The 55,312-nt window shown below is 66.8% G+C and carries 54 protein-coding genes (2 of these 54 only partly in view); 30 read left to right on the forward strand and 24 right to left on the reverse strand.

Translation table 11 applies throughout. The features are described 5' to 3' along the window. The 6 genes in view from HH110_RS09555 to HH110_RS09580 are tightly spaced (at most 33 nt apart) and all read left to right on the forward strand, a layout consistent with a single transcriptional unit that may run on beyond the window. Window positions 1-134, forward strand: the 3' end of a protein-coding gene (locus HH110_RS09555; RefSeq protein ID WP_176989446.1) for a glucoamylase family protein. Its footprint begins 1,480 nt before the window's first position; the window shows 134 of its 1,614 coding nt (coding positions 1,481-1,614); its start codon lies beyond the left edge, outside the window; the stop codon is at window positions 132-134. Between the two features lie 33 nt (window positions 135-167). Further along, window positions 168-1,484, forward strand: coding sequence for a sugar ABC transporter substrate-binding protein (locus HH110_RS09560; RefSeq protein ID WP_241696495.1), 1,317 nt, complete (start codon window positions 168-170; stop codon window positions 1,482-1,484). Continuing rightward, window positions 1,481-2,362: a carbohydrate ABC transporter permease gene (locus HH110_RS09565; protein WP_176989447.1), complete on the forward strand. Its 882-nt coding sequence runs from the start codon at window positions 1,481-1,483 to the stop codon at window positions 2,360-2,362. Before HH110_RS09560 ends, HH110_RS09565 begins: the two co-directional genes overlap by 4 nt. Beyond that, a complete protein-coding gene (locus HH110_RS09570) occupies window positions 2,359-3,195 on the forward strand; it encodes a carbohydrate ABC transporter permease (protein WP_176989448.1) in 837 nt (278 codons plus the stop codon). Before HH110_RS09565 ends, HH110_RS09570 begins: the two co-directional genes overlap by 4 nt. Then, a complete protein-coding gene (locus HH110_RS09575; protein WP_176989449.1) occupies window positions 3,192-6,374 on the forward strand; it encodes a discoidin domain-containing protein in 3,183 nt (1,060 codons plus the stop codon). The genes HH110_RS09570 and HH110_RS09575 overlap by 4 nt, the downstream gene beginning before the upstream one ends. Then, complete coding sequence (locus HH110_RS09580; RefSeq protein WP_176989450.1) at window positions 6,374-7,246, forward strand: endonuclease/exonuclease/phosphatase family protein; 873 nt, start codon at window positions 6,374-6,376, stop codon at window positions 7,244-7,246. Before HH110_RS09575 ends, HH110_RS09580 begins: the two co-directional genes overlap by 1 nt. 321 nt (window positions 7,247-7,567) lie before the next feature. On the opposite strand, the gene HH110_RS09585 is transcribed toward HH110_RS09580, so the two are convergent. After that, the gene (locus HH110_RS09585) at window positions 7,568-11,080 is read right to left on the reverse strand and encodes an Rne/Rng family ribonuclease (RefSeq protein WP_176989451.1); all 3,513 of its coding nucleotides are present in this window, start codon (window positions 11,078-11,080) and stop codon (window positions 7,568-7,570) included. Window positions 11,081-11,522: 442 nt separating this feature from the next. Here HH110_RS09585 and HH110_RS09590 point away from each other — a divergent pair, with 442 nt between their 5' ends. Further along, the gene (locus HH110_RS09590) at window positions 11,523-12,461 is read left to right on the forward strand and encodes an RluA family pseudouridine synthase (RefSeq protein ID WP_019182886.1); all 939 of its coding nucleotides are present in this window, start codon (window positions 11,523-11,525) and stop codon (window positions 12,459-12,461) included. A 125-nt stretch (window positions 12,462-12,586) separates the two neighbouring features. On the opposite strand, the gene zupT is transcribed toward HH110_RS09590, so the two are convergent. The 3 genes from zupT to HH110_RS09605 form a co-directional block, all read right to left on the reverse strand. Next, on the reverse strand, window positions 12,587-13,396 hold the full coding sequence (gene zupT / locus HH110_RS09595; RefSeq protein WP_176989452.1) for a zinc transporter ZupT: 810 nt from the start codon (window positions 13,394-13,396) through the stop codon (window positions 12,587-12,589). Between the two features lie 107 nt (window positions 13,397-13,503). After that, on the reverse strand, window positions 13,504-13,923 hold the full coding sequence (locus tag HH110_RS09600) for an energy transducer TonB (RefSeq protein WP_176989453.1): 420 nt from the start codon (window positions 13,921-13,923) through the stop codon (window positions 13,504-13,506). A 4-nt stretch (window positions 13,924-13,927) separates the two neighbouring features. After that, the gene (locus HH110_RS09605; protein ID WP_176989454.1) at window positions 13,928-14,269 is read right to left on the reverse strand and encodes a 4a-hydroxytetrahydrobiopterin dehydratase; all 342 of its coding nucleotides are present in this window, start codon (window positions 14,267-14,269) and stop codon (window positions 13,928-13,930) included. A 90-nt stretch (window positions 14,270-14,359) separates the two neighbouring features. On the opposite strand from HH110_RS09605, the gene HH110_RS09610 reads away from it, so the two are divergent. Next, complete coding sequence (locus tag HH110_RS09610; protein ID WP_176989455.1) at window positions 14,360-14,959, forward strand: NfuA family Fe-S biogenesis protein; 600 nt, start codon at window positions 14,360-14,362, stop codon at window positions 14,957-14,959. Window positions 14,960-14,968: 9 nt separating this feature from the next. Continuing rightward, window positions 14,969-16,732: a hypothetical protein gene (locus HH110_RS09615; protein WP_176989456.1), complete on the forward strand. Its 1,764-nt coding sequence runs from the start codon at window positions 14,969-14,971 to the stop codon at window positions 16,730-16,732. A 108-nt stretch (window positions 16,733-16,840) separates the two neighbouring features. Here HH110_RS09615 and HH110_RS09620 read toward each other — a convergent pair whose 3' ends face one another. After that, the gene (locus tag HH110_RS09620; protein ID WP_176989457.1) at window positions 16,841-17,287 is read right to left on the reverse strand and encodes a barstar family protein; all 447 of its coding nucleotides are present in this window, start codon (window positions 17,285-17,287) and stop codon (window positions 16,841-16,843) included. Then, on the reverse strand, window positions 17,284-17,757 hold the full coding sequence (locus HH110_RS09625) for a ribonuclease domain-containing protein (protein ID WP_176989458.1): 474 nt from the start codon (window positions 17,755-17,757) through the stop codon (window positions 17,284-17,286). Before HH110_RS09625 ends, HH110_RS09620 begins: the two co-directional genes overlap by 4 nt. Window positions 17,758-18,024: 267 nt before the next feature. Between HH110_RS09625 and HH110_RS09630 the strand changes: the two genes are divergently transcribed. Further along, the gene (locus tag HH110_RS09630) at window positions 18,025-18,636 is read left to right on the forward strand and encodes a superoxide dismutase (protein WP_123730769.1); all 612 of its coding nucleotides are present in this window, start codon (window positions 18,025-18,027) and stop codon (window positions 18,634-18,636) included. 73 nt (window positions 18,637-18,709) lie between these two features. Here HH110_RS09630 and HH110_RS09635 read toward each other — a convergent pair whose 3' ends face one another. Next, a complete protein-coding gene (locus HH110_RS09635; protein WP_241696496.1) occupies window positions 18,710-19,498 on the reverse strand; it encodes an endonuclease/exonuclease/phosphatase family protein in 789 nt (262 codons plus the stop codon). Between the two features lie 235 nt (window positions 19,499-19,733). Here HH110_RS09635 and HH110_RS09640 point away from each other — a divergent pair, with 235 nt between their 5' ends. Beyond that, complete coding sequence (locus HH110_RS09640) at window positions 19,734-21,296, forward strand: oligopeptide:H+ symporter (RefSeq protein ID WP_176989460.1); 1,563 nt, start codon at window positions 19,734-19,736, stop codon at window positions 21,294-21,296. A 7-nt stretch (window positions 21,297-21,303) separates the two neighbouring features. Next, window positions 21,304-21,927, forward strand: a complete 624-nt coding sequence (locus HH110_RS09645; protein WP_176989461.1) for a rhomboid family intramembrane serine protease — start codon at window positions 21,304-21,306, stop codon at window positions 21,925-21,927. 167 nt (window positions 21,928-22,094) lie between these two features. On the opposite strand, the gene HH110_RS09650 is transcribed toward HH110_RS09645, so the two are convergent. Next, window positions 22,095-22,274, reverse strand: a complete 180-nt coding sequence (locus HH110_RS09650; RefSeq protein WP_019182899.1) for a hypothetical protein — start codon at window positions 22,272-22,274, stop codon at window positions 22,095-22,097. 212 nt (window positions 22,275-22,486) lie between these two features. Between HH110_RS09650 and HH110_RS09655 the strand changes: the two genes are divergently transcribed. The 3 genes from HH110_RS09655 (at window position 22,487) to cfa (ending at window position 24,842) form a co-directional block, all read left to right on the forward strand. Further along, on the forward strand, window positions 22,487-22,789 hold the full coding sequence (locus HH110_RS09655; RefSeq protein WP_176989462.1) for a GNAT family N-acetyltransferase: 303 nt from the start codon (window positions 22,487-22,489) through the stop codon (window positions 22,787-22,789). 65 nt (window positions 22,790-22,854) lie between these two features. Next, entirely contained in the window at window positions 22,855-23,709 is an 855-nt protein-coding gene (locus HH110_RS09660) for a DUF3298 and DUF4163 domain-containing protein (RefSeq protein WP_176989463.1), read from the forward strand. A gap of 14 nt (window positions 23,710-23,723) precedes the next feature. Then, window positions 23,724-24,842 (forward strand): cyclopropane fatty acyl phospholipid synthase, encoded by a 1,119-nt coding sequence (gene cfa / locus HH110_RS09665; protein ID WP_176989464.1) that lies wholly within the window; start codon window positions 23,724-23,726, stop codon window positions 24,840-24,842. 66 nt (window positions 24,843-24,908) lie between these two features. Here the strand turns inward: cfa and HH110_RS09670 are convergent, their stop codons facing one another. Continuing rightward, on the reverse strand, window positions 24,909-27,080 hold the full coding sequence (locus HH110_RS09670) for a M3 family metallopeptidase (protein WP_176989465.1): 2,172 nt from the start codon (window positions 27,078-27,080) through the stop codon (window positions 24,909-24,911). A 408-nt stretch (window positions 27,081-27,488) separates the two neighbouring features. Between HH110_RS09670 and HH110_RS09675 the strand changes: the two genes are divergently transcribed. Next, window positions 27,489-27,971 (forward strand): glutathione peroxidase, encoded by a 483-nt coding sequence (locus tag HH110_RS09675; protein ID WP_176989466.1) that lies wholly within the window; start codon window positions 27,489-27,491, stop codon window positions 27,969-27,971. A 107-nt stretch (window positions 27,972-28,078) separates the two neighbouring features. Here HH110_RS09675 and HH110_RS09680 read toward each other — a convergent pair whose 3' ends face one another. The 4 genes from HH110_RS09680 to HH110_RS09695 form a co-directional block, all read right to left on the reverse strand. Next, window positions 28,079-28,858 carry a ferredoxin--NADP reductase gene (locus HH110_RS09680; protein WP_176989467.1) on the reverse strand — a complete coding sequence of 260 codons (780 nt, stop codon included), beginning with the start codon at window positions 28,856-28,858 and terminating at the stop codon, window positions 28,079-28,081. Window positions 28,859-28,953: 95 nt separating this feature from the next. Continuing rightward, complete coding sequence (locus tag HH110_RS09685) at window positions 28,954-30,825, reverse strand: ABC transporter ATP-binding protein (RefSeq protein ID WP_176989468.1); 1,872 nt, start codon at window positions 30,823-30,825, stop codon at window positions 28,954-28,956. Between the two features lie 142 nt (window positions 30,826-30,967). Then, entirely contained in the window at window positions 30,968-31,411 is a 444-nt protein-coding gene (locus tag HH110_RS09690) for a carboxymuconolactone decarboxylase family protein (protein WP_176989469.1), read from the reverse strand. 35 nt (window positions 31,412-31,446) lie between these two features. After that, the gene (locus tag HH110_RS09695) at window positions 31,447-32,343 is read right to left on the reverse strand and encodes an RNA polymerase sigma-70 factor (RefSeq protein ID WP_176989470.1); all 897 of its coding nucleotides are present in this window, start codon (window positions 32,341-32,343) and stop codon (window positions 31,447-31,449) included. A gap of 153 nt (window positions 32,344-32,496) precedes the next feature. Here HH110_RS09695 and HH110_RS09700 point away from each other — a divergent pair, with 153 nt between their 5' ends. Beyond that, complete coding sequence (locus tag HH110_RS09700) at window positions 32,497-34,014, forward strand: fumarate hydratase (RefSeq protein WP_019185911.1); 1,518 nt, start codon at window positions 32,497-32,499, stop codon at window positions 34,012-34,014. Window positions 34,015-34,115: 101 nt separating this feature from the next. On the opposite strand, the gene HH110_RS09705 is transcribed toward HH110_RS09700, so the two are convergent. Further along, window positions 34,116-34,751, reverse strand: coding sequence for a LysE family translocator (locus HH110_RS09705; protein ID WP_176989471.1), 636 nt, complete (start codon window positions 34,749-34,751; stop codon window positions 34,116-34,118). Between the two features lie 160 nt (window positions 34,752-34,911). Between HH110_RS09705 and HH110_RS09710 the strand changes: the two genes are divergently transcribed. Beyond that, window positions 34,912-35,547, forward strand: coding sequence for a glutathione S-transferase family protein (locus HH110_RS09710; protein ID WP_176989472.1), 636 nt, complete (start codon window positions 34,912-34,914; stop codon window positions 35,545-35,547). A gap of 6 nt (window positions 35,548-35,553) precedes the next feature. On the opposite strand, the gene HH110_RS09715 is transcribed toward HH110_RS09710, so the two are convergent. From HH110_RS09715 to HH110_RS09730, 4 genes are all read right to left on the reverse strand, one after another. Next, window positions 35,554-36,663 carry a sterol desaturase family protein gene (locus HH110_RS09715; RefSeq protein WP_176989473.1) on the reverse strand — a complete coding sequence of 370 codons (1,110 nt, stop codon included), beginning with the start codon at window positions 36,661-36,663 and terminating at the stop codon, window positions 35,554-35,556. Window positions 36,664-36,772: 109 nt separating this feature from the next. Then, window positions 36,773-37,126 (reverse strand): arsenate reductase (glutaredoxin), encoded by a 354-nt coding sequence (gene arsC / locus HH110_RS09720; protein WP_176989474.1) that lies wholly within the window; start codon window positions 37,124-37,126, stop codon window positions 36,773-36,775. Further along, window positions 37,126-38,292, reverse strand: a complete 1,167-nt coding sequence (locus tag HH110_RS09725) for a phospholipase A (RefSeq protein ID WP_176989475.1) — start codon at window positions 38,290-38,292, stop codon at window positions 37,126-37,128. Before HH110_RS09725 ends, arsC begins: the two co-directional genes overlap by 1 nt. 153 nt (window positions 38,293-38,445) lie before the next feature. Next, window positions 38,446-38,931, reverse strand: coding sequence for a DUF456 domain-containing protein (locus HH110_RS09730; RefSeq protein ID WP_176989542.1), 486 nt, complete (start codon window positions 38,929-38,931; stop codon window positions 38,446-38,448). Here HH110_RS09730 and HH110_RS09735 point away from each other — a divergent pair. Beyond that, entirely contained in the window at window positions 38,915-39,055 is a 141-nt protein-coding gene (locus HH110_RS09735; protein WP_176989157.1) for a hypothetical protein, read from the forward strand. The genes HH110_RS09730 and HH110_RS09735 overlap by 17 nt on opposite strands. Before the next feature lie 108 nt (window positions 39,056-39,163). Next, window positions 39,164-39,367: a cold-shock protein gene (locus HH110_RS09740; protein ID WP_019185917.1), complete on the forward strand. Its 204-nt coding sequence runs from the start codon at window positions 39,164-39,166 to the stop codon at window positions 39,365-39,367. Window positions 39,368-39,455: 88 nt separating this feature from the next. On the opposite strand, the gene HH110_RS09745 is transcribed toward HH110_RS09740, so the two are convergent. Next, a complete protein-coding gene (locus HH110_RS09745) occupies window positions 39,456-39,941 on the reverse strand; it encodes a glycine zipper 2TM domain-containing protein (protein WP_019185918.1) in 486 nt (161 codons plus the stop codon). Between the two features lie 118 nt (window positions 39,942-40,059). Beyond that, complete coding sequence (locus HH110_RS09750) at window positions 40,060-40,500, reverse strand: cytochrome c (RefSeq protein WP_176989476.1); 441 nt, start codon at window positions 40,498-40,500, stop codon at window positions 40,060-40,062. A gap of 94 nt (window positions 40,501-40,594) precedes the next feature. Between HH110_RS09750 and HH110_RS09755 the strand changes: the two genes are divergently transcribed. After that, window positions 40,595-41,404, forward strand: a complete 810-nt coding sequence (locus HH110_RS09755; protein ID WP_176989477.1) for a ThiF family adenylyltransferase — start codon at window positions 40,595-40,597, stop codon at window positions 41,402-41,404. 28 nt (window positions 41,405-41,432) lie between these two features. Here the strand turns inward: HH110_RS09755 and HH110_RS09760 are convergent, their stop codons facing one another. Further along, a complete protein-coding gene (locus tag HH110_RS09760) occupies window positions 41,433-42,305 on the reverse strand; it encodes a LysR family transcriptional regulator (RefSeq protein ID WP_176989478.1) in 873 nt (290 codons plus the stop codon). A gap of 98 nt (window positions 42,306-42,403) precedes the next feature. On the opposite strand from HH110_RS09760, the gene HH110_RS09765 reads away from it, so the two are divergent. After that, window positions 42,404-43,807, forward strand: a complete 1,404-nt coding sequence (locus tag HH110_RS09765) for an MFS transporter (protein WP_176989479.1) — start codon at window positions 42,404-42,406, stop codon at window positions 43,805-43,807. Here the strand turns inward: HH110_RS09765 and HH110_RS09770 are convergent. Beyond that, window positions 43,781-44,554 (reverse strand): TatD family hydrolase, encoded by a 774-nt coding sequence (locus tag HH110_RS09770; RefSeq protein WP_176989480.1) that lies wholly within the window; start codon window positions 44,552-44,554, stop codon window positions 43,781-43,783. The genes HH110_RS09765 and HH110_RS09770 overlap by 27 nt on opposite strands. Further along, complete coding sequence (locus tag HH110_RS09775) at window positions 44,551-44,775, reverse strand: DUF6116 family protein (RefSeq protein WP_176989481.1); 225 nt, start codon at window positions 44,773-44,775, stop codon at window positions 44,551-44,553. Before HH110_RS09775 ends, HH110_RS09770 begins: the two co-directional genes overlap by 4 nt. Before the next feature lie 159 nt (window positions 44,776-44,934). Here HH110_RS09775 and HH110_RS09780 point away from each other — a divergent pair, with 159 nt between their 5' ends. The 8 genes from HH110_RS09780 (at window position 44,935) to HH110_RS09815 (ending at window position 54,278) form a co-directional block, all read left to right on the forward strand. Continuing rightward, window positions 44,935-45,765: a glycine zipper 2TM domain-containing protein gene (locus HH110_RS09780; protein ID WP_123730792.1), complete on the forward strand. Its 831-nt coding sequence runs from the start codon at window positions 44,935-44,937 to the stop codon at window positions 45,763-45,765. 131 nt (window positions 45,766-45,896) lie between these two features. Further along, window positions 45,897-46,448: a GNAT family N-acetyltransferase gene (locus HH110_RS09785; protein WP_176989482.1), complete on the forward strand. Its 552-nt coding sequence runs from the start codon at window positions 45,897-45,899 to the stop codon at window positions 46,446-46,448. A 90-nt stretch (window positions 46,449-46,538) separates the two neighbouring features. Beyond that, window positions 46,539-47,198, forward strand: a complete 660-nt coding sequence (locus HH110_RS09790) for a glutathione S-transferase family protein (RefSeq protein WP_176989483.1) — start codon at window positions 46,539-46,541, stop codon at window positions 47,196-47,198. Window positions 47,199-47,245: 47 nt separating this feature from the next. Continuing rightward, window positions 47,246-49,525 (forward strand): thiamine pyrophosphate-dependent enzyme, encoded by a 2,280-nt coding sequence (locus HH110_RS09795; RefSeq protein WP_176989484.1) that lies wholly within the window; start codon window positions 47,246-47,248, stop codon window positions 49,523-49,525. A 3-nt stretch (window positions 49,526-49,528) separates the two neighbouring features. Beyond that, window positions 49,529-51,472 carry an asparagine synthase (glutamine-hydrolyzing) gene (asnB, locus tag HH110_RS09800; protein ID WP_176989485.1) on the forward strand — a complete coding sequence of 648 codons (1,944 nt, stop codon included), beginning with the start codon at window positions 49,529-49,531 and terminating at the stop codon, window positions 51,470-51,472. Between the two features lie 168 nt (window positions 51,473-51,640). Then, the gene (locus tag HH110_RS09805) at window positions 51,641-52,201 is read left to right on the forward strand and encodes an NADPH-dependent FMN reductase (RefSeq protein ID WP_176989486.1); all 561 of its coding nucleotides are present in this window, start codon (window positions 51,641-51,643) and stop codon (window positions 52,199-52,201) included. Window positions 52,202-52,415: 214 nt separating this feature from the next. Then, on the forward strand, window positions 52,416-53,840 hold the full coding sequence (locus HH110_RS09810; protein WP_176989487.1) for a replicative DNA helicase: 1,425 nt from the start codon (window positions 52,416-52,418) through the stop codon (window positions 53,838-53,840). Between the two features lie 222 nt (window positions 53,841-54,062). Next, window positions 54,063-54,278 (forward strand): hypothetical protein, encoded by a 216-nt coding sequence (locus tag HH110_RS09815; protein WP_176989488.1) that lies wholly within the window; start codon window positions 54,063-54,065, stop codon window positions 54,276-54,278. Between the two features lie 200 nt (window positions 54,279-54,478). Here HH110_RS09815 and lpdA read toward each other — a convergent pair whose 3' ends face one another. Beyond that, on the reverse strand, window positions 54,479-55,312 hold the 3' portion of the coding sequence (lpdA, locus tag HH110_RS09820) for a dihydrolipoyl dehydrogenase (protein ID WP_121037968.1). Its footprint extends 603 nt past the window's final position; 834 of the gene's 1,437 nt are visible here — the last part of the coding sequence; its start codon lies off the right edge, out of view; it ends in the stop codon at window positions 54,479-54,481.

Genomic DNA, 55,312 nt, shown 5'->3' on the forward strand with positions numbered 1-55,312 from the left:
AGCCGATGGAACTGCAGAAAGATGAAAAGGCGGCTTCGGCGCGCTCGGTCGGCATCGCCGAATCGCGCGCGGCAGCAGCCCAGGAACAGAAGAACAATTCCAATTCGAACCGCAACCAGCAGCAGGGGAAGTAAGCAGTGCCATCGTCGTCGCGCCCGAAGCTGGGGTTGAGTCTGTTGCTGCTGATCGTCGGCAGCCTGTTGTTGAGTGCCTGCCGGAAAGAACCGGAAGGGGTCACCGTGCGTTTCTGGGCGATGGGTCGCGAGGCCGAAGTCGTCACCGGTCTGGTTCGCGAGTTCGAGGCCGAAAATCCCGGCATCCATGTCGATGTGCAGAACATCCCGTGGACGGCCGCGCATGAAAAGCTGCTGACCGCGTTCGCCGCCGAAGGGCTGCCGGACGTGTGCCAGCTGGGCAATACCTGGATTCCCGAGTTCGCCGAACTCAACACCCTGACGCCGCTGCAGCCCTACGTGGCGCAGTCGAAGGTGGTGGACCCGGCCGATTATTTCCAGGGCATCTGGGATACCAACGTGATCCATGGCGAGCTGGTCGGCGTGCCGTGGTACGTGGATACGCGCCTGCTGTATTACCGCAAGGACCTGCTGGCCAAGGCCGGCTATGACCACCCTCCGCGCACCTGGGCCGAGTGGAGCGACATGATGGCGGCGATCAAGAAGATGCAGGGTCCGAACCGCTACGCGGTGCTGATGCCGATCAACGAGTTCGAACAGCAGCTCTCCTTCGCCCTGCAGCAGCCCGATCCGCTGCTGCGCGATGAAGACACCCGCGGCAACTTCAGCAGCCCGGGCTTCCGCAGGACGCTGGGCTTCTACGAGAACATGTTCGCGCAGGGCTGGGCCCCGCGCATGTCCGAGACGCAGATCTCCAACGTGTGGGACGAGTTCTTCCGGGGCTTCAACGTGTTCTATGTGTCCGGCCCCTGGAACATCCGCGAGTTCAAGAAACTGCAGCCCAAGGAGCTGGAAGGGCAGTGGGGCACGGCCGCGCTGCCGGGTCCGGATGGCCCGGGTGCGGGCATCGCCGGCGGGACCAGCCTGGTGATCTTCCGCGATTCGAAGCAGAAGGAAGCCTCGTGGAAGCTGATCGAGTTCCTGTCGCGCCCGGCGATCCAGGAGAGCTTCCATTCGATCATCGGCGATCTGCCGCCGCGGCGCAGCACCTGGGAGTATCCCTCGCTGGCCAACGATCCACTGGCGCAGCCGTTCCGCGACCAGCTCGAGCGGGTCAAGTCCACCCCGAAGGTGCTGGAGTGGGAGCGGATCGCCCAGGAAATGCGGATCACCACCGAGCAGGTGGTGCGTGGTGGCCTGGACCAGGATCAAGCAGTGAAAGAGCTGGACGCACGCGTGGACAAGGTCCTCGCCAAACGCCGCTGGATGCATGAGCAGCACCGCCAGGACTCGTCCGGGGTGAGCGACAAGCAGCACTCCAGTGCAGTGGCCACGGAGGCGGCACCATGAAGCAGCGTTCGCTTGCCGGTTGGATGTTCGCCGGTCCGGCCATCCTGGTCATCGCGGTGTTCTTCGGCCTGCCGGTGTTCTCGGCGCTGGCCCTGAGCATCACCGATTTCGACCTGTATGCATTGTCCGATGGGGACAATCTGCGCTTTGTCGGCCTGGGCAATTACATCGATCTGCTGCAGACCCCGATGTTCTGGAAGTCGCTGTGGAACACGACGTATTTCGTGATCGTCGGCGTACCGCTGTCGATCGCGGTGTCGCTGGGCGCGGCGATCCTGCTCAACGCTCCGGCCGCACGCTTCAAGGCGCTGTTCCGCACCGCGCTGTTCGCCCCGGTGGTGACCACCCTGGTGGCGGTGGCGGTGATCTGGCGCTACCTGTTCCATACCAGCTACGGCCTGGTGAACTACGGCCTGGGCCATCTGGGCATCAGCCCGATCGACTGGCTCGGCGACCCGAACTGGGCGATGCCGACCATCATGCTGTTCGCGGTGTGGAAGAACTTCGGCTACAACATGGTGATCTTCCTGGCCGGCCTGCAGGCGATCCCGCATGACCTGTACGAGGCCGCCCGCATTGATGGCGCTTCGCGCTGGAAGCAGTTCCTGCACATCACCCTGCCGATGCTCGGCCCGGTGCTGCTGGTGGTCGGCGTGATCACCGTGTCCGGCTACTTCCAGCTGTTCGCCGAGCCTTACGTGATGACGCGTGGCGACCCACTGCAGAGCACCGTCAGCGTGCTGTACTTCATGTTTGAAGAAGGCTTCAAGTGGTGGAACCTGGGCCGCGCCTCCGCGGTGGCGTTCCTGCTGTTCCTGATCATCCTGGGCGTCACCAGCATCATGCTGCGTTTCGGCCGAAAGAGGCAGTTGGTATGAGTCGTGAAATCGGTCAATCGCGCTGGCATGCCTGGTGGGTCAATGGCGGGCTGCTGGTGCTCGCGGTCCTGAGCCTGGCGCCGTTGCTGTGGATGCTGTCGGTGTCGTTCATGCCGACCGGCGAGGCGGCGCATTTCCCGCCGCCGCTGCTGCCGTCCTCGCTGACGACCGCGAACTACCATGAGTTGTTCGCGCGTACCGGCATGGCCAACAACTTCGTCAACAGCCTGATGGTCTCGCTGGCGATCACCTTCGGCTCGCTGCTGCTCAACACCATGGCCGGCTATGCCTTCGCCAAGCTGCGCTTCGCCGGCCGCGAGCGCATCTTCCAGCTGCTGCTGGCCGCGCTGGTGATCCCGGCGCAGGTGGCGATGCTGCCGCTGTTCCTGCTGATGAAGCAGCTGGGCCTGGTCAATAACTTCGGTGGCGTGATCGTGCCGGCGCTGGCGACGGTGTTCGGCATCTTCCTGGTCCGCCAGTACGCGCGTTCGATCCCGGACGAGCTGCTCGAAGCTGCCCGCATCGACGGGGCAGGGGAGCTGCGGATCTTCTTCCAGATCGTGCTGCCGATGCTCAAGCCGGTGCTGGTGACGCTGTCGATCTTCACCTTCATGGCCGCCTGGAACGATTTCATGTGGCCGTTGATCGTGCTGACCGATCAGGAGCACTACACTCTCCCGGTGGCCCTGGCCACGCTGTCGCGCGAGCACATCATGGACGTTGAAATGATGATGGCCGGCGCGGTGGTCACGGTGGTTCCGGTGCTGCTGCTGTTCCTGGCATTGCAGCGTTATTACATCCAAGGTCTGTTGCTGGGGAGTGTCAAAGGGTGAAGCATGCCGTCGTCGCGGTGGGTCTGGGTCTGGTCTGGTCACTGGCGGCCTCGGCCGCACCGCCGGCGACGCCGGTGTTGCCGGCACCCAAGGTGCTGGACAGCTTCGACGACATGAGTCCGTGGAAGCTGGTCGTCTCCGACCAGGTCAGCGGTTCGCTGCGCAGCGTCGCCGGCAGTGGCGGCGGCCGCGCGCTCTGCCTGGACTACGACTTCCACAACGTCTCCGGCTACGTCGGCATCCGACGCGAGCTGGGCATCCAGTACCCGGAGAACTACCAGTTCGGCTTCCAGCTGCGCGGTGATTCCCCCGCCAACGACCTGCAGTTCAAGCTGATCGACGCCAGTGGCGACAACGTGTGGTGGGTCAACCGGCCCGGCTACGCGTTCCCCAAGGCTTGGGCGCCGGTGCAGTACCGCAAGCGCCAGATCGACAAGGCCTGGGGCCCGGAGACGGACAAGACGCTCAAGCGCAGCGCTGCGATGGAGTTCACGATCTACAGCAAGGTGGGCGGCAAGGGCACGGTCTGTTTCGACCGGCTCACGCTGCAGGGACTGCCGCCGGCCGATACCTCCTCGCTGAGCCCCTCGGTGATCGCCGATACCGCCACCGCGCTGCAGAACCGCATCGTCGATGGCAAGCCGGACACGGTGTGGATCAGCGGCGGCGTGGCCGAGCAGACGATCAGCCTGGACCTGCACAAGGTGCGCGAGTTCGGTGGGGCGGTGATCGAATGGCTGCCCGGGCTGGAGGCCACGCGCTACGTGGTGCGTTCCTCGGCCGACGGTCGCGCCTGGAGCACGGTGCGCGAGGTCACCGCCGGCGGCGGTGGCCGTGACTGGCTGGCCCTGCCCGATACCGAAGCGCGCTACCTGCGCTTCGACCTGAAAGGCGGCCCGAGTTGGCGCTACGGCATCCGCGACATCACGCTGAAACCGCTCGAGTTCGCCGCGACCCCGAATGATTTCGTCCGCTCGGTCGGCGCGGAGCTGCCGCGCGGCTCGGTGCCGCGCGGTTTCACCGGTGAACAGCCCTACTGGACGCTGCTCGGCCTGGATGGCGGCCGCGAGCAGGCCTTGATCGGTGAAGACGGCGCGCTGGAAGTGGCCAAATCCAGCTTCAGCGTCGAGCCGTTCGTGCTGGTCGACAACAAGCTGCTGAGCTGGGCGGACGTCACCACCAGCCAATCGCTGCAGGACGACTACCTGCCGATCGCCAACGTCGGCTGGACCCACGACAAGGCCGGCCTGCAGGTGACCGGCTTCGTGCAGGGCACGCCGGACAACGCGCAGCTGGTCGGGCGCTACACCCTGCGCAACCCGGACAAGGTCGCCCACGAGTACACGCTGGCCCTGGCCGTGCGCCCCTGGCAGGTGAATCCGCCGACCCAGTTCCTCAACACCGTCGGCGGCGTCAGCCGGATCGACAATCTGTCGTTCGACCCGACCCACGTGGATGTCAACGGCAAGCCGCGCCTGTACCCGGCGCAGGCACCCGATGCCGACTTCGCCACCGCCTTCGACAGCAAGCTCGACGTGGTCCATCTGGCCAGCGGCAAGCTGCCGGGCACCACCGAGGTCAAGGACGGCACCGGCCTGGCCTCGGGCGCACTGCTCTACCGCTGGAAGCTGGAGCCGGGCCAGAGCCGCGAGGTGGCCATCGTGCTGCCGCAGACCGGCAATTGGACCATGCCCTCGGCCTTCGACGCGGCCAAGGCGCAGCAGCAGGTCGCCTCGATGTGGCGGACCAAGCTGGACCAGGTGACGCTGCAGGTTCCAGCCGCCGGCAAGCCGCTGGCCGACACGCTGCGCACTTCGCTGGCGCACATGCTGATCTCGCGCATCGGGCCCAGCCTGCAGCCGGGCACGCGCTCGTATTCGCGCAGCTGGATCCGCGATGGCGCGATGATTTCCGAAGGCCTGCTGCGCATGGGTCGCAGCGATGCGGTACGCCAGTACGTGAACTGGTATGCGCCGTATCAATTCGACAACGGCAAGGTGCCGTGCTGCGTGGATTCGCGCGGCAGCGACCCGGTGCCGGAGAACGACAGCCACGGCGAGTTGATCTTCAACATCGCCGAGTACTGGCGCTACACCGGCGACACCACCTTCCTGGAGGTGATGTGGCCGCATGTGCAGGGCGCCTACCAGTACATGGAGCAGCTGCGCCTGAGCGAGCGCACCGAGGAGAACCGCGCCCGCAACCCGGCCTTCTACGGAATGATGCCGGTCTCGATCAGCCACGAAGGCTATTCGGCCAAGCCGATGCATTCGTACTGGGACAACTTCTGGGCGCTGCGTGGCTATAAGGATGCGGCGATCATCGCCAGCACGCTGGGCAAGGCGGAGGCGATGCAGATCAGTGAATCGCGCGACCAGTTCCGTGACGACCTGCAGGCCTCGCTGCTGGCCGCGACCGCACAGCACAGGATCGACTATCTGCCAGGCTCGGCCGAGCTCGGCGATTTCGATGCAACCTCGACCACCATCGCGCTGGCGCCGGCCGGTGAGCAGGGTCGCCTGCCCCAGCCTTACTTGAACACCACCTTCGAGCGGTACTGGAAGGAGTTCGAAGCGCGTCGGGATGGCAAGCGCGAGTGGAAGGACTACACCCCCTACGAGTGGCGCAACGTGGCCGCCTTCGTACGCCTGGGCTGGCGTGACCGCGCCTGGCAGGCGACCGAGTTCTTCTTCAAGGACCGCGCGCCGCAGCCCTGGAACCAGTGGGCCGAAGTGGTCTCGCGCACACCGCGCAAACCGTTCTTCCTGGGCGACCTGCCGCACGCGTGGGTGGCCTCGGACTTCGTGCGCTCGGCCTTGGACATGTTCGCGTACAACCGCGACATCGACGACAGCCTGGTGCTGGCCGCCGGCGTGCCGTCGCGCTGGCTGGAAGGCAAGGGGGTCGGTGTACAAGGCCTGCGCACGCCGAACGGGCAGCTGAACTACGCGCTGGTCCGCAACGACAAGCAGCTCACCCTGACGGTGTCGGCCGGGCTGATTCCGCCGGCCGGCGGCGTGGTGCTGCCGTGGCCGTACAGCGGCGAGCCGGGCGCCACCACCATCAACGGTGAGCCAGCGGAATGGGTGGGCGGCGAGCTGCGCGTGATGCAGGTGCCGGCCAAGGTCGAGATCGAGATTCCGGCGTCGGTACGCCGGGCAGAGCGCAAGGCACCGTAATGCGGCAGATGACGAAGATGATGGGCGGCCTGCTGGCCGCCGCGCTGGCGTTGGCGCCACTGCCTGCGTGGGCGCAGGCCCCCGGGGCAGGGCAGGAGATGACCATGGTCACCTTCAACCTGCACCACGACCGCGAAGACTGGCCGGCCCGCCGCCAGGTCATCCTGCGCGAGCTGCAGGCACTCAAGCCCGACGCGATCGCGCTGCAGGAAGTGATCCAGAAGCCCCACGTGCGCAACCAGGCCGCGTGGCTGGCGCGCAAGCTCGGCTACGACTACCAGTTCGTCTCCACCGATCCACCGGGGCGTTTCAAGCGCTACGGCAATGCTTTGCTGACCCGTCGCCCGGTGTTGTCGCGCAACGACCACCTGCTGGCACCGATCAACGACTACCGCACCGTGGCGCATCTGCGCATCGATGTGGACGGCCGCCCGGTGAATGTCTACGCCACGCACTTGAACGAGCGATCGGATGCGGCAGGCAGCCGCATCCGCGGCGAGCAGGTCGCGGATCTGCTGGCGTTCATCGCGCAGACCGCGGGCGACGCACCGGTGGTGGTGGCCGGTGACTTCAATGCGCTGGTGGATGCCGGTGACCTGAGCGAGCTGCGCAATCATTACGGCGACAGCTACGGCAGCGTGCACGTCAACAACGAACTGGCCCAGGTCAGTACGCTCAACCGGCACTACTACGAAGCACCCTCGCGCATCGACCACATTTTCTTCCAGCAGGACCGGTTGCTCGCCCGCGAGGCGAAGATCCTGTTCGACCAGCCGTATGCCGATGGTCGCTGGGCCTCGGATCATTACGGTGTGTGGACCCGCCTGCAGTTTGCGCCGGGCACCGGAAACGCCGGGGCGACGACGCCCTGAGGCACGCGCTGCGTCGTCGGTGACGGCGTAGCGCGCGAATGGTCGCATCCAGGCATGGCGTGGATCTACCCTTGATGGGTCCGATGCGGAATCCACGCATGGCGTGGGTCCATCCTTGATGCATCCCGTGCAGGATCCACGCATGGCGTGGGTCCATCCTTGATGCGTCCGATGGCATGGGTAGATCCACGCCATGCGTGGATGCTCTCAGTGCCGCCATCATGACCGCCTGACGCACGCCGCTTGCTGCGCCATCCAATACCCCAAACGCAGACAACGGCCCGAAGGCCGCTGTCTGTTTGTTGCGTCACTCACCCAGGATCAGGGCGTGTCGTTCTTTTCCTGCTTTTCCTGGTCAGCCTTGTCGCCTTCGTCGGCCTGCGGGGCATCGGTCGGGATGTCCTCGCGGGCTTCGGCCTGCGCAGCCTGTTCGGCAGCGTTGGTGGCGGCCGGGGTTTCGCTGGCGGCCGAACCGAACAGCTGACCGTTGTGCACGACCGGGCCGGCCGAGGCCGATTCGGTACGGGCCTGCGTGGCTGCCGACTGTGCCGGGGCCTGGGTCGCGTCGACGGCATCCAGCATGCTGGTCTGCACCGGCGCGGCGGTCGGCTCCTTCACTTCCTGCGCAGCGGTCTCAATGACCGGAGCGGCCGGAGCCGCCACCGGAGCCGGAGCCGTCGGAGCCGCCACCGGAGCCGGAGCCGCCGGAGCAGCGACCGGGGCCGGAGCTGCCGGAGCGGCCACCGGAGCCGGAGCCGCCGGAGCAGCGACCGGAGCCGGCGCCACCGGAGCAGCGACCGGAACCGGAGCCGCGGGAGCAGCTGCCGGGGCCGGAGCCGCCGGAGCAGCTACCGGAGCCGGAGCAGCTACCGGGGCCGAAACCACCGGAGCAGCCACCGGCTCAACCGGACGGGCAGCTTCCACCGGCGCGGCCGGCTGAGCAGCAACCGGAGTCGGCTTCGGGCTTTCCACGAACGGCACCGGGTCGTTGTAGGAAGCCGGCGCCTTCTCGGTGATCGGCTCGACTGCCGGGGCAGACGCCTTTTCAACGACCGGGGTCGGAGCCTTCTCGGCAACCGGTGCAGCCACCGGGGCCGGGGTCGGCTCGGCGTGACCGGCGGTCACGACCGGGCTGCTGACCACGGCGACCGGCGCCGCCGCAGCGACGGCCGCCACGGGGGCCGGGCGCGGGGCCTGGACCGGTGCGGGCGCAGCGGCCGGCGCGTTGCCGGATTCGTCGTCGAACTCGAACTCGGGCTGCGGCTGACCGTTGTTGGCCACCTGACGCTCGGCCGGGGCAGCGGTGCCGCCGTCCTGATCGCCGTCCTGGTCGTCGCCATCGTCATCCAGACCGTTGTCGTCACCGTTCAAGCCATCGCTGCCGGCAGCCTGCTCGCCATTGCCACGACGACGGCGACGGCCACCGCGACGACCACGACGACGGCGCGAGGCGCCTTCACCGGTACCGTCTTCGGCATTGGCCGGCGCGTCACCCTGTTCGATGGCGTCGGTGTCGCTCAGCTGCGCATCCTCGGCCGGGGCGGCCTTGGCCGTTTCCTGGACGTGGGCGGCCGGCGCGGCGGCATCGGTGGCCACCACGGCAGCTGCAGCGATCACCGCGGCGTCGGCAGCGACCGGTGCAGTGCTGGTCGGCTTCGGTGCATCGGCCTGCGGCTGGCGCGCGGGCTTTTCGCTCACGGCCGGCTTGTCACCCTCGTTCTGCTGCGGCTTGGCCTGGCCGTTCTGGCCCTGCTTCTGCTTCAGCTTCGGCTGCTGCTGGTCATTGCGCGGTTCATTGCGCGACTTGGCCGGCTGCTGCTCGTTGCGCGGCTTGCCCTGGCCGGGCGCCTGCACCTGTGCCGCAGTGCCATTGGCCGGTGCGGCGGCGGTGTCCTGGCGGCGCTCGTCGCGACGCTCGCCCTTCGGGCCGCGTTCGCCACGCTCACCACGGTCCTTGCCACGGCCCTGTGCCTGCGCATTGCCGTTGCCACTCCGTTCGCCACGCTCATCGCGACGGCCATTGCGGTCCTTGCCGTTGCGATCCTTGTTGCGACCGTTGCGGTTGCCGTCCTGGCCCGGGCGGTTGCTCGGCTGCGGTGCGGCGGCCGGGGCCGGTTCGCCACCGAAGATGCGCTTCAGCCAACCCACCACGCCGGTTGCAGCCGGGGCGGCAACGGGGGCGGCGACCGGGGCCGGTGCGGCTTCCGGTTCCGGGGCTTCGCGCACCGGGGCCGGCTGGCTGTGCTTGACCTGGGTCACCACCGGGGCGACCGGGATGTTCAGCTGGGCCTTGGTCAGCGCGTGCACCGGCAGCTTGCGCGGGGTGCCGCGCTGGTAGCTCGGCTTGCCGCTTTCTTCGCCCAGTTCGTTCTCGCGCAGGCGGGTCACTTCGTAATGCGGGGTGTGCAGCTGCTCATCGGCGACGATCACGATCGGCGCGTCATGTCGCTGCTCGATCTCACGCAGCGCGCTGCGCTTTTCGTTGAGCAGGTAGTTGGCGATCTCAACCGGGGCCTGGACCAGCACCTGCCCGGTGTTCTCCTTCATCGCATGCTCTTCAGCCACGCGGATGATGGACAGCGACAGCGACTCGACGCTGCGCATGCGGCCATGGCCGTCGCAACGCGGGCAGACGATCTGGCTGGATTCGCCCAGGCTCGGACGCAGGCGCTGGCGGCTCATTTCCATCAGGCCGAAGCGCGAGATGCGGCCCAGCTGCACGCGCGCACGGTCGTACTTGAGCGCGTTCTGCAGGCGGTTCTCGACTTCGCGCTGGTGCTTGTTGGAGGCCATGTCGATGAAATCGATGACCACCAGGCCGCCCAGGTCGCGCAGGCGCAGCTGGCGTGCCACTTCGTCGGCCGCTTCCAGGTTGGTCTGGAAAGCGGTGTCCTCGATGTCGCTGCCCTTGGTGGCGCGCGAGGAGTTGACGTCGATGGCGGTCAGCGCTTCGGTCTGGTCGACCACGATCGAGCCGCCGGACGGCAGGCGGACGTTGCGTTCATACGCGCCTTCGATCTGCGATTCGATCTGGAAGCGGTTGAACAGCGGGATGTCGTCCTTGTAATGCTTGAGCTTGCGCAGGGTCTGCGGCATCACCTGCTGCATGAACTCCTGGGCGGTCTCGTACAGCTCTTCGGTGTCCACCAGGATCTCGCCGACATCGGCGCGCAGGTAGTCACGCAGGGCGCGCACGATCAGGCGCGACTCCTGGTAGATCAGGAACGAGGCCGGCTTGGTCAGCGCCGCTTCGGCGATCGACTTCCAGACCTGCAGCAGGTAGTCCAGATCCCACTGCAGCTCTTCGGCATCGCGGCCGACGCCGGCGGTGCGGATGATCACGCCCATGTCGTCGGGGATGTTCAGCTTGTCCAGCGCTTCTTTCAGCGCGGCGCGGTCTTCGCCCTCGATGCGACGCGAGACGCCACCGGCGCTCGGCGAGTTCGGCATCAGGACCATGTAGCGGCCGGCCAGCGAGATGAACGTGGTCAGGGCAGCGCCCTTGTTGCCGCGCTCTTCCTTGTCCACCTGGACCACGACTTCCTGGCCCTCGCGCAGCAGCTCGCGGATGCCGGCCTTGTTGTGGTCGACGCCCGCCTGGAAGTAATCGCGGGAGATTTCCTTCAGCGGCAGGAAGCCATGGCGCTCGCCGCCGTATTCGACGAAAGCGGCCTCCAGCGAAGGCTCAAGGCGCGTGATGCGGCCTTTGTAGATATTCGACTTCTTCTGTTCCTTGGACGGCTGTTCGATGTCGATGTCGTACAGCGTCTGGCCATCCACGATGGCTACCCGCAGCTCTTCAGCCTGCGTGGCATTGATCAGCATTCGCTTCATTCTTGCGTTCCTCGCGCGCTGCTACCGCGCGGAACGCCATGGGGTTTCGCTTCTGGTCACGCTTCACCGCCCATCGCGCATGCGCGGGGAGGGCAGTTTGGGTTTCCAGCGCTACGACACCACGGCAGGCCGCGGGAGCGCTTCATTTGTTTTGGTTTGGGTGTTACTGGGCCGGAGGCAGCTTTCAGCCAGGCTGGAGCGCCACAGGGACATGTTCAGCGCGAATGCGTGTCAGACATCCGGCGATGGCCGGGACCGCCGGTGAGCCGCTAACATGGCCGCCCCGGGGGCGGTGGCTGCGCACTGTGCCGGAATCGAGGGAAGTCGGGCTTCTGGCCCAGAGCAACTTCCAACGAAATCAATCCCTTATCTCGCCCGCCGAGTGTAACAGAATAAAAGGCCAATGACCGTTACCGAGCCCACCCCCAAAGCCGCTGAAGCCATGACCAGCGTACGTATCATCACTGTCCCGGCCGACCGCGCCGGGCAACGCCTGGACAACTTCCTGCTCGGCCAGCTCAAGGGTGCACCGCGCAGCCTGATCTACAAGCTCGTCCGCAGTGGCCAGGTCCGCGTCAACGGCGGCCGCGCCAAGGCCGAGCGCAAGCTCGAGGGCGGCGACGAAGTGCGGGTTCCGCCCGTCCGTCTCAACGAGGAGGGCGACAAAGCCGGCCCGCCCGCCGCGTTCATGAAACGACTGGAAGATGCCATCGTGTTCGAAGACGATCGGCTGCTGGCGCTGAACAAACCGTCGGGCGTGGCCAGCCACGGCGGCAGCGGCATCAGCTTCGGCGCGATCGAAACCCTGCGCGCGCTGCGCCCGGGCAAGACCCTGGAGCTGGTCCATCGGCTGGACCGCGACACCTCGGGCCTGCTGATCGTGGCCAAGAAGCGCTCCGCCCTGAGCGAGCTGCAGGCGCTGCTGCGGGAAGACCATGGCGCCGGCATCCGCAAGCGCTACCTGACCCTGCTGGCGGGCCGCATGCCCGATGGCACCATGACCGTGGACGCCCCGCTGCACGTGGGCCTGCGCCAGGGCGGCGAGCGCCATGTCCAGGTCAACCCGATCGGCAAGGAGTCGATCAGCCACTTCAAGGTGCTGGAGCGCAAGGGCGGGCATTCGTACTGCGAGGTGCGGATCGAAACCGGCCGCACCCACCAGATCCGCGTCCACGCCCAGCATCTGGGGCATCCGGTGGCCGGTGACGACAAGTACGGCGATCCGGACGTCAACAAGCGGCTTCGTGAGCAGATCGGGCTGAAGCGCCTGTTCCTGCACGCGGCCTCGCTGGAGTTCGCGCTGGACGCGGGCAAGACGCCGTACCTGATCAATGCACCGCTGGCCGAGGAGCTGGTCGAGGTGTTGAACCGGTTGAAATAGTGTCGGCGTAGGCCGCAGCGACGGGGTAGGTACCGACCGTTGGTCGGTACGCGCCCACGCCAATCACCCCAGGCCGGCATGACCAACGTTCATGCCCTACCGCTTCCCGCCCACACGGGCCAGCCTCACCACTTGAACAGCACCAGGCTGATCGCCAGGCTGCCCATGCCGGCCACCAGGCCGTACACGGTCTCGTGGCCCTTGGCGTAGCGCTTGGCCGCGGGCAGCAGCTCATCCAGCGCCAGGAACACCATCACGCCCGAAATGATCCCGAACACCCAGCCGAAGGTGGCGTGGTTGAGCACCCCGGACAACAGGACATAGCCGATGGCCGCGCCGATCGGTTCGGCCAGGCCGGACAGCAGGCTGGCGCCGAACGCGTAGAACTTGTTCTGCGTGGCGAAGTACACCGGCACCGCGATCGCGATGCCCTCGGGGATGTTGTGGATGGCGATGGCAAAGGCCAGTGGCATGCCCACCGACGGGCTCTCCAGCGTGGCGAAGAACGTCGCCAGGCCCTCCGGGAAATTGTGCGCGGTGATCGCCACCGCGGTCAGCAGGCCGACCCGCTTGATGTAGGCCTTGTTGTTGTCGCGGAACAGCGGATCCTGCTTGTCCAGGCTCTCGTGCGGGTTCGGGATCAGGTGGTCGATCACCACGATCAGCAGCACGCCGACCAGGAAGGCCGCAGTGCCGTAGGCGAAGCCCAGCCGGGCGTCATAGGCCTGGGTGAACGAGTCGATCGCCTTGTTGAGGATCTCGGTCAGCGAGACGAAGACCATCGCGCCGCCGGCAAAGGCCAACCCGAACGCCAGCAGGCGCGGGTTGGGCCGGCGTGAGAACAGCACCATCAGGCTGCCCAGCGCGGTGGCCAGGCCGGCGGCCAGGGTCACCGCCAGGGCGATCCATACGTTTTCACTGGAAATATCAGGCATCCGCCGACGCGTCCTTGTAGAAGTGCAACGCGCCCCGGGCAGCAACACCGGGGCGCGGATCAGGGGGCACGAGGCTTGCGGCGGCTGACCTCAAGACAACGCGGCGATCAACCGCCGCGACGCAGCCGTTCTTCGACCGCGAAGCACTGGTCGGGCTTGGGCTGCGGCGGATTGAAGCTGACCGGCACCTGGATCGTGGTCGAGACGGTCTGCCCGGCGCGGGTAGCGGCCTTGAACTGCCAGGCCTGCACGGCCTTCTGTGCCTGCTCGTCGAGCTGGGCGTTGCCACTGCCGCTGGCGAGCTGGACCTGGCTGGGCTGGCCGTCGGCCGCGATGGTCACCTTGAAGGTGCTGGTGCCGCCGATCCCCTGGCAGGCCAGTTCGATCGGGTACTCCGGTGGCGGCGTCTTGACCGCCGCGACCTCGGTGGGGGCGGCGACCGGGGCGGCCGGTTCGCCGGGCGTCTTGTTGCAGCCCGCCAGAGCGACCAGGGCAAGGCTGGACAGTGCGATGTACGGCAGTTTCATGGGCTTACTCCGTCAGGGCCGAGGCTTTCGCCGCGCAGATGAAGTCGTTCTCGCTCAGGCCACCCACGTCATGGGTGGAGAAGCGCACCACGGCGCGGTCGTAATGCACGCCCAGGTCCGGGTGGTGGTCTTCGCGATGGGCCACCCAGGCGAGCGCGTTCACGAAGGCCATGGTGCCGTGGTAGTTGTCGAAGCGGAAGGTACGGGTCAGCGCCTGGCCGGCCTCGGCCAGCTCCCAGCCCGGGACCTGGGCCAGCAGCTCGGTGACCCGGGCGGCGCCGAGCTTGTGGTCGCTTCCTTTGCGCGGCACGCAATGGGCTTGGGCCAGCGGAATCAGGTCGGCCATGGGTTCCTCCACATCTGGATGACTGAACAATGCGCGGTCGGGTGTATAAACCGAATGAGCGCATAACAAGGGATTGGCTAGAATAGCCCGATGATCCAGATATCCGACACTGCCCAATCCTATTTCCGCAAACTGATCGAGCGTGAGGCCGTGCCCGGCATGGGCGTGCGCCTGACCGCCGTCGATGCGGGTACCCCGCGCGCCGATGCCCGCCTGGAGTTCGCCGATCCCAGCGAACTGCTCGGTGATGAGTGGGCGGTGGACTGCGATGGCTTCACCCTCTACGTGGCCGCCACCAGCGTGGCCTGGGTCGATGGCGCCGAGATCGATTTCGTCACCAATGCGACCGGCAGCCAGCAGCTGACCATCAAGGCGCCCAAGATCAAGGGCGAGGCGCCGACGGAAGGTTCCTCGCTGGTCGAACGCGTGCGCTGGGTGGTGGAGAACGAAGTCAATCCCCAGCTGGCCTCGCATGGCGGCAAGGTCGCGGTGCAGGAAGTTTCGGCCGAGGGCGTGGTGCTGCTGCGCTTCGGTGGCGGCTGCCAGGGCTGCGGCATGGCCGACGTCACGCTCAAGCAGGGCATCGAAAAGACGCTGATGGGCCGCGTGCCCGGCATCACCGCGGTGCGCGACGCGACCGACCACGACAGTGGCGACGCGCCGTACATTCCCCGCGGCACGGCTGCCTGATCGCACTGCGTGCCACTGCGCCGGGCTGACGACATCCTCGATTGGCTGCTGGCTCGCCAGCCGGACAAGCGCATTCTCGAAAAAACCACGGGCCTCCCTTACGGGTGGGGCCTGTGGCTGCGTGCGTTGTCGCCGCTGCCGCGGCCGTTCCGCGCCAGCGAGGTGCTGGCCGAGCTGGCCCAGCGCGCGCCTGTTGCACACGGCGGACGCCTGCCGGCGCTGAGTTTCGCCCAGGCGATGCGTCGCCTGCTCTGGCAGGGCTGGGATCCGGCGCCGCGCGACCAGCGATGGATGCGCTGGACCTCGGCGGTGATCAGCGCATTGCTGCATCTGATGTTCGCCCTGTTGCTGCTGTGGGTCGCCTTGATCCGGCCGCCGAGCGAACCGGAGCAGGGTGGCGAGAGCGGGCGTGTGCAGGTGGCCTTCGTGGGCCGCGGCACCCCGCAACAGGAGGAAGGCGGCCAGCCGGCCGCCGAACCGGCGACCGCGGAAGCCGCCCGTGCCGCAGCGGCCGACAGCGCCCAGGCGGTGGCTCCGGCCGGTGCCGACGCGCGTGAGCCGTCTGCCTCGGCGCCGCAGCCCGTCGCCGCGCCTGCACCGCCCAGTGAACCGCAGCCGGCGCCTCCCGCGCCGTCGACACCCGCGGTGGAGCAGCCTGTGCAGGCGACCGAGGTCGCCCAGGCCACGACCGATTTCGTGGTGCCGCCGACCAGCGTGCCGCGCACCGAAGTGCGTGTGGTGCCACGCGACCCGCAGGACATCGCCGTGCGCGAGCGCACCGTGGTGACCGTGGAAGCACCGACGCCGCGCAGCACCGTACCCACGCTGCGCCCGGCCGAACCGCAACTGCGGACACCCGACGTCACCGTCCAGGAGCGCCAGGTCACCGTGGTCGAAGCACCCGCTCCGGCCGTTACGGTGCCCGGCCCGCGGGTGGATGCCACGGTCCCGCAACGCGAACTGCAGGTGCGTGAGCGCGAGATCCGGCCAGTGACCGCACCTGCGGTGACGGTGGCGACGCTGCCCGCGCGCGAGGTCACCGTGCCGGGCCGATCACCGGAGGTCGCCGTGCGCGAACGCGCGGTGCCCAATGCCGCGCCACGCCCGGAACCCCCTTCGCCGACCGCGGCAAGCAGTACCGCGACGGCCCCGGCAGCGTCCCGTGCCAATACCGCCGCCAGTCCTGCCGCCAGCGCGTCGAGCACCAGCGCGGCCAATGCGACGCGTGCGCCGGCCCGGCAGACGGCAGCAGCGCCGGGCAGCTGGGCCACGCCGAACCGTGCGGACGACTGGGGTGCGGCCAACCATCCGCAGGATGCCGATCTCAATGGCCGGGCCGTGAGTGCGACCCAGGGCAACGGCGGCAGCCTGTTCAAGGCCGATGGCAGTGTGCGCGTCCCGGGCCAGGCCGGCGCCGGCAATACCGAGCGCGGCGCGCCCGGTGGCGACAAGGACGGCTGGAGCAAGGAGCGCATCGCGCAGTCCGGCACCTGGCTCAAGCGCCCGCCCTATGACTACACCCCGACCTCGTTCGACAAGTACTGGGCACCCAACGAATCGCTGCTGGCCGAATGGGTCCGCAAGGGCATCAAGGCAGTCGAGATCCCGATCCCCGGCACGAGCTCGTCGATTTCGTGCGTGATTTCCGTCCTGCAATTCGGCGGTGGTTGCGGCCTGAGTGATCCGAACATGCAGGACCAGCCCGCCGTCGCGCGGCCGCCGCCGGACATCCCGTTCAAGAAAGAACTGCAGGAAGACAACGGCAGCCGGTAAAGCGATGCCTCGGCGGCGGGTAGAGCCACGCATGGCGTGGCTGTGTTCCAGCCGGGTGTCACGGCGCCTCGCAGCCACGCATGGCGTGGCTCTACTGGAAGCTGGGCGTTACGGTGCGGCGTCTGCGTCCAGTTCCACGTCCGCATCCTGCAATGCGACGAAGGCCCAGAACGGCACGTTGCTGTCGCTCCAGTAGCGGCTGGCTTCGTCGAGCACCTCCAGCAGCGTGTCGAACTCCGCGCCGGCCTCGCTGCGCAGCGCATCGGCATCACTGAAGAACAGCGCGTAGCCGTTGGCCGGCAGCCAGGCCAGGTCGCGCAGGTTGTCGGTCAGCGCATCCCAGTTGCCGCCGAAGCCGGTCGGGAAGTCCAGGCGCGCGGCCAGTCGCATCAGCAGCGTGCGCTTGTCCTGGCAGCCGGCCAGGTCGATCTGGATCACGCGCAGGCCGGCATCGCGCATCGCCGCCGACAAGGGGGCGACATCGTCATTGCCGATCGCATAGATGCCTGCATTGTTGATGTCGTGCAGGCCCAACTCGAATCCGTCATGCGTCATTGCCAGCTCCCGGCAGGTGGAACGTCGAAACTGCGGAACGTTTCATAGTGATCATCGGTATAGAACCAGCCAGTAGGGGGTGTGCCGCCGGTGACGATGCGCCGCGCGCCGCGATTGCCGGCGCCGGGCGTGTCCACCGTGTATTCGTGGTAGTAACCGCGCGGTCGCTGCGGCAGGCGTTGTTCGCGGTTGCTGAAAATGCTGCCGTCCTGCCGGTGCGGGAACGGGCCGCCGCGCTGGATCAACGCGATGGTGTCGCGCGCTTCGGCGGGCAGGAACGGGGGCAGCGGATCGCGCGCCGCCTTGTGCGCCGCTGTCGATGACGCCGTTGCACCGGCGGCCGGCGCACTGTCCGGCTGGGTCAGCGACGGGGCGAACTGCGGCGCGGGCGGGCGCTGGGCCAGCTTGATGGCGGCCAGGCCACCGACCAGCAGCACGATGGCGATCAACAACAGCAGCGGCTTGCGCATGAGGGGCCAGGGACGATGGGCGAGGGGTCTACTCTACTGCGATCATCGGCCTGCACGGTGAGGCCCAGCCGAACAGGCGTGTTGCACTGCGATCGACGCCGTGCCGCCTGCGTGTGCCGTCACTTTCACGTAACGGTCCCGACACGCGATCGACCGCGCAGGACGAAGTTTCCTTTACATGGCCCTTGGTAAGCTTGTCGGCCATCCCCATCATCGACACCGCAACGCCCGGTCTTTGCCGGGCGAGTGAGCTACCAGGAGAACCACATGGCCTATACCCTCCCCAAGCTGTCCTACGCCTACGACGCGCTCGAGCCGCATATCGACGCAGCGACGATGGAAATCCACCACACCAAGCATCACCAGACGTACATCAACAACGTCAACGCAGCGCTGGAAGGCACCGAGTTCGCCGACCTGCCGGTGGAAGAACTGGTCAAGAAGACCAAGTCGCTGCCGGAGAACCTGCAGGGCGTCGTGCGCAACAACGGCGGCGGCCACGCCAACCACACCCTGTTCTGGACCGTGATGTCGCCCAACGGCGGCGGCGCTCCGGTGGGCGATGTGGCCAAGGCCATCGATTCGCAGCTGGGCGGCCTCGAGAAGTTCAAGGAAGCCTTCACCAAGGCGGCCCTGACCCGCTTCGGCAGCGGCTGGGCCTGGCTGAGCGTCACCCCCGACAAGAAGGTCGTGGTGGAAAGCAGCGCCAACCAGGACAGCCCGCTGATGGACGGCAACACGCCGATCCTGGCGCTGGACGTGTGGGAACACGCGTACTACCTGAAGTACCAGAACCGTCGCCCGGAATACATCGGCGCGTTCTTCAACGTCGTCGACTGGAATGAAGTCGAGCGTCGTTACCAGGAAGCCATCGCCTGATCGGCACGGTCACCTGACACACGAACGGCCAGGCAGCGATGCCTGGCCGTTTTTCGTTGGGACGCCGCCCGGCTCAGGGCGCGCCGGTGCTTTCCGGGGTCTGCAGGCGCAGGGTGGCCATCGTGCCCAGACGCATCGCCGTGGCGTCACCTTCGCTGGCCGGCAGCTTGATGCTGTCCTGGCGGATGCCGCCGAAGTGCTTGACCTGGAACAGCACATCCAGCCCGTGGCCCCGTGCCGCGCCGGCCAACGAGGGCGGGTCCACGCGTTCGCCCGGGTTCTTGCGGGCCGGCTGGAAGCCCGGCGTGCTGCCCACCAGTTCGGTGATCTCGGCGGAAAAATCGCCCGCGATCAGCGAGGGCAGGCCGTCGGCGGTCGCGCCGATCCAGGTCATCAGGTCGCTGGTCTGGTGCCGGCGGATCTGTGCATCGTCCGGCTCCGGCCGCAGCCGGGCGACATAGATGTTGATCAATTCTTCGCGCAGCTTGACCCGCAGCATGCCCGCCGCGCTGAACTGCCCGGGCGGATGCAGCAGGGTGACCGCATCATCGGTCACGGGCAGACGGGTGAGCATGGCACTGCCGTGCCGCAGCGGCTGGCTGGGCGGGTCGGCGGTGACGAAATCGCAGCTGTAGCGCAGCCGGCTGGCCAGCCAGCAGGCCGGGTTGCGGCCCTGGGTCTGCTGTACACGCTGCACCGCGATCACGTCCGGCTGCATCGATTCGAGCAGCTGCAGCACCTGGTCACGGCGTTGCTGCCACTGCGCATCGTCCAGGGTCGGCAGCTCCAGCGTCGCGATCTTCAGCGAGGGCAGGGCGTCTTCGGCCTGGCGCGCATGTGCCAGGGCGGCGGGGGCTGTCATCAACAGGAGCAGGATCCAGCCTGGCCAACGTCGGGTCCCACCGGTGATGTGCGTGCGCATAACGATAAGTTTACGCTTCCGCCGTCGACGATCCGTGACATGGGCCGACCCTGGCGGCGGTCCCTGATCGGCCTGCCATGTCCGGCAGCGGCTGTCATGCAGCTGTGCAGCGTGCGCTGGGGTAGGGCGTTCCGGTAATCTTGGTCCTTTCGTGTTCGCAGGACAGCCCCACAGGATGAGCAATATCGCAGCCGCCAGCGCCGGCAAAGGCAAGATGCCGCGCCAGATTCCCTACATCATCGGCAATGAGGCCTGCGAACGCTTCAGCTTCTACGGGATGCGCAACATCCTGGTGCAGTTCCTGATCACCTCGCTGCTGCTGCAGGAGATCACCGCCGATGGCCGCGCCGGCGAGGCGAAGGACATCATGCACAGCTTTATGATCGGCGTGTATTTCTTCCCGCTGCTCGGCGGCTGGCTGGCCGACAAATTCTTCGGCAAGTACCACACCATCCTGTGGTTCAGCCTGATCTACTGCGCCGGCCACGCCTGCCTGGCCATCTTCGAAGACAGCCGCCAGGGCTTCTTCGTCGGCCTGGGCCTTATCGCGCTGGGCGCCGGTGGCATCAAGCCGCTGGTCGCCTCGTTCATGGGCGACCAGTTCGACCAGAGCAACAAGCACCTGGCCAAGGTCGTCTTCGATGCCTTCTACTGGATCATCAACTTCGGCTCGCTGTTCGCCTCGCTGCTGATTCCGCTGGCACTGAAGAACCTCGGCCCGGCGTGGGCGTTCGGCATCCCGGGCATCCTGATGTTCGTGGCGACCTTCGTGTTCTGGATGGGCCGCAAGCGCTATGTACTGGTGCCGCTGCCGCCGAAAGACCCGCATTCGTTCGGCAATGTCGTGCGCACCGCGCTGTCGGCGCAGGTGCCGGGCAAGGGCCGTCCGGGCCGTACGCTGGCGATCCTCGGTGCCGTGCTGGCGGTGGCCTCGATGGGGCTGGTCGGCAGCCTGGGCATCGTGATCTGCCTCTGCATCGCGCTGGTCCTGCTGCTGGCCGGTATCGGCGGCGGTACCTGGATGCAGCTGGACCGCGCCCGTGCGGTGCACCCGGCCGAAGCGGTCGAGGGTGTGCGCTCGGTGCTGCGCGTGCTGGTGATCTTCGCGCTGACCACCCCGTTCTTCTCGCTGTTCGACCAGAAGGCCTCGACCTGGGTCCTGCAGGGCCAGCAGATGGCCATGCCGAGCTGGTTCACCGCTTCGCAGATGCAGGCGCTGAACCCGCTGCTGGTGATGATCCTGATCCCGTTCAACAACCTGGTGCTGTACCCGATGCTGCGCCGCTTCGGCTTCGAGCCGACCGCGCTGCGCCGGATGACCGCCGGTATCGCCTTCAGCGGGCTGGCCTGGATCGTGGTCGGCGGCATCCAGGTGATGATGGACGGCGGCAACGTCATGTCGATCTTCTGGCAGATGCTGCCCTACGCGCTGCTGACCTTCGGTGAGGTGCTGGTCTCGGCCACCGGCCTGGAGTTCGCCTACAGCCAGGCGCCGCAGGCGATGAAGGGCGTGGTGATGAGCTTCTGGAACCTGACCACCACCATCGGCAACCTGTGGGTGCTGCTGTCCAACGCAGCGGTGCGCAACGATACGGTGACCCACCAGATCGCCAGTACGGGATTGAGCGAGGCGGCGTTCCTGATGTTCTTCTTCGCCGGCTTCGCGTTCCTGGCGGCGTTGGCCTTCGGTTGGTACGCCAAGCGCTATCGTATGGTCGACAACTACCGCACCGCCTGAGCCTGACATGACCCCAGTCAACCTGCTGCTGATCGCCATCACCATCATCGTGTCGTGGATGGCGTTCAAGAACCGCGCGCTGGCCGACCGCCTGATCCTGTGGCCGCCGGCGGTGGACCGCAACCGTCAGTACGACCGCCTGATCACGTACGGCTTCATCCATGCCGATCTGTCGCACCTGGCGTTCAACATGATCACGCTGTTCTTCTTCGGCGGCTTCATCGAACAGGTGATGCTGCAGTTGAGTGGCAGCCACCTGACCTATCCGGCGTTCTACCTGGGCGCGTTGCTGGTCTCGATCCTGCCGAGCTACCTGAAGAACCAGAAGAACCCGAACTACCTCAGCCTGGGGGCGTCGGGTGCGGTCTCGGCGGTGCTGTTCGCCTTCATCCTGATCAAGCCGTGGTCGATCATCCTGGTGCTGTTCATTCCGGCCCCGGCGATCATCTATGCCGTGTTCTACGTGGGCTACAGCATCTGGATGGACCGCCGCGGTGGCGATCGCATCAACCACAGCGCGCACCTGGCCGGTGCAGCCTTCGGCGTGCTGTTCATGCTGGCCATGCAGCCGAGCATCTTCAGTCACTTCCTGCGTGAGCTGAGCAACCCGACTTTCAGCCTCGGCGGGTGAGTCGGGGGTGTACCGACCAACGGTCGGTACCTACGTCGTGGCGCCGGGGGCGGTTGTACCGACCAACGGTCGGTACCTACCGACGGGGGTCGATGCGTCGTCGCGCCGGGGGGTAGCTCACGACCGTTGGTCGTGAGCACGTCTACCGGTCGTGAGCACGTCCACCGTCAGGCGGCCTTCTTGCCGTCCACGCCATAGGTGCTGAGCAGCCGGGCATAGACCTCGTGGTTGATCTGGTCGAATTCCCAGCCCTGGGTCTGGCCGTTCACGGCCAGCTGGAACAGGCCTTCGAGCAGGGAGCTGTCGGCATCGCCGTGGGCGGCGGGGGCAGGTGCGGTGTTGTCCATGCGGACCTCCGGAGAGCGGGTGCGTACAGGCAGGTCTTCGCAAAAGCCATGCCAGCTTTCACGCCCTGTCCGAATCCGATATCGGCTTGAGCCGCCCAGGCTTTAGGGCGGCAAGTGACGCGCCGCGTCGCTGCTTGCCCCTGTTCAGGCTTCACGCGATCATGGCGGCCGGCTGCGCACTATCGCTGCAGTCGCCGCAGGAGACACCGCTCATGGCTTCGGTCACGCCGCCCGGACTGGCTTACGAGGTGGAGCACGATCTGGCCAATCACCGGTTCCAGGCCCGGGTCAAAGGGCATCTGGCACTGCTGGATTACCAGATCAAGCGCAAGCGGATGGTCATCACCCACACCGAGGTGCCCGAGCCGATCGCCGGGCGCGGGGTCGCGGGCGAACTGACCAAGGTGGCGCTGCGCTACGCGCGCGACAACAAGTTCAAGGTCGTGCCGGCCTGCGCATACGCCGAGGCGTTCCTGCAGCGGCATGAGGAGTACGACGACCTGCTGGTCCGATGAGGGCAGCGGGTCATGCTTCAGGGATGGCTGATCATGATGGTGGGTTACAACAAGGGGATTTCAGGATGAACATCGCAGGAAACCGTCGCGCGCTGCGCGCCAGCGCGTTGGCCTTGGCTATGGGCGTGGTGCTGGTGGCAGGCTGCAAGCGCGACGGCGACACACAGGCCCCGGCGACGCCGGCCGACACCGCTGCCGAGCCGGCCGCGCCCGCGGTGGCGCCCGAGGCGCCGCTCGAGCTGCGCGACGTGATCGAAACCTCGCCGCAGGCCGTGGTCGGGATCACCTACCCGCCGGACATCGCCCGTTATCCGGGTCTGGCCAAGGCGCTGGGTGGCTACGCCGACAGTGCGCGGGCAGAACTGCAGCAGGCGCTGGACGGGTTGGGCAACGACAAGCCGACCATGCCCTATGAGCTGTCGCTGACCTTCGAGAAGGTCCTGGAAACGCCGCAGCTGGTGGTAGTGACGGCCGATGGCAGCCGCTACACCGGTGGCGCCCATGGCGAGCCGCTGGTGGCGCGCTTCGTGTGGCTGCCGGAGCAGCAGCAGATGCTCACCGCCGACAAGCTGGTGGCGGACGCCAAGGGCTGGAAGGCGATCAGCGATTACGTGGCCGATCAGCTGCGCGAGCGCGTGGCGACCCGGTTGAGTGGCGATGAAATGGAGCCGGCGCAGATGCAGGAATCGCTGCGCAACGCGAGCCGGATGATCGCCGACGGCACCGGGCCGAGCGCGGACAACTTCAGCCAGTTCCAGCCGCTGACCGGTTCCGACGGGCGCATCTCTGCGATACGCTTCGTGTTCCCGCCCTACCAGGTAGGGCCGTACTCGGACGGCACGCAGACCGTGGACGTCCCGGCCGCCGTGTTGGTGCCGCACGTGGGTCAGGACGTCGCAGGGTTGTTCGCCCGGGGCTGATCGACGGAGGCGATGTGGACGCTGGGCTGCAACGACGGGTCACAGGGTTGCTGCATGAAGCGGGGGTCACCGTTGACGGTGACCAGCCGCAGGACATCACGGTGCATGACCCGCGCTTCTACGCGCGGGTCATGGCGCAGGGCTCGCTGGGCCTGGGCGAGAGTTACATGGACGGGCACTGGGATGCCCGCGCGCTGGACGACTTCCTCTTTCATCTGATGCAGGCGCATCTGGACGAGCGCGTGCACGGCTGGCGCGACCTGGCCGATGCGCTGAAGGCGCGGGTGTTCAACCTGCAGGCCGGGGCGGGCAGTTTCGAGGTCGGCCGGCGTCATTACGATCTGGGCAATGATCTATACGAGGCGATGCTGGGCCAACGGCTGGTCTACAGTTGCGGTTACTGGCGCGAGGCCACGGACCTGGATGCGGCGCAGGAGGCCAAGCTCGATCTCATCTGCCGCAAGCTGGGGCTGCGCCCCGGGCAACGGATTCTCGATATCGGCTGTGGGTGGGGCGAGGCACTGAAATTCGCGGCGGAGCGCTATGGCGTGTCCGGGGTGGGGGTGACGATCTCGCAGGAACAGGCCGAGTATGCGCGGCAGCTGTGCGCGGGCCTGCCGATCGAGATCCGGCTGCAGGACTACCACGACGTGGAGGAATCGTTCGACGCGATCCTGTCGGTGGGCATGTTCGAGCATGTGGGCGACAAGAACTATCGCGGCTACTTCGAGATGGCGCGGCGCTGCCTGCGACCGGATGGGCTGTTCCTGCTGCATTCGATCGGGAGCAATCTGTCGCGGCATCGCACCGATCCTTGGATCGCGAAGTACATCTTCCCGAACTCGATGCTGCCCTCGGCGGCACAGGTAACCGAGGCGCTGGAGGGGCTGTTCGTGCTCGAGGATTGGCACAACTTCGGCACGGATTACGATCGGACGCTGCAGGCGTGGCGGACCAACATCGAAGCAGCGTGGCCGCGGCTGGATGCGCAGCGCTATGACGAACGGTTCCGCCGGATGTGGCGGTTCTACCTGGCCGGTTCGATGGCGAGTTTCCGCTGCCGGCATGCGCAGTTGTGGCAGTTGGTGCTGTCGCCGAACGGAGTGCCCGGCGGGTATGTGGCGCCGCGTTGAGTGAGCCATGAAAAACGCCCGGCAGTGCTGGGCGTTTTCCGTACAGCGCGTCGTTGGAACGGACGCTTACTTCTTGCCGTCACCCGAGGTCAGGCCGCGCTTCTCCAGCAGGGGCTCGATCTGCGGCTCATGCCCGGCGAAATTGCGGAACAGTTCCATCGCGTCGACGCTGCCGCCCTTGGACAGCAGGGTCTGGCGGAAGTGGTCGCCGTTCTTGCGGCTCAGGCCACCGTTCTCGCGGAACCACTTCTGGGTGTTGGCATCCAGCACTTCCGACCAGATGTACGCGTAGTAGCCGGCCGAGTAGCCGCCCATGATGTGGCTGAAGTACGGGGTCTTGTAACGCGGCGGGACCGGCGCGTAGAAGATGCCGTCCTTGGCCAGGGCCTCGGCTTCGAACTTCATGACGTCCTTGGCGGCCGGCACCTGGTCCGGGCCGATCTGGTGCCAGCGCTGGTCGAGCATGGCCGCACCGAGGTATTCGGTGGTGGCGAAGCCCTGGTTGAACTTGGCGGCAGCGACGACCTTGTCGAGCAGTGCCTGCGGCATGGCCGTGCCGTTCTGGTAGTGCTTGGCGTAGTTCTTCAGGATGACCGGATCATCGGCCCACATCTCGTTGACCTGCGAGGGGAATTCGACGAAGTCGCGCGGCACCGAGGTGCCCGAGAAGTAGGGGTACTTCACGTTCGAGAACATGCCGTGCAGGGCGTGGCCGAATTCGTGGAAGGTGGTGGTCACTTCATCCCAGGTCAGCAGGGTCGGCTTGCCGGCCGGCGGCTTGGGGATGTTGAGGTGGTTGGCGACCACCGGCTTGAAGCCGGTCAGTTCGGACTGCGAAACGTACGAGTTCATCCACGCGCCGCCGCGCTTGGAGGCGCGTGCATACGGGTCGAAGATGAAGATCGCCAGCTGGCTGCCGTCGGCATCGAACACGTCGTAGACGGTGACGTCCTCGTGGTAGACCGGCAGGTCGGTGCGCTGCTTGAAGGTCAGGCCGAACTCGAGCTGGGCGGCGTGGAAGACGCCGTTCTCGAGCACGTTCTTCATTTCGAAGTACGGCTTGAGCTGGGATTCGTCGAAGTTGTACTTGGCCTGGCGCACCTTCTCGCTGTAGAAGGCCCAGTCCCATGCTCCCAGCTTGAAGGTCGGCTTGCCGGCGGCCTTCTGTTCCTTGTCGATCATCGTCTGCAGATCAGCGGCTTCGCGCTTGGCGTTGGCCACTGCGGCCGGTGCCAGCTGGCCGAGCATCGCGTTGACGGCTTCGGGCGTCTTGGCGGTCTGGTTGGTGAGGTTGTAGGCGGCGAAGTTCGCAAAGCCCATCAGCTTGGCCTTGTCGGCACGCAGCTGCATGATGCGCGAGACCAAGGCGGTATTGTCGTACTCGCCGCCGCGGCTGCCGCGGGTCACCGAGGCTTCGTAGATCTTCTGGCGCAGCGCGCGGTTGGCCAGGTTGGTCAGCGGCGGCTGGCCGGTGGTGTTGAGCAGGGTGATGACGTACTTGCCGTCCTGGCCACGGGCCTTGGCGGCTTCGGCGGCGGCGGAGATCTGTTCCTGCGAGAGGCCGTCCAGTTCCTTGACGTCGTCGACGGTGATCGCCGAGGCGTTCACTTCGGCCAGCACGTTCTGGCTGAACTTGGTGCCCAGGTTGGCCAGTTCGGCGTTCATTTCCTTGAGCTTGGTCTTGTCCGCTTCGGACAGCTTGGCGCCGGCGCGGACGTAGTTCTCGTAGTACTTCTCGACCAGGCGCACGCCTTCGGCGTCGAGGCCGAGCTGGGTGCGGGTGTCGTACAGGGTCTGGATGCGGGCGAACAGCTTGCCGTTCAGCGCGATGGCGTCGCTGTGCGCGGCGAAGCGTGCGGAGTAATCGGCCTGCAGCTTCTTGCGTGCGTCGTTGGTGTCGGCACCGACGAGGCTGAAGAAGACGGTGGTGGCGCGATCCAGGGTGTCACCGCTCTTTTCCAAGGCGATGAGGGTGTTGTCGAAGGTCGGCTTGGCCTTGTTGTTGGCGATCGCCTCGACTTCCTTCAGCTGCTGGGCCATGCCGGCGTCGAAGGCGGGGGCGAAGTCGCTGTCCTTGATCTTGTCGAACTGCGGGAAGTGCAGCGGCAGCGGGCTGTCGGCGAAGAACGGGTTGGCCTGCTGGGCGGCGGTCGCGGCCGGGGTGGCGGCGGTGGCGGAATAGGCGGGCAGGGCAAGGCCGAGGGTCACGGCGACGGCGAGGGCAAGACGGGTGGTCAAGGGGAAATCTCCGGTCAGACAAGTCTTTGAGGGTAACCCGAGCCGTTGCGGAGCGGCTTGTGTCGAAAGGCATGTTCTGGCCGGACCACGGCCGGGGCATTGCGAAAGGGCGCGGTCACTGCAACAGCAACAGCAATAGCGGCGGTGGGCTGCTGCGAGGCGCGGGGCGGGTGGGGGCCGGCGGGGCACGCTGTGAATACGTCCATGTACGCTCGTAGTGCGCCATCCATGGCGCACTACGGCCCCGCCAACCCCCACCCGCCCCGCGCTGGATACTGTCCGGCGCCTCGAAAAGCGGCGTGCGGCCCAGATGGGGAGCGGTAGTGCCGACCGCTGGCCGGCTCCTCAGCCCCCCAGGCCGCACGCGGTGGGCGAGCTAAGATGGGTCTTTCCACCGGAGCCCCTGCCATGACCACCGCCTTCGATTTCCCGTTCGTGGACCTGTCCGGCCAGCCGCAGGCCTTGGCGCAGTACCAGGGCAAGGTGTTGCTGCTGGTCAATGTGGCCAGCAAGTGCGGGTTTACGCCGCAGTACGAGGGGCTGGAAGCGCTGTGGCGCGAGTTCGGGCCGCGGGGGCTGGTGGTGATCGGGTTTCCCTGCGATCAGTTCGGGCACCAGGAGCCGGGCGATGCGGCGCAGATCGGGGAATTCTGTTCGCTGACCTATGGGGTCAGTTTCCCGATGTCGGACAAGGTCGAGGTCAACGGCGACGGCGCCGATCCGCTGTGGCAGTGGCTCAAGGCCGAGAAGGCCGGGGTATTGGGCACGCGCGGGATCAAGTGGAACTTCAGCAAGTTCCTGGTCGGCCGCGATGGGCAGGTGCTTCATCGCTATGCGCCGACCGACACGCCGGCATCGCTGCGCGGAGATATCGAGGCCGCGCTGGGTTGACGGCCTCGCCCGGCCAGGACCGCGGCGACGCGTAGAGCCGGCCGCTGGTCGGCTCCTCGGGTGGCATCACTTTGGCGGGGTCCAGCCACGCATGGCGTGGCTCCACCTTACTTTTCGACGAACGCGCGCTCGAACACGTAATGACCCGGGGTGCCGATGCGCGGCGAGGTCTGGAAACCGCGGCTGTCCAGCACGGTGCGCAGGTCGGCCAGCATCTGCGGGCTGCCGCAGATCATGGCGCGGTCGTTTTCCGGGTCCAGCGGCGGCAGGCCGAGGGTTTTCTGCATCTCGCCGCTTTCCATCAGCGAGGTCAGGCGGCCCTGGTTCGGGAAGGTTTCGCGGGTCACGGCCGGGTAGTAGAGCAGCTTGTCGCCGATCATCTCGCCGAGGAATTCGTGCTCGCGCAGTTCCTTCTCGAACAGGTCACGGTAGGCCAGGTCCTTTTCGTAGCGCACGCCGTGGGTGAGGATCACCTTGTCGAAGCGCTCGTAGGTTTCCGGGTCCTTGATCACCGACAGCCACGGCGCCAGGCCGGTGCCGGTGCCGAGCAGGTACAGGTGCTTGCCCGGATGCAGGTCGCTGATCAGCAGGGTGCCGGTGGGCTTCTTGCCGACCAGTACCTTGTCGCCCGGCTGGATGTGCTGCAGGCGCGAGGTCAGCGGGCCGTCCTGGACCTTGATGCTGAAGAACTCCAGGTTCTCTTCCCAGTTGGCACTGGCGATGGAGTACGCGCGCAGCAGCGGGCGCGCCTCGGTTTCCAGGCCGATCATCACGAACTGGCCGTTCTCGAAGCGGAAGCCGCTGTCGCGGGTCGTGGTGAAGCTGAAGTAGGCGTCGGTCCAGTGACGGACCTCAAGCACCGTTTCGGCGCCAAAAGCGGAAGACATGGGGGTGGGGTTCTGGTCGGTTTCGTCGGGTCTAGTTTATCTCAAATGAGATAAATTCTCATTGACTGGCCGGACAGGCCCGTCAAGCGGGGGTTTCAGCGGTAGCCGGCCGCCTGCAGCTCGAACAGTTCGGCATAGCGGCCGCCCTGGGTCATCAGTTCGGCGTGGGTGCCGCTGGCCTCGATACGGCCGCCGGCCAGCACCAGGATGCGGTCGGCCATGCGCACCGAGGAGAAGCGGTGCGAGATCAGCACGGCGGTGCGATTGTCGGACAGTTCCTTGAACCGCTGGAACACCTCGAACTCGCTGCGCGCATCCAGTGCGGCGGTTGGCTCATCGAGGATCATGACCTGCGCATCGCGCATGTAGGCACGCGCGATCGCGATCTTCTGCCACTGCCCGCCGGACAGGTCCACGCCCATCTTGAAGCGGCGGCCGATGAGCTGGTCGTAGCCACCGGGCAGGCCGGCGATGACCTCGTCGGCCATGCCGCGGCGGGCGGCATCGCGGATGCGGGCGTCGTCGGTCATCGCCTCGACCAGGCCGACGCCGATGTTCTCGCCGGCGCTGAGGTTGTAGCGCACGAAGTCCTGGAAGATCACGCCCATGTTGGCGCGCAGGTCATCCAGGTCGTAATCGCGCAGGTCGCGGCCATCGAGCAGGATGCGGCCTTCGTCGGGGTCGTACAGGCGGGCCAGCAGCTTGACCAGGGTGGTCTTGCCGGCACCGTTCTCACCGACCAGGGCCAGCACTTCGCCGGCGCGCAGTTCGAAATCCAGGTGGCGCACTGCCCAGCTTTCAGCATCGGGATAGCGGAAGCCGACGTTCTCGAACACGAAGCCGTCGGTGATCGGCTGCGGAATGGCGACCGCGTCCGGGCGCGAATGGATCTCCGGTTGGATCTGGAAGAACGAGAACAGATCGTCCAGATACAACGCCTGCCCGGCGACCTGGGAAAACCCGATCAGCAGGCCTTCGAGCAGTTGGCGCAGGCGCAGGAAACTGCCGGCGAGGAAGGTCAGGTCGCCGATCGAGAAATCGCCGCGCACGGTGCGCCACGCGATGTAGGCATACGCGGCGTAATAGCCCAGCGTCCCCAGCGCGGCCAGCAGCGTGCCCCAGATCGCGCGCTTGCGGGCCAGCGCACGGTTGGCGAGATAGAACTTCTCCGCCAGCAATTTGTAGCGGTCGATCAGGAACCGATGGAGGTTGAAGATCTTCACCTCCTTGGCGGTTTCCACGCTGGCCCCGATCTGGCGCAGGTATTCCAGCTGACGGCGCTCCGGCGTCCACTGGAAGTTGAGACTGTAGCCGGCGGCGTTGAAATGCGATTCGCCGATGAACGCCGGGATCAGCGCGACCGCGAGCAGCAGGATCAACCACGGCGCGTACACGATCAGGCCGACCGCGAGACTGGCGACGGTGATGCTGTCCTGCACCTGGCCGAACAGCTGGCTCATCAGGTTCATGCGGCCCATGGTCTGGCGCCGTGCGCGGTCCAGCTTGTCCTGCAGGTCGGGGTCTTCGAAGTCCTCCAGATCCAGTTCGGCCGCGTGTTCCATCAGGCGCACGCTGGTGACGTTGGTGAACAGCTCCGACAGCAGCGTATCGGCGTAGCTGACCATGCGGCCGAGCAGGTCCGAGGCCATCGCCAGACCGAACTCGAGTGCGAGCAGCCCGAGCAGCGGGTTCAGCAGCCCGCTGGAGAGCGCCTCGCCGAACGGCGGGAAACCCGCATCGTGCTGGCTGAGCAGCACTGCCGCATCGATGATCAGTTTGCCGACATAGAGCATCGCCACCGGCAGCAATGCACGGATCACGCGCAGGCCCAGGCTGGCCAGGGTCAGCCCGGGGCTGGTCTGCCAGACCTGGCGCAGGAACGGGGGCAGGTTGCGCATCGCATTGACGCGCTCGCGCAGGCTGGGGTTCTTCTGGCCGGGTGCACCGGCAGCGGGGGAGGCGGGCATGGGCGGTATTGTGCGCGCCGTGGCCGTGGTTGATGCATGAATTCAGTGCATGCGCACCAGCCCGGTAGTGTCGGCCGCTGGCCGGCTCCAGGTCGCATCCAGCATCGTGCGGAGCCGGCCAGCGGCCGGCACGACCCGACCCTTACGGCAGCGGCGGCAGCAGCCCGGCGCCGAGGCGGTTCCAGGCATTGATCACCGCGATGCCCATGCTCAGGTCGCTGATGCCTTTCTCGTCGAAGTGTGGCGCCAGCGCCTCGTAGGCGGCGTCGGAGGGGGCCGCACTGCTCAGCCGGGTCAGCGCCTCGGCCCAGCCCAGCGCGGCGCGCTCGCGCGCATCGAAGAAGCGGCTTTCGTGCCAGGCCGGCAGCGTATCCAGCTTACGCGGTTCGATCCCGCCCTTGCGCAGGGCGGTGCCGTGCATGTCCATGCAGTAACCGCAGCCATTGATCTGCGAGACACGCAGGAACACCAGTTCCATCAGCACCGGATCGATCGAGCTGTCGTGCACTGCCTTGCTGGTGGCCAGCAGGCCCTTGAAGGCCTCGGCGGCGAGGCGGGTGTAGGGAACACGGGGGGACGCAGACATGACGGACTCCATGACGGCCGCAGCGGCCGTCTTCATCAGGAGGACGTGCCAGCGTCGCGCGCTGTGACAAGGGCCGTGAGTTTTTCCGGATTGAGCACGCTGAGCACGCGCACGATGCGCCCTGCATCGACCGTGATCATCGTGACCGAGTGCAGCTGGTCGCCGGCGAAACGCAGGATCGCCGGCTCGCCGTTGACCTGGCCGAGCCGGGCCGGATGCTGCCCGTTGCGGCGCGCGATCGCCCAGTACAGCTGTGCGATGCGCTCGGCCCCCAGCAGGGGACGGATCGCCGCGGTCACGCGGCCACCGCCGTCGGAGATCATCTCGGCATTGGCATCGAGCAGGGAGCGGATCGCGGTCAGATCGCCCTGCTGCGAGGCGTCCATGAAGCGCGCCAGCAGGTCGCGGTGCTGCGCGGGCGAGACCGTGAAGCGCGGGGCGCCCGTCTGCAGCCGCTGGCGCGCCCGGTGCACCAGCTGCCGGCAGTTGGCGGGCGAGTGCTCCAGCAGGGGCGCGATATCCGGGTAGTCGTAGTCGAACACGTCCTTGAGCAGGAAGGCGGCACGCTCGTCCGGCTTGAGCTGCTCCAGCAGCGCCAGGAAGGCCACCGAGACCTCGTCGGCCAGCGCATGCCGCTGGGCCGGGTCCTGCAGCGGGTCCGGATCCAGGGCGATCTCCAGCGGTTCGGGCAGCCAGGGCCCGACGTACTCCAGGCGCGCGCTGCGCATCGCGCGCAGCCGGTCCAAACCGAGCCGGGTGGTCGCGGTGACCAGCCAGCCCTCCGGATCACGGATCGCGGCGATGTCGGTGCCCTGCCAGCGCAGCCAGGCGTCCTGGACGATGTCCTCGGCGTCGCTGCGGCTGCCCAGCAGGCGGTAGGCCAGGGCGAACAGGCGGGGGCGGTGGGTCTGGAAGGTATCGGTCGGGGTCATGCCGGGAGGACGCGGCAGGGCGGGCCGCTGTGACAAGGCTGGGCGGCCACTGTGCACCAAAAGCCGCGGCCGCGAGCGATTCTCAACGCCGCCGGGCGGTCCTTGTTAAAATCGGCGGTTCAACCCCGCCAGCCTCCAGCAAGCGAGCAAGTCGTGACATCGATCAAGCAGGAAGACCTCATCCAGTCCATCGCCGACGCGCTGCAGTACATTTCGTACTACCACCCGGTCGATTACATCAAGAGCCTCAACGCTGCCTACGAGCGCGAAGAGTCACCGGCCGCGAAGGAAGCGATGGCGCAGATCCTGATCAACTCGCGCATGTGTGCCGAAGGCCACCGGCCGATCTGCCAGGACACCGGCATCGTCACCGTGTTCCTGGAAATCGGCATGAACGTGCGTTGGGACGACGCCACGATGGGCGTGGAAGACATGGCCAACGAAGGCGTGCGCCGTGCCTACAACTACCCGGACAACAAGCTGCGCGCGTCGGTGCTGGCGGATCCGGCTGGCAAGCGCATCAACACCAAGGACAACACCCCGGGCGTGGTCAACGTCAAGGTCGTGCCGGGCGACACCGTCGAGGTGATCGTGGCGGCCAAGGGCGGCGGTTCGGAAGCCAAGAGCAAGTTCGCCATGCTCAACCCGTCCGACTCGATCGTGGACTGGGTGCTCAAGACCGTGCCGACCATGGGTGCCGGCTGGTGCCCGCCGGGCATGCTCGGGATCGGCATCGGTGGCACCGCCGAGAAGGCGATGCTGCTGGCCAAGGAGTCGCTGATGGAGCCGATCGACATCAACGAACTGAAGGCACGTGGCGCCTCCAACCGTGCCGAAGAGCTGCGCCTGGAGCTGTTCGACAAGGTCAACGCGCTGGGCATCGGCGCGCAGGGCCTGGGTGGCCTGACCACGGTGCTGGACATCAAGGTCAAGGATTTCCCGACCCACGCCGCCAACCTGCCGGTCGCGATGATCCCGAACTGCGCGGCCACCCGCCATGCGCACTTCACCCTGGATGGCAGCGGCCCGGTGATGCTGGATCCGCCGTCGCTGGAAGACTGGCCGCAGATCACCTATGACGCCTCCAAGGGCACCCGTGTCGATCTGGACACGATCACCCCGGAGGACGTCGCCAGCTGGAAGCCGGGCCAGACGCTGCTGCTCAACGGCAAGCTGCTGACCGGCCGCGACGCCGCGCACAAGCGCATGGTGGAAATGCTGGACAAGGGCGAGCCGCTGCCGGTCGACCTCAAGGGCCGCTTCATCTACTACGTCGGCCCGGTCGATCCGGTGCGCGACGAAGTGGTGGGCCCGGCCGGCCCGACCACCGCGACCCGCATGGACAAGTTCACCCGCCAGGTGCTGGAACAGACCGGCCTGCTGGGCATGGTCGGCAAGGCCGAGCGCGGCCCGGCGGCGATCGAGGCGATCCGTGACAACAAGTCGGCGTACCTGATGGCGGTCGGCGGCTCGGCGTACCTGGTCTCCAAGGCGATCAAGGCCGCCAAGGTGGTGGGCTTCGCCGACCTGGGCATGGAAGCGATCTACGAGTTCACCGTGCAGGACATGCCGGTGACCGTGGCGGTGGATTCCACCGGCGAGTCCGTGCACCAGACCGGCCCGCGCGAATGGCAGGCCCGCATCGGCAAGATTCCGGTCGTCGTCGCCTGAGGCCTCCGGTCGCAGTAATGCTGGAAACGAAAACGGCGCCCAAGGGCGCCGTTTTTCGTGGCTGACGCGGGCAGGCACCGACCGTTGGTCGGGGCTTCCCCTCAGCGGCGCGCGTCCACCAGCATGCGCACCGCCAGCGCGCCGAGCACCGTGCCCATCAGGCCGCGCTGCACCGTCTGCCAGCGCGGGCGCCCGGCCAGGAAGGTGGCGATACTGCCGGCGGCCAATACGATCAGTGCGTTGACACTGACGCTGATCGCGATCTGGACCAGGCCCAACACCACCGATTGCGCCATCACGCTGCCATGCCCGTGGGGCTGGATGAACTGCGGCAGCAGCGAGAGATACATCACGGCGATCTTGGGATTGAGCAGCGCGGTGAACAGGCCCATGCCGAACAATCTGCGCGGGCTGTCGTGGTCCAGCGTGCGCAGCTGGAACGGCGACCGTCCGCCGGGGCGCAGCGCCTGCCAGGCCAGGTGCAGCAGATACGCCGCGCCGGCGAGACGCAACACATCGTAGGCATGCGGCACTGCCATCAGCAGCGCGGTGATGCCCAGTGCCGCGCACACCAGGTACACCAGAAAACCCAGCGCGACACCGCTCAGCGAGATCAGCCCGGCAGTGCGGCCCTGGCAGATCGAGCGCGAGATCAGATAGAGCATGTTCGGCCCGGGCGTCAGCACCATGCCCAGCGAAATCAGACCGAAGGCGAGCAGGGCGGACGAATCGGGCATGGGAGGATCCTGGGCGCGCGGCGGGGCAGAGGAAGCATTCTGCGAGCGTCCGCGGCGCAGTGGCAGAGACAGAACGCATCCCCACCGCCGGTGCTCTGTACCCATGGGATGGCACGGAGCGCGGGCGCATACTGTGCGCCTCCCTCAAGAGGCCCTGCACATGCGCACCACGCTGTATGGATCACCGAGTACCGCCGCCCTGGTCGTCCACTGGCTGCTGCTGGAACTGCAGATAGAGCACGATCTGGTGCTGCTGGATTTCGACAAGCGCGAGCACAAGGACGCGGCGTATCTCGCCTTGAATCCCGCCGGCCTGGTGCCGACGCTGGTGCTGGACGGGCAGGTATTGACCGAAGCGGCAGCGATCGCGCTGCATCTGGCAGACCGCCATCCGGACGCGGCCCTGCTGCCGGCCCCGGGGACCGCCGAGCGCGCCGAGGCCTACCGCTGGATGTTCTGGTGCGCCAATACCGTGCAACCGGCGTATCGGGCGTGGTTCTACCCGCAGGAAATGGCCGGCCCCGAGCACGTGGACGCGACCCGCCAGCGGGCGCGCGAGCGGTTGGAAGGCGCTTGGCAGCATCTGGCCGAGCACCTGTCCACGCGCGGCCCGTATGTGCTGGGCGAGTCGTTGAGCGTGGTCGATTTCATGCTGGTGATGCTGATGCGCTGGTCGCGCAACATGCCCACGCCGAGTGACACCTGGCCGGCATTGAAGGCCTACGCCGATCGCCTGAAAGCCCGCCCGGCGTTCGCCGAGGTCTACCGTCGCGAGGGCATCACCGACTGGCGCTGAGTAACGTCAGTCGACGTACTCGTCGAAGGTGCGACGCGCACGGAACGGCATCAGATGCTGGTTGAGCAGGCCCTTGGGCACGGTTTCCAGTTTCATGACGCCGTATTCCTTCGGCCATTGACGTTGATCGCGGGGCAGTTTGAAGGTGCCCATCAGCATGTCCACCAGCGGCAGGTGGATGGCATAGTTGACGTCGACGTACTCCTGCTGCCGCGCGTGATGCCAGTGGTGGTAGCGCGGCAGCACCAGCAGGTACTCGAGCCACCCGAAACGGATGCCCAGGTTGGCATGCGCCAGCACCGCCTGCAGACCCACCAGGATCACGTAGGCGTTGATTGCCGGGGTCGAGAATCCGAGTATGAGCAGTGGCAGCAGCACGCAGCTGCGGGTCATGACGATCTCGACGAAATGGATGCGCGAGCCGGCCAGCCAGTCCATGTGCCGGCTGGAGTGGTGCACCGCGTGGAAGCGCCAGAGCCATGGGGTGTTGTGATACGCGCGGTGCAGCAGCGCCTGGGCCATGTCCGCGACGAATACGGCGATCAGGAACTGCAGCCATACCGGCATCGATTGGATCAGCGTCTTGAGCGCAGGAAACGCGGCCAGCCCGGCAATGGTCGAAGTCGAGGCGGTCACCAGGATCAGGATGAACTGCACGAGCACGTGGCTCATGAAGAAATAGCCGACATCGGTACGCCAGCCCGGCCGTAGCGGCGAGAGCACGTGTTTGCCGAGGTAGCGCTCCAGCGGCACGAACACCAGCGCCGAGAAGAACAGCGACAGCACGAACCAGTCCAGACCCAGCGAGTAGGGTGTCTGCCCGATCGAATCGAACTGGACATTGGTACCCCCCAGCAGCACCGCCAGGGTGGCGCTGCCGACGCCGACCGTGGCGATCCGCTTGTTGCGGTCGCGCAGGATCGCCATCGTGCCCAGCATGAAGGCGGCGGCCAACCCGACCAGCAGCAGGTGGCGGGCGAACTGTTCGTTGTAGACCGCGCGGAACTCGCGGCTGGTCAACAGATCCGGAAAATGGAAGCAGGCCACGCCCAACAGGCTGAGCAGGCCCAGCAAGGCGGAGGCGTAGGCGAAGAACGAGCGTCGTGGTCGGGCCATCCGCTGGCATCCAGGTGAAAGGGCAAGGGTAGTGTGAGTGCGGGAGCCGGCGTAATGGAAGAGGCAACCACGACCTGCGTTGGTCTGCGGAGGCCTCTGAGGCACGGCCCTACGCCGGCAGGATCTCCAGCACCGTCTCCGGCGGCCGGCACAGGCGTGCCCCGCGCGGGGTCTCCACGATCGGGCGGTTGATCAGTTCCGGGTGGGCGACCATCGCCTCGATCAGCGCGGCATCGGTCAGCGCGGCGTCGTCCAGCCCGAGCGAACCATAGGCCGGCTCCTTGCTGCGCAGCAACTCACGCGGAGCGATACCCATGCGCGTGATCAACGCAGCCAGCGTCGGGCGGTCCGGCGGCGTCTTCAGATACTCGATCACCACCGGCTCGATGCCGTGCTCACGCAGGAGTTCCAGCGCCCCGCGTGAATTGCTGCAGCGCGGGTTGTGCCAGATCGTCACCGCCATCAATACCACTCCAGCAGCGACACACCCAGGCCGACATACGTGGCCTTGTGGTTGTAGTCGATCATGCTCTCGCCGTAGCCATCGAAGATCTGCACGTGGCCGCGCAGCAGGTTGCTGATCGGGAAGCCGTAATCGAGCTGCAGCGCACCGTGCGAGCGGTCGCCGCCGCGCAGCGAGTGACGCGCCATCAGCGAGACTTCGTGACCGTTCTTGTTCCAGGTCAGGGTGGCATCACCGCGGCCCATGTAATCGGAGATGTCCGGGTTGTTGTCGTCCTTGCGGTCTTCCGGGATGCGATACCACGGGCGCAGCACCAGCGCCCAGTTTTCGCGGTCCAGGCCGACGGTGGCGATCACCCGGTTCCAGCTGCGCGACAGGGGATCGGCGCGGCCGTTGGACATGTGGTTGACGCTGATCCCGCTCATGCGTCCGCGCCAGCCGCCGATCGAGTAGCCGTTGCGGAACATCATCATCACTTCCGGCTCGTAGTTGGTCTCGCGGAACGGGCGCGAGTTGTCGGCGTTGTAGGCCTGCCAGCGCGAGCTCTGCGTGTAGCCGGCCCAGATGTCGCCGTTGTCGCCGAATAGGTTCTCCACGATCTTGGTCTTGAAGCTGAGCTGGAACTTGAGTTCCGCGCTGTCCAGCTGCTGCGAGGTGGTGACCGTGTTGACCGGGTTGGGCGACTGCGGCATCTGGTTCTTGTCGCTGGTCCAGAACGCGGGCAGCAGGTAGACCGGCTTGTAGGCGCGCAGCTGGAAGGCGCCGAGCTTGGAGTCCTGCGCGAGCTCCCAACGGCTGTCGAGCAGCGAGCCTTTGCCGGCATTGGCCAGCGCATCTTCATGGCCGTCGTTCTTGAACACTTCGCCGAGGCGCTGCTTGACCCGCTGCGTCGCCGGCGCATCGGCGTCGGCACTGCGGGAGGCCTGACGTTCTTCGCGGCGCTCCTGCTTGGCGGCGCTGGCAGCGGCATCGGCGGCCAGAGTGACCTCGGGCGTACGCCCGAACAGCTTGTCGTAGCAGGCCAGGCGCGCTGCGTCAGTGTCCACCAGGGCGCAGGCCTCCGGCGAGGCCGGGGTAGGCGCGGCCTCCTGGGCAGCAGCAGGCAGCGCCGCGCAGGCCAGGGCCAGGGCGGTGAACAGGGCGGAACGGGAATGGGGCATGGTCATGGGAGCAGGGCCGCGTGACAAGAATGAATGGGTCTAACCGCACAGTGTCGCCGCTGCCCGGATTTCCCGCCAGCGCACGACATCATCGATCTGACCGGGTTTATGCCGGTCAATGGTGTGCTCAGGGCGTGAAGCCGCACCGCTGCGGTGCGGTCAGAAGAACCAGGCGAAGGCGAACAGCCCCAGCATCGCGATCACCAACGCGAGCTTCAAGGCGAATCCCAGCAGGATGCCCAGCCACGTCGCCAGGCCCACCTTGGTCGAACGCCCCAGCTCGCGGGTATGCCAGTACTCGCCCAGCAAGGCGCCGGCCAACGGCCCCACGAACAGCCCGATCGGCATGAAGAACACCCCGACGATGCTGCCCAGGAAGGTGCCCCACAGCGCCTTGCGGCTGGCGCCGACCCGCTGTGCACCGACCACGGTGGCCAGGATGTCGACCGCGAAGGAGAGCAGCGTCAGCAGGCCCAGCACCGTCAGTGGCAACCAGCCGACATGGACGAAATCGTCCGCCCACGCCGCCAGCAGCACCCCGGCAAAGACCAGGGGGATGCCGGGCAGGGCGGGAAGGATCACGCCGGCGATGCCGACGAGCACCAGAACGACGGCTAGCAGGTACAAGATGAATGAATGGTCCATGCTGTCCAGTATGGTTCCTGAAATGGGGTTGACATCCGAAGGTTTTGGCCAGTTGCTTTTTCGTTTTGCTCGGGTTAAGTTGCAGACGCTGAGCTTGGCAAGGTCACCGTGGATCGTGGCCTGATGATGGTAGATCTTCCAGATCCGCTGCATCGTTGCACCTCGCTTCCCCCTTGCTGTCAGCCGCCTGTACGGGTGTATCCAACAACAAGACAGTTAGGGAGTAGCTGAGATGGCTGAGAAGGGCACCGTCAAGTGGTTCAACGACGCGAAGGGTTTCGGATTCATCAGCCGTGAGAGCGGCGAAGATGTGTTCGTGCACTTCCGCGCGATCGAATCCCAGGGCTTCAAGAGCCTGAAGGAAGGTCAAGCGGTCGAGTTCGAAGTGGTCACCGGTCAGAAGGGCCTGCAGGCCGACAAGGTGAAGCCGCTCTGAGCGCAGACCGGGTCCTGCCTGGTTGACACACGAAAAGGGCCCGCTTGCGCGGGCCCTTTTTTATTGCCTGCGGGTGACGTTGCGCTGATCAGCGCAGGATGACCTTGCCGTTGACCACGCGGACGTAGGTGTTCTCGCGGATACCGCCCAGATCGCGCTGGTTGACGACGACGGTACGGCCATCGTCCATGCGCACGGTGATGTCGAAGGTATCGCTGGTGACGTTCTTCTGGATCTGGTTGCCAGCCAGCGCGCCACCGACTGCGCCTGCGGCGGCCGCGATGTTCTTGTTGCCGCGGCTGCCACCGGTGTGGTCGGAGATTTCGTGGCCGGCGACCGCGCCGACGATGCCACCCAGGACTGCACCGGTAGCGCTCGGCGCGCTGCGGCCCGAAGCGACCTGGTTGATGCGGGTCACGATGCCGCAGTCGGCACAGCGGTTGGTGTTGTAGTTGCCGCCGGAATTGCCGTAACCGTTGTTGTAACCACTGCTGCCGTAACCCGGCGAGGTGGTGGCACAGCCAGCCAGGGCGACGGTGGCAACGGCAGCGGCGGCAATCAGTTGAATCTTCATGGTGTATCTCCTGGCCAGAGGGGTGGTCGAATGCGTCTGGTGCGCATGGAGCAGATCGTGTCCTGTGCTGCGTGAACAGCGTGCCAATCCCGGGCCGCCAGCGTGGCTGGAAGATGAATCAGCGGAAATCCTGGTGGCAGGCCTTGCAGTCGGTCTGGATCTTCTCGACCAGCGTGGCCATGCCCGGGCAGTCGGTCGGCGGTGCGGCGAGGGCCTCGTTGAGGGTGGCGCGCAGGGCGCTGGCGTGCGTTTGGAAGCCCTGGCTGTCCTTCAGGCCGGGAAAGGCCAGGTCCAGGTCATTGGACAGCGAGCGCAGGGTCTGCAGGCGCGGCACGGTGTCGGCCAGGCTGCAGCGGTTCTGCGCCTGCGCCGCCTGCAGCAGTTCCACCTGGCGGTTCATCACGTGCATGAGCGAATCCGGGAAGGGGTCCTGGCGGGCCTGGATCGCGCGCGAGACCATCACCGTGGCAATCAGGCCGATCACCAGGCCAAGCAGGCCGACGAACAGGTAGCGGTAGGCGGCGGACGGGCGGCGCTGCGGGGTCACGGGGTCGTTCATGGTGAGGGCTTCCTTGAGGGTGGCTGCGGCGATGGTACGACGCGTCCTGTCCACGGCGCGTCCCGGCCGGGCCAGTGCGCATTAAAATAGGCGCATGAACGACGTACTGCGCGAACGATTTGCCGGCATCGACCGGTTGTATGGAGTAGGCACCGTGGATCTGCTCGCCAGCCGCCGGGTGGTGGTGGTGGGCATGGGCGGCGTCGGCTCCTGGGTGGTCGAGGCGCTGGCGCGCACGGCGGTCGGGCACCTGACCCTGATCGATGCCGATGACATCTGCGTGTCCAACACCAACCGCCAGCTGCCGGCGCTGGCCGGTCAGTACGGCCGCAACAAGGCCGAGGCGATGGCCGAGCGCTGTCGGGCGATCAACCCGGACATCAGCGTCGATGCGATCGCCTCGTTCCTGACCGTGTCCAACATGGTCGAGCTGCTGGACCGCGATTTCGATCTGGTGATCGACGCCTGCGACAGCTTCCGGGTCAAGGTCGAAACCATTGCCTGGTGCCGCCGCCGCAAGCTGCCGATCCTGACCGTGGGCGCGGCCGGTGGGCGGACCGATCCCACCCTGGTGCGGATCCGCGATGTCTCGCGCACCGAGCACGACGCGATGATGGCGCTGATCCGCAAGAAGCTGCGCAGCGACTTCAACTTCCCCAAGAACGCCTCGCGTTACTTCGGCGTGCCGGCGGTGTACTCGCTGGAAAACGTGAAATACCCGCAGGCTGACGGCAGCGTATGTGGCATCCGCCCGAACCTCGGCGGGGATGCGGCGCTGAAGCTGGACTGCGGCGCAGGGCTGGGTGCGGCAACCCACATCACCGGTGCGTTCGCCTTCGCGGCGGTGGGCAAGGCGCTGGAGATGTTGATGAAGAAGCCGGCCAAGGCGGTCACGGCCGACTGAGCCGCTGCGGTCACGTCAGTGGACCGGCTTACGCTTCCAACGCGAGGCCGGGCCGGTCCGCGACGACCTTCGCCACAAAGTCCATGACCGTGCGTACCGAGGGTGACCGCCGGAGGTCACGGTGCACCACCAGCCAGATGTCACGCCAGAACGGCGCCCCGTCATGCTCCAGCGGAGTCAGTCCGGGCGCGGCATCACCCAGAAAGCGCGGCAACGCGGCCACGCCCGCTCCGGCCAGCGCGGCTGCCCGATGACTGCTGATGTCGCTCAGTTCGCACGCCACGGTACGGCTTCCCGCGATCTGCAGCAGCCACTGCTGCTGGGGCATGTCAGCAAACTGCGTGTCATAGGCAATGAAGGCCCAGTCTTCGGGCCGACGGGTGGCGACGTACTCGTGGCTGGCATAGAGCGCGAACGGCATTCGTCCGATTCTGCGCACAACGCTGCTGGCTTCCTTGGGGCGGACGAGCCGCAGAGCCACATCCGCCTCGCGGCGGGCGAGTGATACCTGCTGGGCCTGCGCCGACACGGAAAGTTGAATGCCGGGCTGCGCTGCCCGGAAGTCGGCAACCCGTTCCGCCAACAGGTGCGCCACCAGCACTGGTGGTGCACTAAGGGTCACCCTGGCATTGACAGCATCCTGGCTGGCCCGGCTCACGCGCGCGACAGCAAATGCCGAGGCGTCCATGGCCTTGGCGTGCTCGTAAATCTGGACGCCCATCGCGGTAAGCCGGACGGAGCGCGGCAAGCGCTCGACCAGCGCAACCTGCAGTTCGACCTCCAGGGCCGCAACACGACGGCTGACGGTTGCATGGTCGACATGCAGCGCCCGAGCCGCGCCTGACAAGGTGCCGTCGCGCGCAACCGCCAGGAAATGACGGAGATTCTCCCAGTCGAACATCGGTGCGTTTTCGCAGGTATGGAGTGTGATTTCGGGGAATTTTCGAGGGTGCCCGCCAAGCCTAGCATGGACGGTCTCTTCTGCTTGTGGGACCCCAAATGGCAGCTTTTCCTGCTTCCGCGCGCGGTACGCTCTGGGCCGCCGCGCTCGGCTTCGTGGTGGTGCTGCTGGACATCAGTGTGGTCAACGTCGCACTGGATGCCCTGCAGCATGAATTTTCAACCGATGTGGCCGGCTTGCAGTGGGTGGTCAATGCCTACACCCTGGCATTCGCCGCACTGCTGCTTACCAGCGGGGCGCTGGGCGACCGCTTCGGCGCGCGCCGACTCTATCTCTCGGGCTTGGTGGTGTTCACTCTGGCGTCGGCTGCCTGCGGGCTTGCGGGCAGCCTGCCCGTGATGGTCGGGGCCAGGCTGATCCAGGGCATGGGCGCGGCGCTGCTGGTACCCAACTCGCTGGTCATGGTGCAGCAGGCATTTCCGGACAGCCAGGCGCGTAGCCGTGCCGTCGGGTGGTGGGGCGCTCTCGGGGGAGCGGCTCTGGCTGCCGGTCCCGTGCTGGGCGGAGTGCTGGTATCGCATGCAGGCTGGCGCAGCGTGTTTCTGATCAATCTTCCGATGGGTTTGATCGCGATCTGCCTGACGCTCCGGCATGCGGCGCCGTCCGGCGGCGGACATCGGCGTGGCCTCGACTGGCGTGGGCAGGTGGCTGCCATGGTCGCGCTGGCAGCGACCACCATGACCTTGATCGAGGCAGGCCAGCTGGGTTGGCAGCATGGCGTGGTGCGCGGAGGGACGCTGTTGGCGCTCATGTCCCTCGCGGCCTTCCTCTGGATTGAAGCGCGCAGCACCTCACCCATGCTGCCATTGAATCTGTTTCGGAATCACACCTTCTCCATCGTCTCGTTGGCAGGCGTCGCGGTGAATTTCGCCTATTACGGACTGATCTTCGTGTTCAGTCTGTTTTTTCAGATGCAGCAGCATCTGTCGCCGCAACAGACCGGGCTGGCCTTTCTGCCGATGACCCTCGTTCTGGTCGCACTCAATGTGGTGGCGGGGCGCCTGATTACGCGTCTCGGTCCCAGGTTGCTGATGTTCATGGGCCTTGCGCTGGCGGGATCGGGTTACCTGTTGCTGATGCGGGTGAGCATCGGGGGCCAGTACGCGCTGTTGATCGTACCGATGCTGATGGCGGCAAGCGGGGTCGCCTTGGTGGTGCCGACCATGACCAACGCGACGCTTGCATCGGTCGACCGGTCGCGGGCGGGCATTGCCTCCAGCGTACTGAACTGTGCACGACAGGTCGGCGGCATGCTGGGCGTTGCCCTGTTTGGCAGCCTGATCGGCGATGGTGCGCCGGATGCGTTCATGCATGGCATGCACATGTCGATCGGCATGGGGGCGGGAGCGCTACTGCTGGCGAGCGTCCTGTGCTGGTTTGGCATGCGCCCGGGGCCGCTCCACCCGTTGCGCGCTTCAGGAGAAACCGTGAAGCCCGAATAGGGTGCGCGCATTGGCCGTGGTCTGCGCGGCAATCGCCTCGGCCGGTTCCCCGCGCAGGCGCGCCACCGCCGCCAGGATCACCGGCAACCGCGCCGGCTCATTGCGCTGGCCGCGGATGCCCGCATCCGGCTGGTCCGGCGCGTCGGTTTCCAGCAGCAGCTGCTCCAGCGGCATGCTGGCCACCAGGCGGTGCAGGCGCTGGGCGCGGTCATAGGTCAACGGGCCGCCCAGCCCGATCAGGAAGCCCAGCTGGTGCAGCTGCCGCGCCTGCTCGGGGCTGCCGGAGAAGCTGTGGACCACGCCGCGCAGCCCACCGATCTGCTTGATCGCCGCGATCACCGCATCCACCGCACGGCGCGCATGCACGATCACCGGCAGCTCGAATTCGCGTGCCAGCCGCAGCTGGCCCAGGAGGTAGTGCAGCTGGGCGTCCGCATCCAGACCCTCCACGAAGAAGTCCAGCCCGCACTCCCCAACCGCGCAGGGGCGCTCGCGTTCGAGCCACGCACGCAGTTCCTCCAGGTGTTCGGGGCGATGCTGGTCCAGGAACATGGGGTGCAGCCCGTAGGCGGGGTGCAGCCCGTCGGCCAGCCGGCAGGCGTCGCGCAGGCCGGGCCAACTGGCGGCAGTGACCGCCGGCACCACCTGCGCCCGCACTCCGGCCTCGCGGGCGCGCGCGATCACTTCAGGGCGATCCGCATCGAACTCGCCCGCATCCAGGTGGCAGTGGCTGTCGATCAACCTCACGCGCGGCGCTTGGCCGGCAGCGGCGGCGGCGTTCTGTCGCCACGTCGTTTCCAGTTGGCCAGCAGCAGCGTGCCCAGGCCGAACAGGATTTCGTCCACGAACGGCAGCGGGTCCGGAATCACCAGGGTCACCGCGAACAGGGCGGCGGTGATCTTGAACAGGGTGGGGTAGCGCAGCCGACGCGCCCATTCCAGCACCGGCAACAGTATGGGATTGGACATGAGGCACTCCTGGGCAGATGCTGTAAACGCTATCACGAGCCCAAGGCTCACCGAACCTGAATGGGCGACCGGATGTTCACGATCCGTGGAGATTCCGTTCAGGGTGGCCGTGCTGGAATTCACTCAAGAACGTTGCGGATCGTCCGCAAGGAGCCGGTTATGAAAAGTACAACTACTACTGCGTTGGTCGCTGCGGGTGCGCTGCTGGTCGGCGGGATCGCCACCGCTGCCTTCATGAAGGGCGGCAGTTCCTCGCCCGATGCGGTGACCGCTGCTCAGACCCGGCCCACTCTGGACACCACGCCGCTTGCCGACGATGGCGCGCGTACTGATCAGCTGGCCATCGAAGACAAGGCTGGCAAGCTCGAGTACGCCGACATCGTCAAGGTCGACCCGCTGACCAAGAAAGAAAAGGCCTACGCCACCGTGATCGGCACCGAGCCGGTGCGCGAGACGTCCAGCACGCAGACGCCGCATGAAGTCTGCCAGGACGTGGTGGTCCAGGAACGTCTGCCGGAGCGCGACGGCAATGTCGGCGGTACCGTCGCCGGTGCCGTGATCGGCGGCCTGCTGGGCAACCAGGTCGGCGGTGGCAACGGCCGCAAGGCTGCCACGGCCGCGGGTGCCGTCGCCGGCGGCATGATCGGCAACCAGGTCGACAAGCGCCACGTCGGTGGCCGCGTGGTCAACCGTACCGAGCGCCAGTGCCATACCGAAACCGCGACCTCCGAGTCGACCCGCGTCACCGGCTACAACGTGACCTACCGCAATGAAGACGGCACCACCGGCACCATGCGCATGGCCAGCAAGCCGGGCAACCGCATCCCGATGGGCACCACCAATGCGGTGACCGGTTACAACGTGACCTACCGCTACGACGGCGCCGAGAAGACCGTGAAGATGGACAACAAGCCGAGCAGCGATCGCCTGCCGGTGATCGACGGCCAGCTGGTCACCCAGACCGCCGCACTGGATGCGAACAGGCAGTAAGTGCCTGCAGCTCGAATGCATCACCCGCACGCCGGCATCTGCCGGCGTGCTGCGTTTTGGGGGGCAGCGGCACAGCGCGCCGATCGGTGTTCTGGGATCATCTGCGTATACCCGCACTCACAGAGGACGCCATGAGCATTTTCGACCTCCGGCTGGAGACCGACCGTCTGATCCTGCGCCCACCGCGCGCCGAGGATTTCGATGCCTTCCTGCGCTTCTGTTCGGATCCGGAGGTGATGCAGCACCTCGGCGGCGTGCAGGCACCGTCGCAGGCCTGGCGCAGCTTCAGCTGCCTGGTCGGCAGTTGGCACCTGTATGGGTTTTCGATGTTTTCGGTGATCGAAAAAAGCAGTGGCGACTGGGTCGGCCGCATGGGCCCCTGGCAGCCGCTGGACTGGCCGGGCACCGAGGTCGGCTGGAGCATCCGCCGCGAGAGCTGGGGCAGGGGCTATGCGCCCGAAGCGGCGGTGGCCAGCATGGACTGGGCGTTCGACACACTCGGCTGGGAAGAGGTCATCCACACCATCGATGCCGCGAACGAGAATTCCAAGGTGGTCGCGCGCAAGCTGGGCAGTTCGCTGCTGCGGATGGGCGAGCTGCCGCCGCCACATGCCGGCAAGCCGATCGAGATCTGGGGCCAGTCGCGCCAGCAATGGCAGCAGCGACGCGCCACGCAGCGGTGATGCTGCACCCGCGCTTGGCAAAGGCGATGCGGTGAGGCCAGACTCGGCATCGCGGGCAGGCCGCCCGCGATGCATGGCCAAGAGGGTGCGATGACGTCGTTGCGGGCTCCATTGACGGTGTACGGCATGTCCGTGTCGGGCAACTGCCACAAGGTGCGGATGCTGCTGGAGCAGCTGGGCACGCGCTACCACTGGGTCGAAGTCGACAGCGCGCACGGCCAGACCCATACGCCGGATTTCCTGGCGATGAATCCCAACGCCAAGGTGCCACTGGTGCAGCGCGACGACGGGCGCGTGCTGCCCGAATCCAACGCGATCCTGTTCTGGCTGGCGGAGGGCACGCCATATCTGTCCACCGATGGCTGGGAGCGCGCGCAGACGCTGCGCTGGATGTTCTTCGAGCAGTACAGCCACGAGCCCTGCCTGGCGGTCGCACGTTTCATCAGCGGCTGGACGCCCGTGGACTCGCCGCGCCGCAACGAGCTGCCGCGCCTGCGCGAGCGCTCGGCGCAGGCCCTGGCGGTGATGGAGGAGCACCTGGCCACGTCGCCTTGGTTCAGTGGACGGGCCTACGGTATCGCCGATATCGCGTTGTTCGCCTACACCGATGTCGCGGCGGACGGCGGCGTCGCGCTGTCGCCGTACCCGGCGGTCCAGGGCTGGCTGCAGCGCGTGCGCGGGCAGCCGCGGTTCGTGCCCATGCCCACGCCGCTGCCGGAGGTGCAGGTCCTGTTCGCGCAGTCCATCTGAGGTCCATCCGGTTGTCCACACCCGCAACACGTCACGGAGGGTGATGCATGTTTGCCGTGGTTCCCGATCCGATTCCCGCACGCATGAAAGGCCTCAACCGGGCCGAGATCTGCGATGCCAATTTCATCGATTTCGTTCAGCAATGGCGCGGCGATCCTGCGCCGACGCCAGCACCCGGCAGCCCCATCCTGCCCGGCAGCACGCTGGATGCGCAGGGCTTTGCCGACCTGTTCGAGTCGCAGCTGATCAGCCGCCATCTGGACCTGATGGCGCGCGTGCTGCGCGTGCAGAACAAGGTCTTCTATACGATCGGTTCGTCCGGCCACGAGGGCAATGCGCTGGTGGCGCGCCTGGCCCGGCACACCGATCCGGCGTTCCTGCACTACCGTTCCGGCGGCTTCATGGCCGAGCGCTTCCGCAAGCTGCCGGGCATGGACCCGGTGATGGATGCGGCGCTCTCGTTCGCGGCCAGTCGGGACGATCCGGCCAGCGGTGGGCGCCACAAGGTGTGGGGCAGCAAGCCGCTGTGGGTGCTGCCGCAGACCTCGACGATCGCGTCGCACCTGCCCAAGGCGCTGGGCACCGCGCTGGCCATCGAAAGCGGGCGGCGCATCGGCCACACACTGCCGATTCCCGACGACAGCGTGGTGATCTGCTCCTTCGGCGATGCCTCGGCCAACCACGCCACCGCGCAGACCGCGTTCAACACGGCGTCGTGGGCCGCCTACCAGCGCCTTCCCGCGCCGATCCTGTTCGTCTGCGAGGACAACGGCATCGGCATTTCGGTCAAGACACCGGATGGCTGGATCGCGCAGAGCTTCGCGCACCGCCCGGGCCTGGATTACTTCTTCGCTGACGGTCTGGACCTGGTCGAGGGGCATGCGCAGGTGGAGCGCGCGCTGGCACATTGCCGGCAGACGCGGCGCCCGACCTTCCTGCACCTGCGTACCACGCGTTTGATGGGCCATGCCGGTACGGATTTCGAAATCGAGTGGCGGCCGTTGCCGGAGCTGTGCGCGGCCGAGGCCAGCGATCCGCTGCTGCGCTCGGCGGCGATCGCGATGGCGTCCGGCTGGATGACGGCCGGGCAGGTGCTCGATCTGTACGAGCGCGTGCGCGTGCGCTGTTTCGCCGCCGCCGCCGAAGCGGATCGACGCCCGAAGTTGTCGGCGCTGGCCGAGGTCATCGCGCCATTGGCGCCGTATTCGCCGGCGGCGGTGCATGCCGAAGCCACGCGAATGGCCGGCGATGAGGCGCGCGCCGCTGCATTTGGCGGTCCGGCGCAGTTGCCGGAAACACAGCCGCCGCGCCATCTGGCGATACAGATCAACCAGGCACTGCACGATCTGATGGCCAAGTACCCGTCCATGCTGCTGTTCGGCGAGGACGTCGCGCAGAAGGGCGGGGTGTATACGGTCAGCAAGGGCCTGCTCAAGGCCTTCGGGCCGCGCCGTGTGTTCAATACCCTGCTCGATGAAACCATGATCCTGGGGATGGCGCAGGGTCTGGCCAACCTGGGCATGCTGCCGATCCCCGAGATCCAGTACCTGGCGTATCTGCACAATGCGGCGGACCAGCTGCGGGGCGAGGCCTGCTCGCTGCAGTTCTTCTCCAACGACCAGTACCGCAACCCGATGCTGGTGCGGATCGCCGGGCTGGGGTACCAGAAGGGCTTCGGCGGGCATTTCCACAACGACAACTCGATCGCCGCGCTGCGCGATATTCCCGGGCTGGTGGTCGGCTGTCCTTCGCGCGGCGACGATGCGGCGATGATGCTGCGAACGTTGGCGGCGCTGGCGACCGTCGATGGCCGCGTCGCGGTGTTCCTCGAGCCGATCGCGTTGTACATGACCAAGGACCTGCACGCGCCCGGCGATGGCCAGTGGCTGTTCCCGTATCCGGCCGCCGACCAGGCACTGGTGCTCGGCGAGGGCCGGGTCTACGCGCCGGAGGCCAGTGACCTGGTCATCTTCACCTATGGCAACGGCGTGCCGATGAGCCTGCGCGCGGCACGGGCGATCGAGCAGCAGCTGGGCTGGCAGGTGCGGGTGGTCGACCTGCGCTGGCTGGTGCCGCTCAATGCGGGTTTCATCGCCGCGCAGGCCGCCGATGCCCAGCGCGTGCTGGTGGTCGATGAGGGCCGGCACAGCGCCGGGGTGGGCGAGGGCGTGATCACCGCGCTGGTCGAGGCGGGGCTGGGGCACCTGCCGATCCGGCGGGTATGCGGCGCCGATACCTACACGCCGCTGGCGGGGGCAGCATTGTGCGTGCTTCCAAGCGACAATGCGGTATTGAACGCCGCCCTCGCGCTGGCGCAGGACCCTTGATACATGTGTGGATTGGCAGGCATGCTGCTGCCCGCTCCGGCAAGAGAGCAGGCAGCACTGGAAGAACAGGCGCGGCGCATGGGCGACGCATTGGAGCACCGCGGCCCGGATGACAGCGGGGTGTGGGCCGATGCCTCGGCCGGCATCGCGCTGGCGCATCGCCGGCTGAGCATCCTGGACCTGTCGCCGCTGGGCCATCAGCCGATGACCTCGGCCGATGGCCGGTACGTGTTGGCCTATAACGGCGAGGTCTACAACTTCGCCGAACTGCGCGCCGAGCTGGACGCCCTGGGGCATGGCTTCCGCGGCCATTCGGATACCGAAGTGCTGCTCGCCGCGATTACCGAGTGGGGCTTCGACGAGACCCTGCAGCGCAGCAACGGCATGTTCGCCATCGCCCTGTGGGACCGCGCCGAGCGCTGCCTGTGGCTGGCCCGCGACCGCGTCGGCAAGAAACCGCTGTACTACGGCTGGGCCGGTGAAACACTGGTGTTCGGCTCCGAGCTCAAGGCGCTGTGGCAGCACCCGGCCTTCGACAACGAGGTCGACCGCGATGCGCTGACCCTGTTGCTGCGGCTGGACTACATCCCCGCGCCGCACTGCATCCACGAGCGCTGCTTCAAGCTGATGCCCGGCCGCGTGCTGCGGCTGGATGCCGAGGCGGTCGCCGCCGGCGCCGCCGCGCATCGCCCGGACCAGTTGCAGCAGCCGTTCTGGAATGCACGCGAGCGCATGCAGCAGGCGCTCGCCGCACCCTTCACGGGCAACGATGCCGAGGCTGAAGAGCGCCTGGATGCCGTCCTTCGCGACGCGGTCGCGCTGCGCATGGTGGCCGACGTGCCAGTCGGCGTGTTCCTCTCCGGCGGCACCGATTCCTCGGTGGTGGCCGCCTTGATGCAGGCGCAGTCGAGCCAGCCGGTGCACAGCTTCAGCATCGGCTTCACCGGCTCGGACCATGACGAGGCGCCGCTGGCCAAGTCGCTGGCCCAGCACCTGGGCTGCGATCACACCGAGCTGTATGTCAGCGGTGCCGACGCGCTCGCGGTGGTGCCCAGCCTGCCGGCGATGTTCGACGAACCCTTCGCCGATGCCTCGCAGGTGCCCACGGCGCTGGTCGCCAAGCTGGCGCGGCAGGGCGTGACGGTGGCGCTGTCGGGCGACGGCGGCGATGAACTGTTCTTCGGCTATACCCGTTACCAGCGGGCGATGCGCAACTGGCGCCTGCTCGGCAAGGTGCCGGCGCCGCTGCGGCGCTGGATGGCCCGCCATGCGCACACGCAGGGCGAGGCCTCGCGCACCGGCGGCCTGGCTGCGCTGCTGGCCGAGTCCGGCGCGCGTGGCATTGGTGATGTCTACCGCAACCGCATTTCGCGTTGGCGCGACCCGGTTGCCGCCGTGCGTGGCGCGCAGGCGGCCGGCAGCTTCTACGACCTGGCCGATCCGCTGCACGGCGCCGGCTCGCCGGCGGACGCGATGATGCTGGCCGATTTCAGTACCTATCTGCCCGACGACCTGCTGTGCAAGGTGGACCGCACCAGCATGGCGGTCAGCCTGGAGGCGCGTGCGCCGCTGCTGGATTGGCGCGTGGCCGAGTTCGCCTGGTCGCTGCCGATGGCGATGAAACAGCGCGACGGGGTCAGCAAGTATCTGCTCAAGCGCGTACTCGGCCGCTACGTGCCGCAGGACATGGTGCACCGTCCCAAGCGCGGCTTCGGGGCCCCGGTCAGCGCGTGGCTGAAGGGCGACCTGCGCGGCTGGGCCGATGAACTGCTGGATCCGGCGCGGCTGGCCGAGGAGGGCGTGTTCAACGTCGAGGCGGTCGCCCCGCTGTGGCAGCAGTTCAAGCAGGGCGAGCGCAAATGGCACACCCATCTGTGGAACGTGCTGATGTTCCAGGCCTGGCAGGCGCATTGGCGCAACGCACGCGCCGACGTGACACGCGCATAGCGCCGCCTGTGCAGTCAGGTCTGGGCGGGAGGCAGCCACCCATGGGGGTGGCTCTACCGGATGTGGTGTCGGCTGTAGAGCCACACCATGCGTGGCTGACGCCGCCTTCACCGTTGCCGAAGGTAAGCCCGCCTAGGCTGGTCCTTTTCCCCGAACGGAGATGACGTGATGGCCGAATACAAGATCGCCGTACTGGTCGGAAGCCTGCGAAAGGGCTCCCACAACAAGGTGCTGGCCCGTGCGCTGGAGAAACTCGCGGCTGGCAAGGCGGTGTTCTCCTACGTGGAGATCGGCGACCTGCCGCTGTACAACCAGGATTTCGACAAGGACTACCCCAGCGAGGGTGTCCGCCTGAAGCAGCAGATCCGCGACGCGGATGCGGTGCTGTTCGTCACCCCCGAATACAACCGCTCGGTCCCGGGCGTGCTCAAGAACGCCATCGACCTCGGCTCGCGCCCTTATGGCGACAGTGCCTTCGCCGGGAAGCCGGCAGCGGTGATCGGCGCCTCGATCGGCGTGATCGGCACCGCGCTGGCCCAGCAGCACCTGCGCAACATCCTGGCCTACCTGGACATGCCGGTGCTGGGCCAGCCCGAGGCCTTCCTGCACTTCAAGGAAGGGCTGATCGACGAAAACGGCACGATCAGCAACGAGGGCACCAAGGACTTCCTGCAGGGCTTCGTGGACACATTCATTGCCTGGGTCGGCACCCACGGCGGCACGCACTGATCCACCGCGAGCGGGTCAGGCTTCTGCGATAATGGCGTGGACGGACGTCGCAAGGGCGTCCGTCGCACGCGATGCGACGGCCCCGGCCGATCGTACCGGCAGGCGCCGGTATCCCCAGCTCATCCACTGTTTATCCACAGGTTTGTGCATGGCTGCGGGGCTCCCCGCGTGCCTACCATGTCCCACGCCTCACATTGCAGGAAGTACGCCCCCCATGTCCGCCCGTTCTGGCTTCCGTTCCGACCGCAAAGACCGCGGTGACCGCTTTGATCGCGATGAGATCCGCATCGACGCCCTGCGCGTGCCGCCGCATTCGATCGAGGCCGAACAGGCGGTGCTGGGCGGGCTGATGCTGGCCCCGGAGAGCTATGACCGGGTCAACGACCAGCTGACCGAAACCGACTTCTACCGCCGCGATCACCAGATGATCTACCGCGCGATCCGCGAGTTGTCCGAGCGCGACCGTCCGTTCGATGCGGTGACCCTGGGCGAGTGGTTCGAATCGCAGGGCAAGATGGAGCTGGTCGGTGACGGCGCGTACCTGATCGAACTGGCCAGCACCACGCCGTCGGCCGCGAACATCAGTGCCTACGCGGAGATCGTGCGTGACAAGGCGGTGCTGCGGCAGCTGATCCAGGTCGGTACGGACATCGTCAACGACGGCTTCCAGCCCGAAGGCCGCGAGAGCAGCGAGCTGCTCTCGGCAGCGGAAAAATCCGTATTCGCGATCGCCGAGCAGGGCGCGCGTGGCCGCACCGATTTCGTGGCGATGCCCGGCGCGCTGAAAGACGCCTTCGAAGAGCTGCGCAACCGCTTCGAGAACGGCGGCAACATCACCGGCCTGCCGACCGGCTACACCGATTTCGATGCGATGACCGCCGGCCTGCAGCCGACCGATCTGATCATCCTGGCCGCGCGCCCGGCAATGGGCAAGACCACGCTGGCGCTGAACATCGCCGAGTACGCCGCGATCAAGTCCAAGAAGGGCGTGGCGGTGTTCTCGATGGAAATGTCGGCCTCGCAGTTGGCGATGCGCCTGATTTCCTCCAACGGCCGCATCAACGCCCAGCGCCTGCGTACCGGCCAGCTGGAAGATGAAGACTGGAGCCGGGTGACCGGTGCGATCCGGATGCTGAAGGAAACCAAGATCTTCATCGACGATACGCCGGGCGTGTCGCCGGAGATCCTGCGTTCCAAGTGCCGCCGCCTCAAGCGCGAGCACGACCTGGGCCTGATCGTGATCGATTACCTGCAGCTGATGAGCGTGCCGGGCAACAGCGAAAACCGCGCGACGGAAATCTCGGAGATCTCGCGTTCGTTGAAGGGTCTGGCGAAGGAGCTGAACGTGCCGGTGATCGCGCTTTCCCAGCTCAACCGCTCGCTGGAAACGCGTACCGACAAGCGCCCGGTGATGGCCGATCTTCGCGAATCCGGCGCTATCGAGCAGGATGCGGACATGATCGTGTTCATCTACCGCGACGACTACTACAACAAGGAAACGTCGCCGGACAAGGGCCTGGCCGAGATCATCATCGGCAAGCACCGAGGCGGCCCGACCGGCTCGTGCAAGCTCAAGTTCTTCGGCGAGTACACCCGGTTCGACAACCTGTCGCACGATTCGGTGGGCTCGTTCGAATGATCTCGGGCACACGACCAACGGTCGTGTGCTACCGGCACTCGGCCCGGGCGCCGTAACGGGGTAGGTGCCGACCGTTGGTCGGTACACCCGTCGGCGCTCATCGGCGTATTCCTGCTTTCGTCGGCCGAGGTCGGCGTTCGTCGCATCCCGCTTGCCGCGCGGACTGTGCAACGGCAACGTGACGCTGCGGGCATTGCCGCCCGGTGCCGGTGGAGACCGACGATGAAGACCCTGTTCGCCCTGGGCGTGTGGTGCCTGCTGTTCGTGCTGTGCTGGCCGCTGGCGATCCTGGCCCTGGTGGCGTGGCCGTTCGTGTGGCTGATCAGCCTGCCGTTCCGCCTGGTGGGCATCACCTTTTCGGCACTGTTTGCCTTCCTGCGTGCGCTGTTCATGTTGCCGGCGCGAGTGCTGGGCGGCGGGCGCGTCGCGACGGCCTGAGTACCCCGGGATCGGGTAGTGCCGGCCGCTGGCCGGCTGCTCTTTCTATCCGGATCACGTGGAGCCGGCCAGCGGCCGGCACTACCCATGGCGCGGAGCCGGCCAGCGGCCGGCACGACCCGGCGGCAGCGGTCTACCTCACCGACCGCCCACAAAAAACCCCGCCGAGGCGGGGTTTTTCGTTACACCACCAACAGGGCTCAGTTGGCCTTGTGGATCGCGCGCTTGCTCACGGCCATCGCGGCGTCATGCACCACTTCGGACAGCGACGGGTGGGCGTGGCAGATGCGCGCCAGGTCGTCGGCCGAACCGCTGAACTCCATGGTCAGCACGCCTTCGTGCACCAGCTCGGAGACGTTCGCGCCGACCAGGTGCATGCCCAGGATGCGGTCGGTCTCGGCATGTGCCAGGACCTTCACGAAGCCGGTCGGCTCGATCATCGCCACGGCACGGCCGTTGGCGGCGAACGGGAAGCTGCCCGCCTTGTACGGGATGCCTTCGTCCTTGAGCTGCTGCTCGGTCTTGCCGACCCAGGCCAGCTCCGGCTCGGTGTAGATCACCCACGGGATGGTGTCGAAGTTGACGTGGCCCGGCAGGCCCGCGATCAGCTCGGCCACGGCGATGCCTTCCTCGAAGCCCTTGTGTGCCAGCATCGGGCCGCGCACGCAGTCACCGACCGCCCAGACGCCATTGACGCCGGTGTGGCAGTGCGCGTCCACTTCGATCTGGCCACGCTCGTTGATCTTGACGCCGGTGCCTTCGGCCAGCAGGCCCTTGGTGGCGGCGCGACGGCCGACGGCCACCAGCAGCTTGTCCACGATCAGGCTCTTCTCGCCTTCACCATCGGTGTAGGTCAGGGCGACTTCCTTCTTCTTGCCCTTGCCGGTCACCTCGGCCTTGGAGACCTTGGCGCCCAGGCGGATGTCCAGGCCCTGCTTCTTGAATTCCTTCAAGGCGGTCTTGGCCACTTCGGCATCGGCCGCGGCCAGGAAGTCCGGCAGCGCTTCCAGAATGGTCACTTCCGAACCCAGGCG

The organism is Stenotrophomonas sp. SAM-B, from assembly GCF_013387485.1.
GTDB lineage: Bacteria > Pseudomonadota > Gammaproteobacteria > Xanthomonadales > Xanthomonadaceae > Stenotrophomonas > Stenotrophomonas maltophilia_AA.

Coding starts and splice junctions, on each gene's coding strand:
- HH110_RS09565 (WP_176989447.1), top strand. CDS start 1,481: ATGAAGCAGCGTTCGCTTGCCGGTTGGATGTTCGCCGGTCCGGCCATC.
- HH110_RS09570 (WP_176989448.1), top strand. CDS start 2,359: ATGAGTCGTGAAATCGGTCAATCGCGCTGGCATGCCTGGTGGGTCAAT.
- HH110_RS09580 (WP_176989450.1), top strand. CDS start 6,374: ATGCGGCAGATGACGAAGATGATGGGCGGCCTGCTGGCCGCCGCGCTG.
- HH110_RS09585 (WP_176989451.1), bottom strand. CDS start 11,080: ATGAAGCGAATGCTGATCAATGCCACGCAGGCTGAAGAGCTGCGGGTA.
- HH110_RS09590 (WP_019182886.1), top strand. CDS start 11,523: ATGACCAGCGTACGTATCATCACTGTCCCGGCCGACCGCGCCGGGCAA.
- zupT (WP_176989452.1), bottom strand. CDS start 13,396: ATGCCTGATATTTCCAGTGAAAACGTATGGATCGCCCTGGCGGTGACC.
- HH110_RS09600 (WP_176989453.1), bottom strand. CDS start 13,923: ATGAAACTGCCGTACATCGCACTGTCCAGCCTTGCCCTGGTCGCTCTG.
- HH110_RS09605 (WP_176989454.1), bottom strand. CDS start 14,269: ATGGCCGACCTGATTCCGCTGGCCCAAGCCCATTGCGTGCCGCGCAAA.
- HH110_RS09610 (WP_176989455.1), top strand. CDS start 14,360: ATGATCCAGATATCCGACACTGCCCAATCCTATTTCCGCAAACTGATC.
- HH110_RS09620 (WP_176989457.1), bottom strand. CDS start 17,287: ATGACGCATGACGGATTCGAGTTGGGCCTGCACGACATCAACAATGCA.
- HH110_RS09625 (WP_176989458.1), bottom strand. CDS start 17,757: ATGCGCAAGCCGCTGCTGTTGTTGATCGCCATCGTGCTGCTGGTCGGT.
- HH110_RS09630 (WP_123730769.1), top strand. CDS start 18,025: ATGGCCTATACCCTCCCCAAGCTGTCCTACGCCTACGACGCGCTCGAG.
- HH110_RS09635 (WP_241696496.1), bottom strand. CDS start 19,498: ATGACAGCCCCCGCCGCCCTGGCACATGCGCGCCAGGCCGAAGACGCC.
- HH110_RS09640 (WP_176989460.1), top strand. CDS start 19,734: ATGAGCAATATCGCAGCCGCCAGCGCCGGCAAAGGCAAGATGCCGCGC.
- HH110_RS09645 (WP_176989461.1), top strand. CDS start 21,304: ATGACCCCAGTCAACCTGCTGCTGATCGCCATCACCATCATCGTGTCG.
- HH110_RS09650 (WP_019182899.1), bottom strand. CDS start 22,274: ATGGACAACACCGCACCTGCCCCCGCCGCCCACGGCGATGCCGACAGC.
- HH110_RS09655 (WP_176989462.1), top strand. CDS start 22,487: ATGGCTTCGGTCACGCCGCCCGGACTGGCTTACGAGGTGGAGCACGAT.
- HH110_RS09660 (WP_176989463.1), top strand. CDS start 22,855: ATGAACATCGCAGGAAACCGTCGCGCGCTGCGCGCCAGCGCGTTGGCC.
- HH110_RS09675 (WP_176989466.1), top strand. CDS start 27,489: ATGACCACCGCCTTCGATTTCCCGTTCGTGGACCTGTCCGGCCAGCCG.
- HH110_RS09680 (WP_176989467.1), bottom strand. CDS start 28,858: ATGTCTTCCGCTTTTGGCGCCGAAACGGTGCTTGAGGTCCGTCACTGG.
- HH110_RS09685 (WP_176989468.1), bottom strand. CDS start 30,825: ATGCCCGCCTCCCCCGCTGCCGGTGCACCCGGCCAGAAGAACCCCAGC.
- HH110_RS09690 (WP_176989469.1), bottom strand. CDS start 31,411: ATGTCTGCGTCCCCCCGTGTTCCCTACACCCGCCTCGCCGCCGAGGCC.
- HH110_RS09695 (WP_176989470.1), bottom strand. CDS start 32,343: ATGACCCCGACCGATACCTTCCAGACCCACCGCCCCCGCCTGTTCGCC.
- HH110_RS09705 (WP_176989471.1), bottom strand. CDS start 34,751: ATGCCCGATTCGTCCGCCCTGCTCGCCTTCGGTCTGATTTCGCTGGGC.
- HH110_RS09710 (WP_176989472.1), top strand. CDS start 34,912: ATGCGCACCACGCTGTATGGATCACCGAGTACCGCCGCCCTGGTCGTC.
- HH110_RS09715 (WP_176989473.1), bottom strand. CDS start 36,663: ATGGCCCGACCACGACGCTCGTTCTTCGCCTACGCCTCCGCCTTGCTG.
- arsC (WP_176989474.1), bottom strand. CDS start 37,126: ATGGCGGTGACGATCTGGCACAACCCGCGCTGCAGCAATTCACGCGGG.
- HH110_RS09725 (WP_176989475.1), bottom strand. CDS start 38,292: ATGACCATGCCCCATTCCCGTTCCGCCCTGTTCACCGCCCTGGCCCTG.
- HH110_RS09735 (WP_176989157.1), top strand. CDS start 38,915: ATGAATGAATGGTCCATGCTGTCCAGTATGGTTCCTGAAATGGGGTTG.
- HH110_RS09730 (WP_176989542.1), bottom strand. CDS start 38,931: ATGGACCATTCATTCATCTTGTACCTGCTAGCCGTCGTTCTGGTGCTC.
- HH110_RS09740 (WP_019185917.1), top strand. CDS start 39,164: ATGGCTGAGAAGGGCACCGTCAAGTGGTTCAACGACGCGAAGGGTTTC.
- HH110_RS09745 (WP_019185918.1), bottom strand. CDS start 39,941: ATGAAGATTCAACTGATTGCCGCCGCTGCCGTTGCCACCGTCGCCCTG.
- HH110_RS09750 (WP_176989476.1), bottom strand. CDS start 40,500: ATGAACGACCCCGTGACCCCGCAGCGCCGCCCGTCCGCCGCCTACCGC.
- HH110_RS09755 (WP_176989477.1), top strand. CDS start 40,595: ATGAACGACGTACTGCGCGAACGATTTGCCGGCATCGACCGGTTGTAT.
- HH110_RS09760 (WP_176989478.1), bottom strand. CDS start 42,305: ATGTTCGACTGGGAGAATCTCCGTCATTTCCTGGCGGTTGCGCGCGAC.
- HH110_RS09765 (WP_176989479.1), top strand. CDS start 42,404: ATGGCAGCTTTTCCTGCTTCCGCGCGCGGTACGCTCTGGGCCGCCGCG.
- HH110_RS09775 (WP_176989481.1), bottom strand. CDS start 44,775: ATGTCCAATCCCATACTGTTGCCGGTGCTGGAATGGGCGCGTCGGCTG.
- HH110_RS09780 (WP_123730792.1), top strand. CDS start 44,935: ATGAAAAGTACAACTACTACTGCGTTGGTCGCTGCGGGTGCGCTGCTG.
- HH110_RS09785 (WP_176989482.1), top strand. CDS start 45,897: ATGAGCATTTTCGACCTCCGGCTGGAGACCGACCGTCTGATCCTGCGC.
- HH110_RS09790 (WP_176989483.1), top strand. CDS start 46,539: ATGACGTCGTTGCGGGCTCCATTGACGGTGTACGGCATGTCCGTGTCG.
- HH110_RS09795 (WP_176989484.1), top strand. CDS start 47,246: ATGTTTGCCGTGGTTCCCGATCCGATTCCCGCACGCATGAAAGGCCTC.
- asnB (WP_176989485.1), top strand. CDS start 49,529: ATGTGTGGATTGGCAGGCATGCTGCTGCCCGCTCCGGCAAGAGAGCAG.
- HH110_RS09805 (WP_176989486.1), top strand. CDS start 51,641: ATGGCCGAATACAAGATCGCCGTACTGGTCGGAAGCCTGCGAAAGGGC.
- HH110_RS09810 (WP_176989487.1), top strand. CDS start 52,416: ATGTCCGCCCGTTCTGGCTTCCGTTCCGACCGCAAAGACCGCGGTGAC.
- HH110_RS09815 (WP_176989488.1), top strand. CDS start 54,063: ATGAAGACCCTGTTCGCCCTGGGCGTGTGGTGCCTGCTGTTCGTGCTG.